Origin of the sequence: Arthrobacter sp. FB24, assembly GCF_000196235.1 — a bacterium.
In the GTDB taxonomy this organism is placed as follows: domain Bacteria; phylum Actinomycetota; class Actinomycetes; order Actinomycetales; family Micrococcaceae; genus Arthrobacter.
In genome coordinates, this window is sequence record NC_008541.1 from 4,470,543 (window position 1) to 4,526,609 (window position 56,067).

At 66.0% G+C, this 56,067-nt stretch carries 55 protein-coding genes (2 of these 55 running past the window's edge); 31 read left to right on the top strand and 24 right to left on the bottom strand.

The annotated features are described in order from the left end of the window. From ARTH_RS20075 to ARTH_RS20090, 4 genes are all read left to right on the top strand, one after another. Positions 1–742 carry the 3' portion of an MFS transporter gene (locus tag ARTH_RS20075; protein WP_011693779.1) on the top strand. 596 nt of this gene lie to the left of the window's left edge, so 742 of the gene's 1,338 nt are visible here — the last part of the coding sequence; its start codon lies beyond the left edge, outside the window; it ends in the stop codon at positions 740–742. A gap of 26 nt (positions 743–768) precedes the next feature. Beyond that, a complete protein-coding gene (locus ARTH_RS20080; protein WP_052309728.1) occupies positions 769–1,650 on the top strand; it encodes a transketolase in 882 nt (293 codons plus the stop codon). Beyond that, positions 1,647–2,669 carry a transketolase family protein gene (locus ARTH_RS20085; protein ID WP_011693781.1) on the top strand — a complete coding sequence of 341 codons (1,023 nt, stop codon included), beginning with the start codon at positions 1,647–1,649 and terminating at the stop codon, positions 2,667–2,669. The genes ARTH_RS20080 and ARTH_RS20085 overlap by 4 nt, the downstream gene beginning before the upstream one ends. A gap of 120 nt (positions 2,670–2,789) precedes the next feature. After that, complete coding sequence (locus tag ARTH_RS20090) at positions 2,790–3,449, top strand: GntR family transcriptional regulator (protein WP_011693782.1); 660 nt, start codon at positions 2,790–2,792, stop codon at positions 3,447–3,449. A 117-nt stretch (positions 3,450–3,566) separates the two neighbouring features. On the opposite strand, the gene ARTH_RS20095 is transcribed toward ARTH_RS20090, so the two are convergent. The 4 genes from ARTH_RS20095 to ARTH_RS20110 form a co-directional block, all read right to left on the bottom strand. Beyond that, positions 3,567–4,349 (bottom strand): SDR family NAD(P)-dependent oxidoreductase, encoded by a 783-nt coding sequence (locus ARTH_RS20095; protein WP_011693783.1) that lies wholly within the window; start codon positions 4,347–4,349, stop codon positions 3,567–3,569. A gap of 216 nt (positions 4,350–4,565) precedes the next feature. After that, the gene (locus tag ARTH_RS20100; protein ID WP_011693784.1) at positions 4,566–6,287 is read right to left on the bottom strand and encodes a DUF4389 domain-containing protein; all 1,722 of its coding nucleotides are present in this window, start codon (positions 6,285–6,287) and stop codon (positions 4,566–4,568) included. A 72-nt stretch (positions 6,288–6,359) separates the two neighbouring features. Then, positions 6,360–7,415, bottom strand: coding sequence for a zinc-dependent alcohol dehydrogenase family protein (locus tag ARTH_RS20105; RefSeq protein ID WP_011693785.1), 1,056 nt, complete (start codon positions 7,413–7,415; stop codon positions 6,360–6,362). Next, on the bottom strand, positions 7,412–7,813 hold the full coding sequence (locus tag ARTH_RS20110) for a hypothetical protein (protein WP_156810717.1): 402 nt from the start codon (positions 7,811–7,813) through the stop codon (positions 7,412–7,414). The genes ARTH_RS20105 and ARTH_RS20110 overlap by 4 nt, the downstream gene beginning before the upstream one ends. Positions 7,814–8,106: 293 nt before the next feature. Here ARTH_RS20110 and ARTH_RS20115 point away from each other — a divergent pair, with 293 nt between their 5' ends. After that, positions 8,107–8,727, top strand: coding sequence for an SRPBCC family protein (locus ARTH_RS20115; RefSeq protein WP_071067517.1), 621 nt, complete (start codon positions 8,107–8,109; stop codon positions 8,725–8,727). A 12-nt stretch (positions 8,728–8,739) separates the two neighbouring features. Then, a complete protein-coding gene (locus tag ARTH_RS20120) occupies positions 8,740–10,269 on the top strand; it encodes an amidohydrolase (RefSeq protein ID WP_011693788.1) in 1,530 nt (509 codons plus the stop codon). A gap of 99 nt (positions 10,270–10,368) precedes the next feature. Here ARTH_RS20120 and ARTH_RS20125 read toward each other — a convergent pair whose 3' ends face one another. Then, a complete protein-coding gene (locus tag ARTH_RS20125) occupies positions 10,369–10,875 on the bottom strand; it encodes a hypothetical protein (RefSeq protein ID WP_011693789.1) in 507 nt (168 codons plus the stop codon). Between the two features lie 159 nt (positions 10,876–11,034). On the opposite strand from ARTH_RS20125, the gene ARTH_RS20130 reads away from it, so the two are divergent. Both ARTH_RS20130 and ARTH_RS20135 read left to right on the top strand, forming a co-directional pair. Continuing rightward, positions 11,035–11,937 carry an SRPBCC family protein gene (locus ARTH_RS20130; RefSeq protein WP_011693790.1) on the top strand — a complete coding sequence of 301 codons (903 nt, stop codon included), beginning with the start codon at positions 11,035–11,037 and terminating at the stop codon, positions 11,935–11,937. A 113-nt stretch (positions 11,938–12,050) separates the two neighbouring features. Next, on the top strand, positions 12,051–13,424 hold the full coding sequence (locus ARTH_RS20135; protein WP_011693791.1) for an HNH endonuclease: 1,374 nt from the start codon (positions 12,051–12,053) through the stop codon (positions 13,422–13,424). Between the two features lie 36 nt (positions 13,425–13,460). On the opposite strand, the gene ARTH_RS20140 is transcribed toward ARTH_RS20135, so the two are convergent. Further along, positions 13,461–13,958, bottom strand: a complete 498-nt coding sequence (locus tag ARTH_RS20140; protein WP_043430136.1) for a hypothetical protein — start codon at positions 13,956–13,958, stop codon at positions 13,461–13,463. Between the two features lie 3 nt (positions 13,959–13,961). Beyond that, the gene (locus ARTH_RS20145; RefSeq protein WP_011693793.1) at positions 13,962–15,182 is read right to left on the bottom strand and encodes an exonuclease domain-containing protein; all 1,221 of its coding nucleotides are present in this window, start codon (positions 15,180–15,182) and stop codon (positions 13,962–13,964) included. A gap of 796 nt (positions 15,183–15,978) precedes the next feature. On the opposite strand from ARTH_RS20145, the gene ARTH_RS20155 reads away from it, so the two are divergent. After that, positions 15,979–16,596: a uracil-DNA glycosylase gene (locus ARTH_RS20155; protein WP_011693794.1), complete on the top strand. Its 618-nt coding sequence runs from the start codon at positions 15,979–15,981 to the stop codon at positions 16,594–16,596. 7 nt (positions 16,597–16,603) lie between these two features. On the opposite strand, the gene ARTH_RS20160 is transcribed toward ARTH_RS20155, so the two are convergent. Continuing rightward, on the bottom strand, positions 16,604–17,833 hold the full coding sequence (locus ARTH_RS20160) for a type II toxin-antitoxin system HipA family toxin (RefSeq protein ID WP_011693795.1): 1,230 nt from the start codon (positions 17,831–17,833) through the stop codon (positions 16,604–16,606). Next, entirely contained in the window at positions 17,830–18,126 is a 297-nt protein-coding gene (locus ARTH_RS23240) for a type II toxin-antitoxin system Y4mF family antitoxin (RefSeq protein WP_011693796.1), read from the bottom strand. Before ARTH_RS23240 ends, ARTH_RS20160 begins: the two co-directional genes overlap by 4 nt. A gap of 175 nt (positions 18,127–18,301) precedes the next feature. Here ARTH_RS23240 and ARTH_RS20170 point away from each other — a divergent pair, with 175 nt between their 5' ends. The 10 genes from ARTH_RS20170 (at position 18,302) to ARTH_RS20215 (ending at position 30,089) form a co-directional block, all read left to right on the top strand. Beyond that, on the top strand, positions 18,302–18,997 hold the full coding sequence (locus ARTH_RS20170; RefSeq protein ID WP_011693797.1) for a FadR/GntR family transcriptional regulator: 696 nt from the start codon (positions 18,302–18,304) through the stop codon (positions 18,995–18,997). Between the two features lie 43 nt (positions 18,998–19,040). Continuing rightward, the gene (locus tag ARTH_RS20175) at positions 19,041–20,084 is read left to right on the top strand and encodes an asparaginase (protein ID WP_011693798.1); all 1,044 of its coding nucleotides are present in this window, start codon (positions 19,041–19,043) and stop codon (positions 20,082–20,084) included. Positions 20,085–20,133: 49 nt separating this feature from the next. After that, entirely contained in the window at positions 20,134–21,549 is a 1,416-nt protein-coding gene (locus tag ARTH_RS20180; protein WP_011693799.1) for an aspartate ammonia-lyase, read from the top strand. Between the two features lie 31 nt (positions 21,550–21,580). Next, complete coding sequence (locus tag ARTH_RS20185) at positions 21,581–23,131, top strand: amino acid permease (RefSeq protein ID WP_011693800.1); 1,551 nt, start codon at positions 21,581–21,583, stop codon at positions 23,129–23,131. Between the two features lie 186 nt (positions 23,132–23,317). Continuing rightward, complete coding sequence (locus tag ARTH_RS20190) at positions 23,318–24,265, top strand: L-lactate dehydrogenase (RefSeq protein ID WP_011693801.1); 948 nt, start codon at positions 23,318–23,320, stop codon at positions 24,263–24,265. Positions 24,266–24,337: 72 nt separating this feature from the next. Then, on the top strand, positions 24,338–24,856 hold the full coding sequence (locus ARTH_RS23245; RefSeq protein WP_156810718.1) for a hypothetical protein: 519 nt from the start codon (positions 24,338–24,340) through the stop codon (positions 24,854–24,856). Positions 24,857–24,995: 139 nt separating this feature from the next. Continuing rightward, positions 24,996–25,619, top strand: a complete 624-nt coding sequence (locus ARTH_RS20200) for a DUF305 domain-containing protein (protein ID WP_011693803.1) — start codon at positions 24,996–24,998, stop codon at positions 25,617–25,619. 172 nt (positions 25,620–25,791) lie between these two features. Beyond that, the gene (locus ARTH_RS20205; RefSeq protein ID WP_043430140.1) at positions 25,792–27,108 is read left to right on the top strand and encodes an ATP-binding protein; all 1,317 of its coding nucleotides are present in this window, start codon (positions 25,792–25,794) and stop codon (positions 27,106–27,108) included. A 122-nt stretch (positions 27,109–27,230) separates the two neighbouring features. After that, entirely contained in the window at positions 27,231–28,496 is a 1,266-nt protein-coding gene (locus ARTH_RS20210; protein ID WP_011693805.1) for a low temperature requirement protein A, read from the top strand. Between the two features lie 81 nt (positions 28,497–28,577). Beyond that, positions 28,578–30,089, top strand: a complete 1,512-nt coding sequence (locus ARTH_RS20215) for a carboxylesterase/lipase family protein (protein WP_011693806.1) — start codon at positions 28,578–28,580, stop codon at positions 30,087–30,089. Here the strand turns inward: ARTH_RS20215 and ARTH_RS20220 are convergent. Both ARTH_RS20220 and gluQRS read right to left on the bottom strand, forming a co-directional pair. Continuing rightward, positions 30,086–30,691 (bottom strand): HD domain-containing protein, encoded by a 606-nt coding sequence (locus tag ARTH_RS20220; RefSeq protein ID WP_011693807.1) that lies wholly within the window; start codon positions 30,689–30,691, stop codon positions 30,086–30,088. The genes ARTH_RS20215 and ARTH_RS20220 overlap by 4 nt on opposite strands. Positions 30,692–30,700: 9 nt before the next feature. After that, on the bottom strand, positions 30,701–31,597 hold the full coding sequence (gene gluQRS / locus ARTH_RS20225; protein WP_011693808.1) for a tRNA glutamyl-Q(34) synthetase GluQRS: 897 nt from the start codon (positions 31,595–31,597) through the stop codon (positions 30,701–30,703). Between the two features lie 367 nt (positions 31,598–31,964). Here gluQRS and ARTH_RS20230 point away from each other — a divergent pair, with 367 nt between their 5' ends. The 3 genes from ARTH_RS20230 to ARTH_RS20240 all read left to right on the top strand — a co-directional run bounded on the left by ARTH_RS20230 (position 31,965) and on the right by ARTH_RS20240 (position 34,678). Beyond that, positions 31,965–32,432, top strand: coding sequence for an Lrp/AsnC family transcriptional regulator (locus ARTH_RS20230; RefSeq protein ID WP_043431192.1), 468 nt, complete (start codon positions 31,965–31,967; stop codon positions 32,430–32,432). Between the two features lie 84 nt (positions 32,433–32,516). Next, positions 32,517–34,013, top strand: a complete 1,497-nt coding sequence (locus ARTH_RS20235) for a WXG100 family type VII secretion target (protein ID WP_011693810.1) — start codon at positions 32,517–32,519, stop codon at positions 34,011–34,013. After that, complete coding sequence (locus ARTH_RS20240) at positions 34,010–34,678, top strand: hypothetical protein (RefSeq protein WP_011693811.1); 669 nt, start codon at positions 34,010–34,012, stop codon at positions 34,676–34,678. Before ARTH_RS20235 ends, ARTH_RS20240 begins: the two co-directional genes overlap by 4 nt. 37 nt (positions 34,679–34,715) lie before the next feature. Here ARTH_RS20240 and ARTH_RS20245 read toward each other — a convergent pair whose 3' ends face one another. Next, positions 34,716–35,171: an Lrp/AsnC family transcriptional regulator gene (locus ARTH_RS20245; protein ID WP_011693812.1), complete on the bottom strand. Its 456-nt coding sequence runs from the start codon at positions 35,169–35,171 to the stop codon at positions 34,716–34,718. Between the two features lie 104 nt (positions 35,172–35,275). Between ARTH_RS20245 and ARTH_RS20250 the strand changes: the two genes are divergently transcribed. Beyond that, on the top strand, positions 35,276–35,926 hold the full coding sequence (locus tag ARTH_RS20250) for a LysE family translocator (protein ID WP_011693813.1): 651 nt from the start codon (positions 35,276–35,278) through the stop codon (positions 35,924–35,926). A gap of 17 nt (positions 35,927–35,943) precedes the next feature. On the opposite strand, the gene ARTH_RS20255 is transcribed toward ARTH_RS20250, so the two are convergent. The 6 genes from ARTH_RS20255 to ARTH_RS20280 all read right to left on the bottom strand — a co-directional run bounded on the left by ARTH_RS20255 (position 35,944) and on the right by ARTH_RS20280 (position 41,569). Next, positions 35,944–36,303 carry a nuclear transport factor 2 family protein gene (locus ARTH_RS20255; RefSeq protein ID WP_011693814.1) on the bottom strand — a complete coding sequence of 120 codons (360 nt, stop codon included), beginning with the start codon at positions 36,301–36,303 and terminating at the stop codon, positions 35,944–35,946. A 73-nt stretch (positions 36,304–36,376) separates the two neighbouring features. Continuing rightward, on the bottom strand, positions 36,377–37,342 hold the full coding sequence (locus tag ARTH_RS20260) for a hypothetical protein (RefSeq protein ID WP_011693815.1): 966 nt from the start codon (positions 37,340–37,342) through the stop codon (positions 36,377–36,379). 41 nt (positions 37,343–37,383) lie between these two features. Further along, positions 37,384–37,884 carry a DUF456 domain-containing protein gene (locus tag ARTH_RS20265; RefSeq protein ID WP_011693816.1) on the bottom strand — a complete coding sequence of 167 codons (501 nt, stop codon included), beginning with the start codon at positions 37,882–37,884 and terminating at the stop codon, positions 37,384–37,386. Positions 37,885–38,009: 125 nt separating this feature from the next. Beyond that, positions 38,010–39,224 carry an NAD(P)-dependent malic enzyme gene (locus tag ARTH_RS20270; RefSeq protein ID WP_011693817.1) on the bottom strand — a complete coding sequence of 405 codons (1,215 nt, stop codon included), beginning with the start codon at positions 39,222–39,224 and terminating at the stop codon, positions 38,010–38,012. A gap of 304 nt (positions 39,225–39,528) precedes the next feature. Then, entirely contained in the window at positions 39,529–40,074 is a 546-nt protein-coding gene (locus ARTH_RS20275; RefSeq protein ID WP_232223561.1) for a TetR/AcrR family transcriptional regulator, read from the bottom strand. 178 nt (positions 40,075–40,252) lie between these two features. Continuing rightward, the gene (locus tag ARTH_RS20280) at positions 40,253–41,569 is read right to left on the bottom strand and encodes an MFS transporter (protein WP_011693819.1); all 1,317 of its coding nucleotides are present in this window, start codon (positions 41,567–41,569) and stop codon (positions 40,253–40,255) included. Positions 41,570–41,679: 110 nt separating this feature from the next. Here ARTH_RS20280 and rraA point away from each other — a divergent pair, with 110 nt between their 5' ends. The 3 genes from rraA to ARTH_RS20295 all read left to right on the top strand — a co-directional run bounded on the left by rraA (position 41,680) and on the right by ARTH_RS20295 (position 45,624). After that, complete coding sequence (gene rraA, locus ARTH_RS20285) at positions 41,680–42,210, top strand: ribonuclease E activity regulator RraA (RefSeq protein ID WP_011693820.1); 531 nt, start codon at positions 41,680–41,682, stop codon at positions 42,208–42,210. Between the two features lie 110 nt (positions 42,211–42,320). Continuing rightward, entirely contained in the window at positions 42,321–43,973 is a 1,653-nt protein-coding gene (locus tag ARTH_RS20290; protein WP_011693821.1) for an MDR family MFS transporter, read from the top strand. Between the two features lie 211 nt (positions 43,974–44,184). Further along, positions 44,185–45,624 (top strand): sugar porter family MFS transporter, encoded by a 1,440-nt coding sequence (locus ARTH_RS20295; protein WP_011693822.1) that lies wholly within the window; start codon positions 44,185–44,187, stop codon positions 45,622–45,624. A gap of 112 nt (positions 45,625–45,736) precedes the next feature. Here ARTH_RS20295 and ARTH_RS20300 read toward each other — a convergent pair whose 3' ends face one another. From ARTH_RS20300 to ARTH_RS20325, 6 genes are all read right to left on the bottom strand, one after another. Continuing rightward, a complete protein-coding gene (locus ARTH_RS20300) occupies positions 45,737–46,963 on the bottom strand; it encodes an MFS transporter (RefSeq protein ID WP_011693823.1) in 1,227 nt (408 codons plus the stop codon). A gap of 25 nt (positions 46,964–46,988) precedes the next feature. Further along, positions 46,989–47,438, bottom strand: coding sequence for a MarR family winged helix-turn-helix transcriptional regulator (locus tag ARTH_RS20305; protein WP_011693824.1), 450 nt, complete (start codon positions 47,436–47,438; stop codon positions 46,989–46,991). 107 nt (positions 47,439–47,545) lie between these two features. Further along, the gene (locus tag ARTH_RS20310) at positions 47,546–48,085 is read right to left on the bottom strand and encodes a GNAT family N-acetyltransferase (RefSeq protein WP_011693825.1); all 540 of its coding nucleotides are present in this window, start codon (positions 48,083–48,085) and stop codon (positions 47,546–47,548) included. 146 nt (positions 48,086–48,231) lie between these two features. After that, positions 48,232–49,386 carry a mannitol-1-phosphate 5-dehydrogenase gene (locus ARTH_RS20315; RefSeq protein ID WP_011693826.1) on the bottom strand — a complete coding sequence of 385 codons (1,155 nt, stop codon included), beginning with the start codon at positions 49,384–49,386 and terminating at the stop codon, positions 48,232–48,234. After that, entirely contained in the window at positions 49,386–51,359 is a 1,974-nt protein-coding gene (locus ARTH_RS20320) for a PTS mannitol transporter subunit IICBA (protein ID WP_011693827.1), read from the bottom strand. Before ARTH_RS20320 ends, ARTH_RS20315 begins: the two co-directional genes overlap by 1 nt. Positions 51,360–51,416: 57 nt before the next feature. Next, on the bottom strand, positions 51,417–52,145 hold the full coding sequence (locus tag ARTH_RS20325; protein ID WP_011693828.1) for a TetR/AcrR family transcriptional regulator: 729 nt from the start codon (positions 52,143–52,145) through the stop codon (positions 51,417–51,419). A gap of 161 nt (positions 52,146–52,306) precedes the next feature. Here ARTH_RS20325 and ptsP point away from each other — a divergent pair, with 161 nt between their 5' ends. From ptsP to ARTH_RS20350, 5 genes are all read left to right on the top strand, one after another. Next, the gene (gene ptsP, locus ARTH_RS20330; RefSeq protein ID WP_011693829.1) at positions 52,307–53,992 is read left to right on the top strand and encodes a phosphoenolpyruvate--protein phosphotransferase; all 1,686 of its coding nucleotides are present in this window, start codon (positions 52,307–52,309) and stop codon (positions 53,990–53,992) included. Positions 53,993–54,025: 33 nt separating this feature from the next. Beyond that, on the top strand, positions 54,026–54,304 hold the full coding sequence (locus ARTH_RS20335) for an HPr family phosphocarrier protein (protein ID WP_011693830.1): 279 nt from the start codon (positions 54,026–54,028) through the stop codon (positions 54,302–54,304). Positions 54,305–54,365: 61 nt separating this feature from the next. Next, entirely contained in the window at positions 54,366–54,764 is a 399-nt protein-coding gene (locus tag ARTH_RS20340) for a helix-turn-helix domain-containing protein (protein WP_011693831.1), read from the top strand. A 98-nt stretch (positions 54,765–54,862) separates the two neighbouring features. Continuing rightward, the gene (locus ARTH_RS20345; protein WP_011693832.1) at positions 54,863–55,093 is read left to right on the top strand and encodes a hypothetical protein; all 231 of its coding nucleotides are present in this window, start codon (positions 54,863–54,865) and stop codon (positions 55,091–55,093) included. 107 nt (positions 55,094–55,200) lie between these two features. Next, positions 55,201–56,067, top strand: the 5' portion of a protein-coding gene (locus tag ARTH_RS20350) for an FAD-binding protein (RefSeq protein WP_011693833.1). The gene runs 483 nt beyond the window's last position; only the first 867 of its 1,350 coding nucleotides appear in the window; its start codon is at positions 55,201–55,203; its stop codon lies beyond the right edge, outside the window.

A 56,067-nucleotide genomic window follows, 5' to 3' on the forward strand; every position in this document is an offset into this window, starting at 1 on the left:
CCTGCTCGTCGTCGTCGGCCTGATTATCCGCTCCAAGGTGCCGGAATCGCCGGTCTTCGACGAGGTCAAGGAGAGCGGTTCCATCGTCAAGTCGCCGATCCTCGAGGTCATCAAGACGGACTGGCGCAGCATCGTCCGGGGCATCGGCCTCCGCATTGCCGAGACCGCGGGCTACGCCGTATCGATCACCTACATGATTTCCTACCTGCACACCCAGCACCTGGCTGACAAGACCCAGACGCTCGTCGCCCTCTGCATCGCCTCCGCAATCGGCATATTTGCCACCATGGCCTGGGCAAGGCTCACCGACAGGATCGGGCGCCGGCCGCTTTACATCTGGTCCACAGCCTTCGCGCTCCTGTTCGGCATCCCCATGTTCCTGCTGGTCAACACCGGAATGTTCGTCTTCATCATCGCCACCATCGTCATCTCCTACGCTGTCTGCCAGAACTCCCTGGCCGGCGCCCAGGGCCCGTGGTTCCCCGAACTGTTCCAGGCGAAGACCCGCTCCTCCGGAGCCTCGCTGGCGTACCAGATCTCCGCCATGGTCTCCGGATTCACGCCCTTCATCACCACGCTCCTCTTCGTCAGCCTGGGCTGGATGGGCCCCGCCCTTCTCTTCAGCTTCTACGCAGCCATCGGGCTCTGGGCCGCCCTCGTCACCCGGGAAACCTGGGGCAAGCGCGAACGGCAGCTGGCAGATGAGGCCACCAAAAACACGCCGCAAAAAGTAAACGCCTGATGACCACCGCCACAGAAGAAGCTCACATGACTGCCACCCAGGAAACCACGGCTCCCGCGACCGAACGCGTCGCCGGCGTCAGCGCCGCCGCCTACCGCATCCGCCACCACGCCCTGAACATGGGTGAGGTGCAAGGCCAGGGCTACGTGGGCCAGGCGCTCGGCGCGGCGGACATGCTGGCCGCCGTCTACGCGGACCAGCTCCGCTTCCGGCCCGAGGATCCTGAATGGGAAGCGCGGGACCGCTTCCTGCTCTCCACCGGGCACTACGCGATCGGACACTACGCCGCACTGGCCGAGGCCGGCATCGTTCCGGTCGAAGAACTTGGGACGTACGGCTCGGACGATTCCCGGTTGCCGATGTCCGGGATGTCCACGTACACCCCCGGGATGGAGATCTCCGGCGGCTCCCTGGGCCACGGCCTCACCATCGCGGTGGGCATGGCACTCGGCCTCCGATACCAGGGCTCCGGGGCGAGGGTCTACAACTTCCTCTCCGACGGCGAACTGGACGAAGGCTCCACCTGGGAGGCCGCCATGGGCGCGCACCACCACCAGCTGGGCAACCTGACTGCGATGGTGGACATCAACGCGCTGCAGGCGGACGGAAAGACGGACACCGTGCTGCGCACCGAGCCCGTAACGGAGAAGTGGGAATCCTTCGGCTGGTACACCCAGCGGGTGGACGGGAACGACGTCGGCGCGCTGCTGGCGGCGTTCGACAACGCAGCCGCCCAGGCCGCCGCCGTCGGACGTCCTTCCGTGATCCTGTGCGACACGAAGGTGGGCCGCGGAGTGCCGCTGCTGGAAGAGCGCGAGAAGGCGCACTTTATGCGCATCGAGGAACACGAATGGCAGCAATGCCGCGAACAGCTGACCGCAGGATACGAAGGAAGGGCCGCACGATGAGCACCGCCACCGCTTCAACGGGCACCGCAGTAAAGGGCGCCGCCCCCAAGCTGAAGACCTCGGCCATGATCGCGTCCTTCGCTGATCCCGGCCAGAAAACGGCCTCCGCGCCGTTCGGACATGCACTCGTGAAGGCTGCCCAGGAGAACGACAAGATCGTGGGCCTCACCGCGGACCTGGGCAAATACACGGACATGCACATCTTCGCGCAGGCCTTCCCGGAACGGTTCTTCCAGATGGGCATGGCCGAGCAGCTGCTCTTCGGGGCGGCCGCGGGACTGGCCGAGACCGGGCTGGTGCCGTTCGCGTCCACCTACTCCGTCTTCGCCGCGCGGCGGGCCTACGATTTCCTCTGCCTCGACAGCGCCGAACCGAACCTCAACGTGAACATCGTGGGCGGCCTGCCGGGCCTGACCACCGGCTACGGCCCCAGCCACCAGGCCACCGAGGACATGGCGATCTTCCGCGGCATGCCCAACCTGACCATCGTGGACCCCTGCGACTCGATCGACATCGAACAGGCCGTCCCCCAGCTCGCGGCCAGCGAGGGGCCCACGTACCTGCGTCTGCTCCGCGGGAACGTGCCCACGGTCCTGGACGAATACGGCTACACCTTCGAGCTCGGCAAGGCGAAGGTCCTGCGCGGCGGGAACGACGTCGTCTTCATCTCCAGCGGACTCATGACCATGCGGGCGCTGCAGGCAGCCAAGGCGCTGGCCGAACACAACGTTGACGTCGCTGTCGTCCACACCCCCACCATCAAACCGTTCGACGCCGCGACGGTCCTGGCCGAGATCAATACCGACCGCCTCGCGGTGACGTTGGAAAACCACAGCGTGATCGGCGGCCTGTTCGAAACGGTTGCGTCCGCCGTCGTCACCGCGGGACTGGGCAAGCGGGTGGTGCCCGTGGCACTGCCGGACGAGTTCCTCGACGCCGGTGCGCTGCCCACGCTGCACGAGCGCTACGGCCTGTCCGTCCAGCGGATCGTGGCGAAGGTCCTGGCAGAACTGGGCTAGCCGGGAACGAGCGGCGGGAGCGCGGCCCCGGGACCACACGGGTCCGCGCTTCTGCCGTAACATCAAAAGTTAACGCACCGACTGTAAACAGTCGACCACTGACAGTGAGGAAGTGCCACAATGGCCGGAGTGACAGCACCCCTGCTGGGACTGCAGAAGAAGAGCCTCCGCGAGCAGGCCCTTTCCGCCTTGCGCACCGCCATCACCAGCGGAGAGCTGGAACCGGGCCGGCACCTGGTGGAAACTGAACTCTCGGACATGCTCCAGATCAGCCGGGGAACGCTTCGGGAGGCGTTGCGGCAGCTTGAGCAGGAAGGGCTTTTGTCGGCGGGCCCGCGGGGCCGCCTTTCCGTCCGGCACCTCGATGCCAAGGAAATCCGGGATATCTACTCCGTGCGTGCGGCGCTGGAATCCCTTGCCGCCCGGACCCTGTGTGAGCTGCCGGACCGCCAGCATGTGATCGGTTCGCTGCGCGCGGCGATCGGCGCCATGGATGCGGCGGCCAAGGGCAGCCTCGAAGACCGGATCGAATCAGACCTCGAATTCCACCGCACGTTGTGCCGCCTCACCGGTAACGAGACGCTGCTCCACTCCTGGGAATCGCTGGAGGGTTCCATCCGGATGTCCATCATGTTTGCCGGGCTGGAAAAGGGCGTCTCGAACATGAGCGTGGACCGCCACCACGACATCGTGGCCGCCATCGAAACCGGGGACGGCTCCCTGGCCCGCAAGACCATCCGCGAACACATGGACACCGCCGCGGACAACCTGGTGGCATAGAAGGTTCAGCTCCAGCCCCTCCGCCGGGCACATGACCGGGCATAAGAGGACGTGGCACGCCGAACACAAAGCCGGGCTGAGCAAGGGACAGCGCGCCGCTACGTCCTGCGCAACGGCTCAGTAGTCCACAATGGCGCCGCAGGAAATGTTCACTGTGGCGTCGGTGATGGCGCCGGCCCGGTCCGAGGCGATGAACACCGCCACGTTGCCCACGTCCTCCAGCGTTGCTGTCCGGTTCAGGTGCGCGCTCCTGGTGATTTCCTCAACAATCTCTTCGCGGCCCTCGGTCTGCCACGGAAGTGTTTCGACTATCCCGCCCGTCACGATCGTGACCACGCGGATGCCGCTCTTGCCCAGTTCCAGCGCCCACTGCCGGCGCTGCCCCTCCACGGCATCCAGCGCGATCTTGAACCCGCCCAGCCCGTGCAGGGTCTGCGGACCTGAGCCGCCGAACATCAGCACGACGCCGGAGCGCTGCCTGATCATGTGCCGCGCCGCGGCGCGGGTGGTGAGGAAGTGCGTCCGGGTAGCTGCGCTGACGGGCCGGCTGAAGTCGTCGGCGGAGATCTCCATCAGCGGCTGCTGGACGTCCCCGTAGGAGATCAGGTTGAAGGAGACGTCGATGCGCCCGGTCTTCTTTGCGGCCTGGTCCACGAAGGCATCCACCTGGTTTTCGTCGAGGGCATCGACGACGGCGGTATCCGCGCTGCCGCCCGCCTCTCGGATGTCCCGGGCTACTTTGAGGAGACGGGACTCCGTGCGTCCGGCCAGGAAGACTTCCGCACCTTCCGCCGCGAAGGCCCGGGCCACGGCGCCTCCGACGGGACCGCCGGCGCCGTACACCAAAGCGGTCCGGCCCTGCAGCAGGCCAGCCGGCCCGGTACCTTGTTCCAGCAGCATTGCGGGCCTCCTGCCCGGGAGTGGTCAGATCCTCCCACTATCTTCCTGTGGGCGGCGGGTGGCAAGGGTGCTGCCAGGGTGCTGCCTCCGTAGGCGCCTTGACCGGCTGGCTGCCCGGGGGCACATTAGGAGCCATGGTGCAGTCAGGAATCCCCATCCAGGACCCCGACGGGAACCTGGTGGTGGTGGCCACCGATTCCTGGGGTTGCCGTATTCCTAGGGTTGCCGCGGTTCTCCCGGGGGCTCCGTGCGCGGGCCAGCTGAGGGAGGCGCCTCCGCGGGCGCGGCCGGGGGCGCGGGAGGGCCCGGGGGCCGCACGGGCGGCGGGGCGGATTGCGAGGCGGGGACGGGCGGCGGCAGATAGCCTGTCGGCGGAGCGTCGGCAGGATCCGTCGGCCCCATGTCGAGACGGAAGGGCGGATACTCGTCCCGCATCAGCGCCACGTAGGCAATAACGCGGTGGGTCCAACGGTTCAGGCCGATCAGCAGGTCAAAAAGCCTTCGGCCGAAGCGCCCCGTAAACAGCAGGCTGAACCCGGCCACGATCACCAGAAGGCCGATCAGCGAGATCCCGCCGCCGCCTTGGTATCCCACCCAGGTTCCATCAACCCAGGTGCCGTCCACCCATCTGCCATCCACCCATGTACGCCGGTTGCCCCAGGTGCTTGCCGCGCCTGAGAAGGCGGCGACGATCAGGAGTTGGGGAAGGGCCAACAGCCACCACTTGACCAGCACCAGGCCGCGGGAGAGGTGCTCGGGGTACTCGACGTCAAAATCTGCCGGGTAGTCGGTCCGCGCCAGCGTGAAGGGCGGATAACGGTCCGTCCCGATCGCAGCGTAGGCGTAGAAAGCCACCCGCCAGTTCCACCGCAGGACGCCCACATTGAAGTTGAACAGCGAGCGCGGGTAGCGGCCGGTGAACAGGATGGCAAAGCCGGACACGATGGTGGTCACGAAGAAGGCGAACCACAGGAAGAACAGCACGATGTAGTGCGGAATGGCCAAGAACCACTTGATCAGCCACATGCCGCGGGAGAGCCCGGGGTCGAGGTAGCCATTCAGCCGCACGGGGTACCGGGAGGTGTCCGAGGGCTGCGGGTCCGTGGGCAGCGGCGTACGGCCGCCTCCGGGCGGTATCGCCGCTGCGGCCGTGGCGTAGGGGGCTGGGGCACCCGGGGTTGTGGCGTAGGGGGCATGGGAGTCCGGGCCTACTGGTACGGGACCGGGACCCGCGGGTGCGGCCGCCGGGTAATGCGGCGGCGGGCCGTGCTTGCCGAGCCCTGCGGCGCCGGCCACAATCAGCGGCACCCCCACCGCCAGCAGGGCGATGCCGCCGATCAGGAGCCCAATGAAGACCGGCCACAACAGATCGGACCGGACGCCCGCCTGCAGGTCCACGGAGACCGGAGCGGCGCCGTCGGCGTTCATGACAACCACTGCCCAGCGGCCGCTGCGCAGGTCCCACTCAATCTGCTGGGTTCCAGTTCCCTGGGAGGACGTGGACCAGAATGACTGGGCGCCCGGGGCAGCGGGTACGGCGTCTCCGGGGACCTCACGGTACTGGACGCGGAACGGGTAGGACTTCAACTCGGTGATTTCGGAGTGCCGGACGTTCTCCAGGTACCGGGCCACGTCCTCCTGGGGTCCGATGCCGATGAAGATCTGTTGGCCGGACGCGGACGTGCCGCGCAACAGCAATCGCCCTGCACTGTCCACGGGCAGGACATCCGGCAGTTCCTCGTCCACCAGGACGTTCAGGCCGGGCGAGGTGATGGCCCGAGTGGCCACGTCGTAGCGCTCTGTGGGTGTGGTCAAATATCCGTTGTCGCGCTGCTGGAAATTGACCCATCCGACGGCGCCGGCGGCTGTCAGCAGTCCAAGCCCCATCAGGGCCGCGAGGGTGCCGAGTACCAGCATGACTATCCGGCCTGGTTTCATGGCCAGTCCTTTCTTGCCTCTTGCTTGGCCCCCCGGAGTCTTATGCGCCCGCTCCTTGAGCGGGCGCCGATTTCACGCCGTGATCACGACTTTGAGTGCCTTGGTTTCGGCTGCGCGGGCGAAGGTGTCGTAGGCGTCCATGAACTGGTCGAACGTGAAATGGTGGGTGGCGAATTTCTCCGCGGGAACCTTCCTCTGCGCCACCAGCTTGAGGAGCATCGGCGTGGTGTTGGCGTTGACCAGGCCCATGCTGATGTTGATGTTCTGGATCCAGAGGTTCTCCACATGGAGTTCGACGGACTTTCCATGCACGCCGACGTTGGCCACGTTGCCGCCGGGGCGCACGATCTCCGTGCACATTCCGAAGGTCGCCGGGATGCCCACCGCTTCTATGGCCACATCCACGCCCTGTCCGTCCGTGAGCGCCAGCACCTGTTCCTTCCAGTCGGCGTCGCCGGAGAGCACGACGTCCGTGGCGCCGAATTCGCGGGACTTTTCAAGCCGGTTGGCGTCAAGGTCGATCGCGATGATGGTTGCCGCGCCGTACAGCCCGGCGGTGGCGATTGCTGCCAACCCGACCGGCCCCGCGCCTACAACCGCCACGGTGTCCCCCGGCTTGACCCGCCCGTACTGCACACCGATTTCAAAGCCGGTGGGCAGGATGTCGGAGAGCATCACGGCCTGGTCGTCGCTGACCCCTTCGGGGAGAAGGTGCAGCGAGTTCTGCGCGTATGGGACCCGCACGTATTCGGCCTGCGTACCGTCGATCAGGTGTCCGAAGACCCAGCCGATACCTGCTGCGCCTTCCTCGCCCATGCAGTGCGAATAAAGACCGGTCTTGCAGTTGGCGCAGTGGCCGCAGGACTTGATGCAGGAGATGATGACCCGGTCCCCTACTTTCAGGCTGGTGACCGAGGAGCCCACTTCGGTGATGGTTCCCACGCCCTCATGCCCCAGGATCCGGCCTTTCTGAACTGCGGGCACGTCCCCCTTGAGGATGTGCAGGTCCGTTCCACAGATGGTGGTGGTGTCCACCTTGACGATTACGTCGCTGGGGTTCTGGATGGCGGGATCCGGAACGTCGGTCCATGACTTTTCGCCGGGACCGCCGTAGACGAGCGCTTTCATGCGTACTCCTTGACTCTGTGGATAAAGCCGGGGTCCACGATCTTCACGTTGCATGCGACCACCGAACGGTCCACCCCGGATGCCAGCCGGGAGAGGCGGGCGCATTCGTGGAGTTGTTCAAGGACCGTGTCGGTGACCCGGGCGCGGGAGAGATCGATGGTGAGTTCTTTGCCGTGCAGCAGTGAAGTGGTGCGCCGCGCGACCACGTACAGGGCGCGAAGGTTGGCCCCCGTTACGACGCCACGGACTTCGATACTGGCAGCCTCCAGGTCCGCTTCGATGCGGACCACCACCTTGAGCCGGTGGTCAGAGTGCTCATAGTGCGTGGTGGATGGGGCTCCATGACGGGAGAGGACGGAGGGTCGAGTACCCAGGACAGTTCGGGCGTGTTGATTCATGAAGCCGGGTCTCCTGCTATGTCCGGGAGGCGCACTGCGCCAGCCCTTCCCCAATGTTGTAGCGAGACCTAGTGTTGATCGGCGAAGCATATCCCCTCCCCAAGGTGCGTGCGCGAGTAACGCAGGCGTGAGATGCCCCACATCAAGGATGGCGGCCCGGCGCAGCAACGGTAAGGGACGAAAGACCCCTATGCGGAGGCCTGCGTGGGCGAACCACGGCGCCCCCGGGGCTTATGGCCCGTGACAGGGGAATCGGCGGTCTGGAGAATTGCCCGATGACGAAGCCACGGACCATGAAACATTTTTCCAAGCCCGCAGTGTTCGCCTGGCTGGTGGCGTCCGCCTTCCTGTTCCGGCGCTTTCAGTTGCGCTGGGGCGCCACGGACGCCGAAGCCGACGACGGGCTGCCGGGCGACGATCTCCTGTCCACGGCGGATCTGCAGTCCACGCGGGCCATCACCATCGAAGCTCCGGCGAATGAAGTGTGGCCCTGGCTGGCGCAGATGGGGCAGGGACGCGGTGGACTCTACAGCTACGACTTCCTCGAAAACCTGGCCGGCCTGGACATCCACAGTGCCGACCGTATCCACCCGGAGTGGCAGGACATCAAGGCAGGCGACCGCTTCCACCTGGCCCCGGCTGCTTCCGCGGACCTGGAAGTCGCGTTAGTGGACCAGGGCAACGCGCTCGTACTGCGCGTTCCTCCCGGATCCCCGCCCGGGCCGTTCGACTTCACCTGGGCGTTTGTCCTGCAGCCGCAGCCCGCCGGAGCCACCCGCTTGGTGGTACGGGAACGGTACGCCTACCGGCAGTGGTGGGCCCGGTACCTGGTCGAGGTGGTGGAGGTTGCCAGTTTCGTCATGTCCCGGCGCATGCTCCACGGGATCAGGAGCCGCGCAGAGGGGAACTCTTAGTAGCCTGTCCGTATGCCTGAACCCGCTGCACCCGACCTCGTCCTTGCCTCCGTCCGGCAGCCCGGTGGGAAGGACTGCTTGGATATTCACATTGCCCGAGGGGTGGTCAGCCGGATAACGGCGGCGGATGAGCACCGGAGCGGTGCCCGCACGGTCGACTTAGGGGGCCGGTACGCCATCCCGGGCCTGTGGGATGAGCATGTGCACATGACCCAGTGGGCCATGGCCGCCAACCGCATCGACCTGTCGCACGCCGCGTCGGCGCGAGACGCCGTCGACGTCGTCCGGTCCCGTCTCGCAGACGGTCGCCTCAGCGTTGCGGTGCACGGCGAGAACGACGGCGGCAGCGACCCCACGCTGGTGGGCGTCGGCTTCCGCGACGCCCTCTGGGCGGACGTTCCCAGCCTGGCGATGCTCGACGCCGCGACGCAGGGCCGTCCCGCAGCGCTCATCAGCCATGACCTCCACTGTGTGTGGCTGAACAGCGCTGCCGCGAAACGCTACGGGGTGCACGTGGACGCCAGCGGCTTGCTAAGGGAGGAGCCGGCGTTTGCCCTGACCCGCGAGCTCGGCAGGCTGCCTGACGCAGTGGTGGACGCCTGGGTCGATGAGGCGGCGCGGAAGGCAGCCGCCCGCGGGGTGGTGGGGATCGTTGATTTCGAGATGACGTGGAACCGCGAGGTGTGGCTGCGGCGGGTCAGCGGCGGTTTCCGTTCGCTGCGGGTGGAAGCGGGCGTCTATCCGGAGCATCTGGACCGTGCGCGGCGCGAGGCAATGCGGACAGGGCAGGACATCCCCGGCGGGAACGGCCTGCTCCGGGTGGGGCCACTCAAGGTGCTGATCGACGGCTCCCTCAACACGCGCACCGCCTACTGCGTGGACCCTTATCCGCACGGCGGGCGGGGGCTGCTCACCGTCAGCGAACCGGAACTGCTGGCGCTGCTGGTCCGGGCGAGGGAAGCCGGTTTCGTTCCCGCAGTCCACGCGATCGGCGATGCCGCGAACCAGGTGGCGCTGGACGCCTTCGAGGCTGCCGGCATCCGGGGACGGATCGAACACGCCCAGTTCGTCCGGCAGGAGGATTTCGCCCGCTTTGGCCGACTGGGCCTGACGGCGAGCGTGCAGCCGGCGCATGCCCTCGACGACCGCGACGCAGCCGACGCCAACTGGGGTGACCGTACCGACCGGGCGTTCCCGCTGCGGTCCCTGCTGGCTGCCGGAGCCACCCTGGCGCTGGGTTCGGACGCTCCGGTGGCGCCCTTGGATCCGTGGACCGCGATGTCGGCCGCGACCACCCGGTCCGGCCCGGACGGACGCGGACCCTGGCACCCGGAACAGGCAATCACCCGCGAGGAAGCCCTGGCGGCGTCCGCCCGGGGAAGGCGCCGGATCCGTGCCGGCGATCCCGCGGACATCGCCGTGCTCAACGACGACCCGCTTGGCGTACCGCACGAGGTCTTCGCGTCGATGCCGGTGGCGGCGACGCTGGTTGCCGGCAGGTTCACGTACGACGGCGGCGGGACGGTTGCGTCAGAAGCCTGACCAGCGCGAACGGACAGTTAAGGCCCCAACCGCCGCCGCCCGCCGTCGTCGCACTCCAGCGGCGCCGACAGCAACTTACGGCGCGAACGCGGCTCATGGCTAACCCTTGACGCGGGACTGCACCAGGTTGGCATACGGCAGGCGGCCATAAACCTCGCGGAAGTCTGCGTGATACTTGGCCTCAGCCTCATTCAGCCCGCCGGCGGGAAGCTCCTTCCAGGCGATGAGCAGTGACTTGGCGTTTGCGAGCTGCCAGATGAGCCGCCCGTCCCAGTGCCCGGGAGGCTTACCGTTGCCAAAGTCCAGGAACTCCTGGATCTGCCGGCGCAGGCCGCGGTTGCCCTTGCTCCCCGGTCCGGCCTTTCCAACGTAGAGGACCTCCGCTCCGTCCACCCATTCGGCAGCCAGCTTGTCCGCCGGCAGCGAGGGGTCCTTTTTCTTGAAAACCCCGGCCGTGCTCCTGGCCAGGAATTGCACCTGGAATCCTTCAGGCTGGAGGACAGCGAAGATCCCGGGTGCCTGCGGGATCCGGTTGACCTCGACTTCAGCGAAGGTCCGGAAGCCGGCGAACCCGTCTTCCCGGAGTGCCCTCTTGGTGACCTGCATGATGGGGGTCCTTGGCTCGTGAACACGTGGAGTGGCGGCGGCCGCCAAAGAAACTCTAGCCGGATGGCGACATCAAAGTTATAGTAAGCATGCTGATTACTTGGCGAACCATCGTCATCGCCAGGCAACGTTCAACCCTTTCTAGTCAAAGGAGACACCATGAGCACGAAGGTCGAGAAACGCATTCTGGTCAACGTCCCGGCAAGCACTGCGTACAACCAGTGGACCCAGTTCGAGGAATTTCCGCACTTCATGGGTGGTGTGAAGAGCGTGACGCAGCTCAGCGACGACCGCCTTGAATGGGTGGCTGAAATCGCGGGCGTCCGCCGCAAGTGGGAGGCCAAGATCCTGGAGCAGGTCCCGGACCGCAAGGTGGCGTGGGCTGCCACGGAAGGCGCGACCAACGCGGGGACCGTGACCTTCGAAGACGTGGGCGGCGGCCAGACGTCGGTACAGCTGTCCCTCGAATACCAGCCGGAAGGCATCGTGGAGACCATCGGAGACAAACTCCATGTCGTCGACCGGCAGGTTGAGGGGGACCTGAAGAGGTTCAAGGACTTCATCGAGGACGAGGGCTATGCCAGCGGCGCCTGGCGCGGGACCGTCAACGAAGGCGCCTCCGCGGCGACTCCCGGAGTGGAGGCGGCAGCGGCGTCACGCGGCGATTCCGGCAAGGCCGGCATCTCCGGAAAGGTCGCGGCGGGTGTGGGGGTTGCCGCCGCAGCGGCAGCCGGCGTGGCCGCGAGCATGCGGGACAAGGACACGGAGCCCGCCAGCACCACGGTTCCCGTTTCGGGGACCCCGGTTTCAGCCGTTCCGGCGACCAACGCTTCCGGCTATGTGGAGCCCGCTGAAGCAGCCGGCACGGTATCCGGCTCCGGTTCCGCGTTGAGTGACGACCGGATCGCCAAGCCGTTCGACCAGACCAACGGCCTGGTCGATTTCGAAGGCGACTCGGATGAGACCGCCGACAGCGACACGAGGAGCGCTGCCGAGCGCAGGGACGAAGAAAACCGCGACGGCGGCCTTCCGCCTGCGGCAGGCAGCCTCGGCCAGCACTAGGACTGTCTCGCTGGGGGCGAGCACCAGGGGCGTCGCCTCCCGTCATGACACGGGAGGCGACGCCCCGTTCTTGTTCCCACTTAATTGTCGGTGGTCGCGGGGACACTTGATGTATGGACGGCAAGCAGGAGCCGGAAAGGGCTTCGGGAGCAGCGGACCCGGTGGCGATCACCGAGATGATCGCCTCCCTGACTGTCGCACGGCCTGTGGTGGACGGTGCGGGGATGATCGACCAGCTTCGTAAACTCGAGGAGCTAAAATCCGCCGCAGCCGCGCTGCAGGCCAGGGTCGCGGTTGCCTTTGACATATGCCAGCGCCGTGAACAGTCCGACGTCGGAGTTCCGGCGGATCAGCTTGGCACCGGCGTCGCTGCGCAGATCGCCCTCGCCCGGCGGGAATCGCCAGCCAGGGGCAGCCGGCTTCTGGGCTTGGCGAAGGCGCTCGTCACCGAGATGCCGCATACCCTCGCCGGGCTGGAGGCAGGCCGGCTCAACGAATGGCGCGCAACACTTCTGGTGCGTGAGACTGCCTGCCTGTCCGCGGCTGACCGCAGCGCCGTCGACGAGGAGTTGGCGTCCGACGTCGGGTCGTTCAATGGGGCGGGCGACCGAGCCGTCGTCGCAGCGGCGCGGTCAGCCGCCTATCGGCGTGATCCGAGGTCCGTTGCGGACCGCGCCAGCCACGCCGCCGCGGAGCGGCATGTCAGTCTTCGTCCCGCCCCGGACACCATGTGCTACGTGACTGCATTCCTCCCGGTGGCCGAGGGCGTGGCCGTCCACGCGGCCCTCACCAGGCATGCGGACACCCTGCGGTCCGACGGCGACCCGCGTTGCCGCGGCCAGCTCATGGCAGATGCGCTGGTTGAACGCGTGACGGGAACTGCGGGTGGAATCTGCGGGGTCGAAATCCAGCTCGTCATGACCGACCGCGCCCTGTTTCAGGGAGACAGTGAACCGGCCCGGCTTGCGGGTTACGGCATAGTCCCTGCGGCGTGGGGGCGGAAGATCGTTGCCCGGGACCAAGGCCAACCCATGAACGTCTGGCTCCGACGGCTGTACACCGCACCGGGCAGCGGTGATCTCGTGGCGATGGAGTCGAGAGCACGCCTTTTCCCGTCCGGGCTGCGCCGCTTCATCCAAGTCCGGGACCACACCTGCCGCACGCCATTTTGCGACGCTCCGATCAGGCATCTGGATCACATCCTGCCGTGGCACAGCGACGGAACCACCACTCAAGGCAACGGGGCAGGGCTCTGCGAAGCCTGCAACCACATCAAGGAGGCCCCCGGCTGGCGCTCCCGCCCCCTGCCGGGACCACGGCACACGTTCCAGCTGACAACGCCCGCCGGGCACGGCTACCAGTCCACGGCGCCGCCGCTGCCGGGGCATCCGCCTCCCGAAATAGCAGCCTCACGCCGCCGCCGTGAACTCCGGCACCAGGTCAAGGCGCTCAAGCGCGTCAGGTTAAGGGCTGCGGCTGCTGCGTGAGGGGGCGGTGAGTTACCCGGCTGAAACGCGCGTTAATCAGCGCGCATGAACGAGGTTGGCGAACGGAAGCCGGCCGTAGAGACTGCGGAATTTAGCATGGTAGCAGGCCTCCGTGGCGTCCACCTGTTCTGCGGGGACAAGCTTCCAAGCAATCACCAGGGATTGCGATTCCGCGAGCTGCCACAGAAGCCTGCCACCCCAGTGACCTACGGGCTTGCCACGCCCAAAGTCGGCGAACTCCTGTATCCGCTTCCGGAGCCCACGCTTGCCTGTGCTCCCCGCGCCGGCCTTGCCGATATAGAGGACGACTGCGCCGTCCACCCATTCAGTGGCAAGAGCATCCTCAAGAATGGATGGATTCTTTTGCTTGAACCAGCCGCCGACACTTTCCTCGAGAAACGTATGCCTGTGGCCTGGAGGCTTCAGTACCGCGTAGATGCCAGGCGCCCGGGGGATGTCGTCTACGTCGAGTTCCGCAAACGTCTTGAAGCCGGTGAAGCCGTCTGCCCTGAGGGCGTCCTCATCCACGCGTATCCCCTAACCGCGCAGCAAGGTAGTCAGATAGGGCTCGCCGACTACCGGTATGCCGTAGCTCCGCGCCTTCTTGGCTTTGCCTGACAAACTGTCGGGATCCGCCGCGACCAGCAGTCTCACCGCTTTCGTGATCGCCGGATGCGGGACAAACCCTGCCGCGCGGAGGTCCGCCTCAATGTCGTTTCGATCTCGCGACATCTCACCGGTGAGCACGATCTTGTCGCCGCCCCCGAGCACCAGCGACTGGACTGCCGCACCAGTTTCCTCATCCTGTCCCGCAACTGGAGCCACGAGCCCGCGTGTTATTGATTCTTGGCTGATGCCGAGCAGGTTCCCAACAACTCGGAGGTCAGCTTCCTCTTCAGTTGTAACCACACCGTCGTCCCAAGCTGCGGCGAGCATGGAAATCATGTACTTGATGTGAAGTTGTTCAGCTGTACTTCTGCTGATGTCCAGGGATTCGGCGAGGGCCACAAGGCCGTCAGCCTCGGATACTGAAATCTGTCGATCCATAAGGGCGCGGTCAAGCATTGCCAGATAGGCGTTGTGCTCATCCGGCCCTGCAACCTCAGGTAGCCGGTTCACCAGCCTCTCAAGGAAGTGAGTCTGCGGCTCACCCGCCGGGCGGCGAAGGGCAGGCTGACGGCGCTTCGGCTCCACGGCAGGCCACGAAGAAAAGTAGGCCCGGTCCAAAGCGCTGAACCACTCGGGGTTACCAGAATCCATGCGGAGATAGTTGCTCAGCACATGCGCGGCGGCCTCTGCATCGTCACCAGCGCTGTGGGCGTTCGCCAGGTTGAGCCCAAAGCTGTCGCAACAGTCCTTAAGCGAGCGCCCTGCTCCGGGCAGGTAGCGGCGTGCCAGTTTCATGGTGCACAAACAATCATGGACTTCGAACGGCAGCTCGAGGCCGGCGCGCCCTAGCTCGTGCGAGACGAATCGGTAGTCGAAATGAACGTTGTGCGCGACCAGCACGCGGCCTGCCAACAACTCCATGACGTCATGGGCAATGTCCCCGAAAACGGGAGCGTGCAGGATGTCGGCAGCCCGAATGCCATGGATGTGCTGCGGGCCTAAGTCGCGCTGGGGATTCACCAGCGTCTCCCAGCGGTTGCTGACGGTGCCATCTGGATCGACGTGCACGACGGCGATCTCGGCAATGCGGTGATTGCCAGGAAAGAGCCCGGTCGTCTCCACGTCGACGACTGCGAATCCTGCGTTCATCTGTTCCCTAGGTTTGTAAGTTCTATCGGCCGCTGTCAGTCCTTGTGGTCGGCCGCTGTCCGCCATCCCGTATTTCGAGGGCTCGGTGGAATCATCCTGTGGTCTGCGCCGCGCCTGAACCTGGTGCACCAAGCCCAGGACTGAGTGTTCGACGACGGTACTGAGCGCCGTCAACGTGCAGGACCTGTTCTCCGGCTCGCACAGTGTTCATTGGCACATTGTCACACAGTGCTAATCTCGCCTCACAGATCACAGATCGGTACGGAGAACGGTATGGCGGCAAGATGCTGGGCATTCGTTAGGAAGAATGCGAAGAGGCTGGGTGCGGTAGCAAGAAAGGCCTACTCGATGGCGTCAGACCCCGTCGTCCAAGCCAGGACGAAAAGGCTGGTCGAGGCATATCAAGCAGCAACAAATCCCGAGGCCAAGCAGGCCTACGGCCAGGCTGCCGGGTTAGATACGAAGGCGCGAAGGGAGTGAGTCGCGCATGCCGCCGCAATCCCAAAGACCGGCTTAAACAGCAAAGACCTGCAGGTACCTTCGCGATCTCGCTATGAGACGGCCCGGACATTCTCATGTCCCGAACGGCCCGCGTTATCTGAACGGTTACCTGCAGGCGCTTTAAGCGTACGCCCGCACGGTCCGGGAGGAAATAGGCCGGGAGCCTCTTGCTTTGAAGCCCGGATGCGTTGCCGCCTCTGCCGATTGCTGAAATCCGCAGAACATCAACCCCGGCCAAAAGCGTAGAGTGGAACCAGACGCCTGATTCTGGACGCCGTGTGCTGAGGGAGAAATCGTGACGATTGACTGGGACGAAAAAAAGGCCCTGCTGCAGGAACCGAACATCGCTGCTGTAACCCAGCTTTGCGACGAACTCATGGAAAAGAAGCCGGGCTCCATAGTCCCGTACATTGACCCCGTCCATGACGAGGACGAATGCAGGATCGTCAGTCTCCATGTCAGCCCCGGCAAAGGCACCGAATCGGGCTTCGTATCCCACTTCAATGACGATGAAGCGGCCCGGCGGGCCACGTCAATCTACGAAATCGTGGAACTCGACCCCCGCTACGTCATGCCGTGGAATGCCTACCCCTGGGTGCGGGACCCCGACCTCCCCTCCGCCCTCAACGTCCAGGAAAAGACGGACGGCCTGCGTCCTTTCCGCCAGTTCCTGAAGATCAACAGGCGCGTCTCGGCCATCATCGCCCACGGCACGGACGCCCAGACCTTCCTTACCCTCTTCGAGAAGACGTACCACCAGTCCCTGAAGAACTCCGGAATCAAGATCTATAAAGCCAGCGCCCTCGGCGGCCGGGCCTTCGCGGTTTCCGCGAACAAGCAGGAAGAACTGCTGAGCAAAAGCGTCGAGATCTACAGGGACGCAATGCAGCGCGCCGGGATCCAGCACCTCTAGTCGCTTCCTACGCTTCCAGCAGCCGGCGCCGGTGTTTGAGCTCCTTGAGCCATGACCTGGTGACCATCGACGAAAACGGTGAGGCGCCGTCGTCGTTCGCTCCGGCAAAAGCCGTACCCGCTTCAAGGTCGGCCACCAGCGGACCCGATGCCTTCAATCCCAGCTCCAGCACCTGCACGGCGGCGCGTTCCGTCAGCCCCAGGCCGGCGGCCCAGCCCAGGAAATGCTTCCGCGAGATCCCGGTCCGTTTGCCGTCCAGCGTGAGGGCGAGTGTTTTGTCCCCGTAGACCACTGTGGAGGGGATGTCGTAGACCGGCGCGATGGACCACTCCCCCGACGGCTGCTGCACCATCGACACATTCTTCGCATGGAGATCGCCGTTCCCGCTCAGCCAGGCGAACGCCGCCTGGATGGCAAGGTTCCGCAGCGCAGGCAGCGGCGCCGCGCAGTACTCCGCCAGGGCGCGGCACACCTGCCCGTACGCCACGTTGTACTTGTCCGCGGGGTACAGCCCCAGCACCTGCGCACCGTCCTCGACGGCGAGCCGCTGCACCGCTCCGTGCGCGCCGCCCGCCAGCGGGATCCGGTCGAACCGCTCCACCAGGAGCCCGGGCCGGCCTTCTACATCCCGTATCAGCCGCACTTTGCTCAGCGGAATCCGCAGCTTGGCGGCGTAGCGGAACATCACCAGCTCGTTCTCCACCACATGCGGGAACTCCGGGGCATTGAGCTTGAGGATGTAGCGCCGGCCGGCACTGGCCACGGGCATGGAGATCATCCCGGCGGACAGCTTGTCCTGCACGCCAGCGAGCGCCACGGGGTCGATCAGCCCGGAGTCGCCCAGCAGCGCGTCGAAGTCGACCGGGGCCTTCGGGTTGAGCTCGACGGCGTGTTCGTCCGGGTCCAGGGGCTCACCGTGGCCAACGATCTGCACATCGCCCACCGGGTTGGCCCCGGCGGCGATCAGGAGCGAGAGTTCGTCGTCAACGCTCGTCTTCACCGATCGTCGCAACGCGTTCAGCCGCCTGCCCTCCGGCAGGAGCCCGGTGAAGTACGGCGGCGCGGCCCCCGCCGCGGACAGCACCGGTTCAGCGCTTAGCGGCAGGGAACTGGCGACGGCGGGACCTCCCGCCGCGAGGTACGCCGGCAGGTAACTGAACCTGGTGCCGCCGTCGTGCCGCTCCAGCCGCGCGGCCAGCACCCCGGCCTTGTAGACATCGGCGACGCGGTGCCTCATTTCTGGTCCCCTCCCAGCGGTTTGCCGGGAGCGGGGCCGTCCGCGGGGGCGCGGATGCCCCCAATGGCGCGGGCCGCAGGGCGGGTCCGCGTGGTCAGCTGAAGCTCCAGGCCAAGGGTTTCGAGCAACGCCAGGAGCGAGTCCAGCTGCACACTGCGCTTCCCCTGCTCCACGAATCGGACGAAGCGCTCGGATACCCCTGCGAGGTGGGCAAGGTCGTGCTGGGTCAGTTGCAGGGCTGCACGCCTGGCCCTGACTTCGGCGGCAAGCATGTCAGCGAACGTATCGGCCATTCAGACTCCCCAGACAGGTACGAACGTACCGTTTCCCTTGGAATTCCAAGTCTAGGGACGGGGAGCGCCCTTGTACAGCAAAGAATCGGAATGAACGTACCGAATATCCAATGTCCGGTTCCGGGCGATCCGCTTCACAGTTGACACCCCGTGTGACCCGTGCCATATTTTAAGCGTGAACCTGTCAGACAGCCGGACAGCAGGACAGCCCCTCGCCCGCCTCAGCGCAGCCGAAGCCGTCTTCAACGTCCTCCGCGCCGAAATCGAGTCCGGCAAGCTCGAGATCGGCTCCAAACTGAGCTCCGAAGCCACGCTCTCCCAGCAGTACGGGGTGAGCCGTTCCGTGGTCCGTGAAGCGCTGCGCTCCTGCAACGCCCTCGGCCTCACCACCACCAAGACCGGCCGCGGCACCTTTGTGGTCGCCAACCGGGTGGCCAAGGACCTGGTCCTCGGCCAGTACTCGGCGCTGGACCTCACCGAGGCCCGCCCGCACATCGAAGTCCCGGCCGCCGGCCTGGCCGCCGAACGCCGGACGGCCGAAGAGCTGGAAGGCCTGCGGGATATCGTGGCCGCCATGGCCGCCGAGGACGACCCCGAATCCTGGGTTGCCCTCGACTCCAGCTTCCACGCAGCCATCGCCCGGGCCAGCCACAACAAGGTGTTTGAAAACGTGGTCTCCGACATCCGCGACGCCCTGGCGCACCAATCCGAGACCCTCAACATGGTGGCCGACCGCCAGCACGCCTCCGACCAGGAACACCAGCGGATCCTGGCCGCCATTGAATCCGGCAATGCCACCGAGGCCAGCGCCGCGATGCAGGAACACCTGCATGCCGTAGGCGCAGCCCTCGACTCCATCCTCAGCCAATAGCCGCGACGCCCAACCGACGCCCGTCACCGATCCCAAGGACTCCATGCTCTCCCCTGCCCTGCCCGTCCACGCCCAGGCTCCGGCCCCGGACTTAACAGCCTTGCCGCAGCACGTTCCGCTGGCCGTGCAGACCCGCGACGGGCTCGTGGAAAGCATCCACTACGGCTCGGTGATCGCCACCGCCCCGGACGAATCAGCCGACGGCGGCCTCCGCACGCTGTTCTCTGCGGGCGCCCCCCTGGCACCTTTCTACCCGCGCTCATCACTCAAGCCGCTGCAGGCCGTGGCGATGGTCCGTGCCGGCCTCGACCTTCCTGCCGACCTTCTGGCCCTCACCGCGGCCAGCCACTCCGGAGCAGCAGTGCACCGTGACGGCGCGCTCCGCATCCTCGAACTGCACGGGCTTACGGCCGACGCGCTGGAAAACAGCACCGACCTGCCGTACGGGCCGGACGAACGTAACGAATGGCTCCGCAACGGCGGCACCGCTACCCGGCTCACCCAGAACTGTTCCGGCAAACACGCCGCCATGGCCGCAACCTGCGTCATCAACGGCTGGCCGGTCCGCGGCTACCTGGATCCGGAACACCCCCTGCAGCAGCTCGTCGCCGCCACAGTCCGGGAACTCACCGGCGAAGAACCCGAGCGCACCAGCACCGACGGCTGCGGCACTCCGCTGTTCGCACTGACCCTCCGCGGCATGGCCCGCGCCTTCGGCCGCCTCGCCGCCGCAGTGGTGACAGATCCCGGAAGTCCGGAAGCCGCCGTCGGCCGGGCCATGATCCAGCACCCCGAAATGGTGGCCGGCGAAGGCCGCGATGTCACCGAACTGATGCGCCTGCTCCCCGGAGCGGTGGCCAAGGACGGTTTCGAAGGGGTCCAGCTCGTGGGCCTCCCGGACGGCCGCGCCGTGGCCGTGAAAATTTCCGACGGCGGGGACCGCGCCCGCATGCCGGCCACCGTCCGCGTACTGGAAGCGCTCGACGTCGACACCTCACCGCTCGCGGGCATCGCCACGGGAGCCGTCCTGGGCGGCGGCCACCCCGTCGGGCAGCTGACGGCCACCGACTTCATTCCGGCAACCTAGCGGCCCTGCCCCCAACTCTTCTCCCCAGCCACGCCTCCCGAGGATACCCATGACCGAAAACGCTTCCCCCGCCGCCTTCCGTTCCGAGCATGATCTGCTGGGTGACCGGGATGTTCCCGCTGCCGCGTACTGGGGTGTGCACACCCTCCGGGCCGTGGAGAACTTCCCCATCACCGGCCAGCCGCTCTCCACCAACATGCACCTGGTCCGCGGCCTCGCCGCCGTGAAACTCGCCGCCGCCCGCACCAACCACGAACTCGGCCTCCTCGACGCCGAACGCGCCAACGCCATCGCAGCGGCCTGCACCGACGTCCTCAACGGCAAACTCAACGACCAGTTCGTCGTGGACGTCATCCAGGGCGGCGCCGGAACCTCCTCGAACATGAACGCCAACGAGGTCATCGCCAACCGCGCCCTGGAAATCCTCGGACACCCCAAAGGCCACTACACCCGCCTGCACCCCAACGACCACGTCAACCTCTCCCAGTCCACCAACGACGTCTACCCCACCGCCGTGAAACTCGGCACCATTTTCGCCGCCCGCGAACTCCTGGACGCCCTCGCCGAACTCGAAGACGCCTGCGCCGCCAAAGCCCTCGAATTCCGCACCGTCGTCAAAATGGGCCGCACCCAGCTCCAGGACGCCGTCCCCATGACCCTCGGCCAGGAATTCGGCACCTACGCCGTCACCATCGGCGAAGACCGGCTCCGCCTGGCCGAAGCGGACCTGCTCATCCACGAAATCAACCTCGGCGCCACCGCCATCGGCACCGGCCTGAACGCCCCCGCCGGCTACGCCGCCACCGCCTGCCGCCACCTCGCCGAAATCACCGGCCTGCCCCTGGTCACCGCCCCGGACCTCATCGAAGCCACCCAGGACGTCGGCGCCTTCGTCCACCTCTCCGGCGTCCTCAAACGCGTCGCCGTGAAACTCTCCAAAATCTGCAACGACCTGCGCCTGCTCTCCTCCGGCCCCCGCGCCGGCTTCGGCGAAATCAACCTCCCCGCCGTGCAATCCGGATCCTCCATCATGCCCGGCAAAATCAACCCCGTGATCCCCGAAGTCGTCTCCCAGGTCGCCTACGAAGTCATCGGCAACGACGTCACCATCACCATGGCCGCCGAAGCCGGACAACTCCAGCTCAACGCCTTCGAACCCATCATCGTCCACAGCCTCCACAAGAGCATCTCCCACCTCGAAGCCGCCTGCCGCACCCTCACCGCACGCTGCATCCAGGGCATCACCGCCAACACCGACCACCTCCGCCGAACCGTCGAACAATCCATCGGCCTCGTCACCGCCCTCAACCCCCACCTCGGCTACACCACCGCAACCGCCATCGCCCAGGAAGCCCTCGCCACCGGCAAAGGCGTCGCCGAACTCGTCCTCGAACACAAGCTGCTCACCGCCGAGCAACTCGAAGACCTCCTCAGCCCCCAACGCCTGGCCAACCTAAGCAAGTAGTCCCCGACCTCATCTTGTAAGGACCCCCCCCATGACACAGCCCCAACAGGACACTGCCCAAAAGCAGGTCATCACCGACCACACCATCCCGGCGCACGCCCACGCCTCCGAAGCCTCCCTCCACCGCGAGGATGAGGGCTACCACAAGGGACTCAAGCCCCGGCAGGTCCAGATGATCGCCATCGGCGGCGCGATCGGCACCGGGCTCTTCATGGGTGCCGGCGGCCGGCTTGCCACTGCCGGGCCGGCCCTCATCATCAGCTACGCGGTGTGCGGCTTCTTCGCCTTCATGATCCTGCGCGCCCTCGGCGAGCTCGTGATGCACCGCCCCTCATCCGGATCGTTCGTCTCCTACGCCCGCGAGTTCTTCGGCGAGAAGGCTGCTTTCGTCACCGGCTGGCTGTACTGGCTGAACTGGGCGATGACGGCGATCGTGGACATCACCGCCGTCGCGCTTTACATGAACTTCTTCAAGAAGTACTGGGCACCCATCGCGGACGTTCCACAGTGGACCTGGGCGCTGACGGCCCTGATCCTGGTCCTCGGCCTGAACCTGATCTCAGTCAAGGTCTTCGGCGAGCTTGAGTTCTGGTTCGCGCTCATCAAGGTGGTTGCCCTGGTGACCTTCCTGGTGGTGGGTATCTACTTCGTCATCTTCGGCACGCCGGTGGAGGGCCAGCAGGTGGGCTTCAGCCTGATCGCGGACAACGGCGGATTGTTCCCCAACGGCCTGCTTCCGGCGATTGTTGTCATGCAGGGTGTGGTGTTCGCCTACGCTTCCATCGAGCTGATCGGCACCGCTGCCGGTGAAACCGAGAACCCGGAAAAGATCATGCCCCGGGCCATCAACACGGTCATCTTCCGTATCGCGGTGTTCTACGTCGGATCTTTGGTGCTGCTTTCCCTGCTCCTGCCGTACACCTCCTACAAAGCCGGGGAAAGCCCGTTTGTCACGTTCTTCGGCTCCATCGGGGTTGAGGGCGTGGACGCCATCATGAACCTGGTGGTCCTCACCGCGGCGCTGTCCTCGCTCAACGCCGGGCTGTACTCCACCGGCCGGATCATGCGCTCCATGTCCGTCGCCGGATCTGCGCCCAAGTTCGCGGCCCGCATGAACAAGGCCGGCGTCCCCTACGGCGGCATTGCCCTGACCGCAGCCGTGGCCGTCCTTGGTGTGGTGCTCAACGCCGTCGTGCCCGCCGAAGCCTTCGAAATCGTGCTGAATGTGGCGTCCCTGGGCATCATCAGCACCTGGGCCGTGATTGTGATGTGCCAGATGCAGCTGGCACGGCTCGCCAAGCGCGGCGAACTCCTCCGGCCGGCGTTCCGTATGCCCGGCGCCCCGGTGACCGGCTGGATCACCCTGGCCTTCCTGCTGGCAGTGCTTGTCCTCATGGCCTTCGACTCCCCCGTGGGAACCTGGACCATCGCTTCGCTGGTCATCGTCATCCCCGCGCTGATGCTGGGCTGGCGCCTCTGCCGGGAACGCGTCCTGGAGATCGCCGCGGTCCGCGACGGCTTCACCGGCCCGTACCCGCTCGTAGCCAACCGCCCGGGCCCGGGCGCGAAGAACAAGAGCTAACTCCAGCCAGGCGGTTCCTTTAGCGCGAACGGACACATGCGGCCCTGAAATCTCCGGATAGACGGGCCGCAAGTGTCCGTTCGCGCTGATGTGTGGCCGCTGCTAAATCGGTAGCATGAAGCCATTGCGGGCAGTCGCACCATCAGCGCGGGTCCTGGAGCTCCGGGGCCGGGGAAGAGGTAGCTCATGTCAGGATCCAAACTTGCCGTGGTGGGCGCCGGGAGCGTGGGCACCTCGCTGGCCTACGCCGCCCTGATCCGCGGTTCGGCAAGCAACATCGCCTTGTTCGACGTCAATGCCCTCAAAGCCGAAGCGGAAGTCCTGGACCTCGCCCACGGCACCCAGTTCGCCGCGGCGGCCGCCACCGTCACCGGCGGCGGCGATATCGCGGTGACGGAAGGCGCCGACGTCGTCGTGATCACGGCCGGTGCGAAGCAGGCTCCGGGCCAGACGCGCCTGGACCTGGCCGGGACGAACGTCGGCATCCTCGAACAGCTCATGCCGCAACTGCTTCAGCAAGCCCCGGACGCGGTCTATGTCCTGGTCACCAACCCCTGCGACGTGCTCACCGTGGCGGCGCAAAAGATCTCCGGCCTGCCCCCGGAGCGCGTTTTCTCCTCCGGCACCGTGCTGGACACGTCACGGCTGCGCTGGCTGCTGGCCCGCCGCGCCGGCGTCTCCGTGGCCAGCGTCCATGCCAGCATGGTGGGCGAGCACGGCGACACGGAGTTTCCGGTGTGGTCCGGCGCCACTATCGGGCCCGTCCCCATCCTCGACTGGGAAGCTGACGGCGAACGCATCTTCACCCCGGAATACCTTGCCGAAACGGCACAAGAGGTGACGCAGGCGGCCTACAAGGTCATCGCCGGCAAAGGTGCCACCAACTACGCCATCGGCCTCTCCGGTGCGCGGATCGTGGAAGCCCTGCTCCGTGACGAGAACGCCGTGCTGCCCGTGTCCACCGTGCTGGACGGCCCCTACGGAATCTCCGGCGTGGCGTTGTCCCTGCCCAGCGTCGTGGGGCGCGGCGGTGTGCACCGCATCCTTCACACGCCGATGGACGATGGAGAACTGGCCGCCCTGCAGCATTCGGCGGACACACTGCGGAACACGATGGGTACGCTGGGAATCTAAGAGCCGCACCTTTCGTTGAACGGTGCGGACTCTACAGCCACTGCGCACGGCAACAAGGGAAGGGAGAACGCTATGCCTCACATTGCCGGCTCCCTGCCTCTCCCTGTGACTCGCCGGTTTCGGACCGCCCTGTTCCTTGGCGTCCTCGCAATCCTCGCCGGATTAGTCGGCATGCACGTCTTGGCGTCCTCGCACACGCAGCACGGCCCCGGCGCCCTGGCGGCTGTTCCTGCCGGCGCCCACGCAACCCACGCCGCGGCGCCGAGTACAGCGGCCCGCACCGCGCCGAATGCCATGGCGGACGGCACGGTGCACGCCGCGACCTTGGATCCGGCGTCCGCCCGGCCAATGGGCAGCAGCGCACCGGAACCGCCGCCGTCGTGCGTCTCCACCGGCGCAACCGGTGAGATGTCTGCTCCGCACGCAAGCTGCATTCCCGCCCCGGCTACTGCGGGTCTCTTCGCGCCATCGCCCGGCACCACCTCTTTCGCCGGCCCGGAACCGGCCGCGGACACAGCCCGGGTGCTGTGTGCCGCCACGCACGTTCCTGGCAGTCCAACGCCCGGCGAACTCTCCATTAGCCGGACATAAAACCGGGAGCTGCACCGTGACGCTTCCGGTGCTTCCACCTGCCCCTGGATGCCGGTTCCCCGCGTTGAACCCCGCGCAGGAAGCCTGGCAGCCGCCCCTCCCGGCGCCCCGTGCCGGATTCCCCAAGGACACCATCCACATGAAGAAACCAATCACCCTTTCAGCCGCTGCCCTGGCAGCCGTCATCACGCTCGCCGGCTGCGGCTCGAACGCCACCCCCGGCTCCTCAACGATGCCCGCGGACCACGGGGCGATGAGCTCCAGCGCGCCGGCTGGCAGCCCTGGGGCCATGGGCCACAACTCCGCGGACACGCTGTTCACCCAGTCCATGATTCCGCACCACGCACAAGCCGTGGAAATGAGCGACATGATGCTCAGCAAGCAGGGCATCAACCCTGCCGTCACGGAACTGGCCACCAAAATAAAGGCCGCACAGGGCCCGGAGATCGAACAGATGAACGGCTGGCTCAAAGGCTGGAATGAACCCACGGCCATGGCCGGGCACGGCGAAGCAGGCCACAGCATGGCCGGCATGATGAGCGACGACGACCTCAAGGCGCTCGACGCCGCCCAGGGCAAGGAAGCTGCCAGGCTGTTCCTCACCCAGATGATTGCGCACCACGAGGGCGCCGTGCAGATGGCAAAGGCCGAAATAGCCGACGGGCAGAACAGCGGCGCCGTGAAGCTCGCCCAGGAAATCGTCACGGCCCAGGAGTCCGAAATCAAGGAAATGAAGGAGCTGCTGGCCACCGCGGCTCCGTAACGGCAAAGTCGTCCACGCGCCGCGAGGGTCCGTTCGCGCACAGGTAGCCGCGGCCCGGGGTTGCGCTGGCGTAATGCAACGCCGCCGCAACCCCGGCCGGGTGCAGGTTCGCATATGCTCAGCGGAGAAGTTCACGCTGGCTCAACGACGAACCACCACAGGAGAAACGCTCATGACCACCTGGCGGATCAGGGATTTCCATTCGGCCGACCTTGACGGCATCCTGCACCTCTGGGAATCGCTCAAGGCCACCAACGTGGAGCCCGTCTATGCGCTCTCCGAGGTCCTGGCATCCTGCGAAAAGGACCACGCCGTAGTGGCAGTGCAGGGCGATATGGTGGTGGGCGCCGCCGTCGGACGCGCCGCGCACGACCAGGGCTGGATCGTCTTCCTGGCCACGCTCCCCGAATACCGCGGCCGCGGGATCGGCACTTCGCTGCTGGCCGCCGTCGAGAACCGGATGGCACCGCACGGGCTGAACAAACTGTCCGCGCTGATGCCGGAGTCCGAAACCCGTGTGGAAGCCTTCCTCAGCCGCGGCTTCGTCCTCAAGAAGAACCTTCGCTACTTCGAACGCACCATCCCCGTGCAGCGCCAGGAGCTCGAGCCCCTGGGCCTGCTCGGCGGCCGCATCCTGGCCCGCGACCTCTGGGAAAACGTTGCCGGCATGCGCAACGAGAAAGAACTGCTGGAACGCCGGCTGGTGCTTCCCCTGGCCGAGGCGGACCTGGCGGACGAATTCGGCGTGGTGCCTCCGCGCGCCGTCGTCCTCTTTGGCCCTCCCGGAACCGGCAAGACAACGTTTGCGAAGGCGATCGCGTCGCGACTCGAATGGCCGTTCGTGGAAGTATTCCCCTCCCGGCTCGCGGCCGACCCGAAGGGCCTGGCCGGAGCCCTCCGGGAGACCTTCCTGGAAATCGCCGAGCTGGAACATGCCGTGGTGTTCATTGACGAGGTGGAGGAGATCGCATCCCAGCGGTCCGGCGAGCCGCCGTCCCCGCTGCAGGGCGTCACCAACGAGCTCCTGAAAATCATCCCGGCCTTCCGCGAACAGCCCGGCCGCCTGCTGGTGTGCGCCACCAACTTCATCCGCGCCCTGGACACAGCCTTCCTGCGCCACGGCCGGTTCGACTACGTGATCCCCATCGGACTGCCCGACCGCCAGGCCCGCGAGGCCATGTGGCAGCGCTTCATCCCGGCCACCGTGGTGGACGACGTGGACGTTGAGCTGCTGGTGGACCGCACCGAGGGATTCTCCCCCGCGGACATTGAGTATGCGGCCCGGAGCGCCTCCCAGCGTGCGCTGGAAAAGGCAGTGTACGACGACGGCGGGCTGGCTTCCGGGGGCGACGTCTCCGTCCGCGACGCGGTCCGGAAGGGTCCCGCCACGCAGGACTACCTCGACGCCATTGCAGACACGCGGACCACGGTGAGCAAGGAGGTCCACCAGGACTTCCTTGAGGACATCGACTCGCTGGGCCGGGTGTAGCAGGCCGGGGGTTTCTGTTCCTCGCTGTTGTCAGCGGCATCACCTGGACAGCGACGCCCTCTGCAGCGTCTTCGACCTCACGCATATCGGTCTGCTGTGGTCCCGGGGGTAATCTTTGACCCATGTCTTCCAACCCCCTCAGGCATGCCATGGCCCGCATGGGCGGCCGCGACCCGCATGAGCAGCATCGGGCAGCTACTCCGCTGGAGCTGTTTTTCGACCTGACCTTTGTGATCGCGTTCGGAGTGGCGGGAAGCCAGTTCGCCCACGAAATCGCCGAGGCCCACTTCGGTGCAGGGCTGCTCGGGTTCTCCTTCGCCATGTTTGCCGTGATCTGGGCATGGATCAACTTCACCTGGTTCGCCAGCGCGTACGACACGGACGACTGGGTCTTCCGGGTGGTCACTATGATCCAGATTCTTGGTGTGCTCATTCTGGCCATGGGGATCGAGCCGCTGTTCCGCTCACTGGTGGAGGGCGACCATGTGGACAACGCCGTCATTGTGGGCGGCTACGTAATTATGCGCCTGGCCTTGGTGTTCCAGTGGCTGCGTGCGGCGCGGCAGGACCCTGCCCGCCGCCAGACGTGCCTGCGCTATGCAACCTACCTCGGTGTGGTGCAGCTCGGCTGGATCGCAGTGCTGATCATTCAGGCGGACCTGCTGGCCACCATCCTGATGACCGTCCCCCTCTACGTGCTGGAAATGGCGACGCCGTACGTGGCGGAACGTTCGATGCGGACTCCGTGGCACGCGCACCACATTGCCGAACGCTACGGGCTCCTGGCCATCATTGCCCTCGGCGAATGCCTGATCGGTGCCATCGAAACCCTCCGCGCCATCGTGGCAAACCATGGCTGGAGCGTCGACGCCGCCCTGGTGGGTTTCGGCGGCACGGCGCTGGCCTTCGCCATGTGGTGGATCTACTTCATCCTGCCCGCCGGCCGTGCCCTCCACCTTCAGCGGCACCGCTCCTTCTTCTTCGGCTACGGGCACATCCCCATCTTTGCTGCCATCGCTGCAACCGGCGCCGGACTGCACGTGGCGGCCTACTACATCGACGATGAGGCCCATATAGGCGCCGCACTGGCCGTGGCCTGCATCGCGGCCCCCGTAGCGGTGTTCAAACTCTCCCTGACGTGGCTTTACAGCGTGATGATCTGCGTGGACCGCACCGTCATTGCCGTCGCGGCGGGCGTCCTCGCGGCGCTGGCGGGCAGCGTTGGGCTCGCCGCTGCCGGGGTCTCCGTGCCCGTCTGCTTGCTGGTGATCGTGCTGGCGCTGGGCGTTTCGATTGTCATTGACGAGAAGCGCGGCACCGGCAAAATGAGCGCAGCACTGGAGCGGTTGGAGCGGGAGGTCTCGACGGGCCCGACCACCAAGGGGTGACCTTCGGCCCTTCAACAACATCGCCGCGGGCTGCCAAGGTGTCCCCAGGGCCAGAAACCCCCGACCCGTGAGGTGGTAGCCATGGACACTGTCGTTAAGACCACGCACGGCCAGCTGCGTGGCAGCCTTGCCGACGGCGTGCACTGTTTCCTGGGCATTCCGTTCGCGGCGTCGACGGCGGGCGTGAACCGGCTTCGGCCGCCGCAGCCGGTCCAGCCCTGGAGCGGCGTGCGGGACGCCATGAAGTACGGCGACTCCCCTTTCCAGCTTGCTCCTCCGGAAAGTGCGGGTACGGAGTGGGACACAGCCCTGGCCGGCGAGGACTGCCTGAACCTCAACGTCTGGACACCGGACCCCGGCAACGGCGGCCTGCCGGTTATGGTCTGGATCCAGGGCGGCGCGTTCGAAATCGGCTCGACGGCGTCGTACAACGGCAGGACCTTCGCCAGGGATGGCGTCATTTGTGTGGTGATCAACTGGCGCGTCGGCGCCGACGGGTTCCTGGACCTTGGTGACGGTCAGGCCAACATCGGCCTCCTCGACCAGGTGGCGGCCCTGGAGTGGGTCCGTGGCAACATTGCAGCCTTCGGCGAAGATCCCGCCAACGTCACCGTGTTCGGCCAGTCGGCAGGTGCCATGAGCATCGGAGTTCTCCTCTCGATGCCCCGCGCCGAGGGGCTGTTCCGTCGGGCCATCCTTCAGAGCGGCGCCGCCCATCATGTCCTCCCCACCGAGACCGCCCAAAGGATCGGCGGATTCCTTTCCGAGAAACTCGGGGTTTCGCCGACCCGGGAGGCAATGGCAGCGGTCCCCGTTCAGCGATTCCTCGCGGCGCAGACGGAGCTGAAGGCGGACCTGGCGGCCCGCCCGGACCCGGCGCGCTGGGGACCCGAGGTGGTGGCCAGCTCGATGCTCTGGCAACCGTCAGTCGACGGCGACGTCATTCCCCGCCGCCCCATCGAACGGATCGCTGCCGGCGCCGGCTCCACAGTGGACGTCATGATCGGCAGCAATGCCGAGGACTGGAAGCTGTTCCTTGCCATTACCGGGGTAATCGCCAAGGTCACGGAGCGCGACCTGGCGGAGTCCAGGAGTGTGGACGGCTTCCCGCCAATCGGCGTGTACGGGCTCCCCGCCGAGACCGCATTGCGCGAGTACCGGTCCCACTATCCGGCCAGTTCTCCCGGCGAGCTGCTTGCCGCTGTGGAAACCGACTGGTGGGTGCGGATTCCGGCGCTACGCCTGGCGGATGCCCATGCGAAAGCATTGTCTACGGCGTCGGCGCGTACGTACATGTACGAATTTGCCTGGCCTGCCCCGGGCCTTGGCGCAGTCCACGCCATGGAGGTGCCGTTCGTTTTCGACACCCTGGACACGAGCTCCAGGCTCTTCGGACCGCTGCTTGGAACAGACCCGCCGCAGGAACTGGCTGATGCCATGCACGCCGCGTGGATTTCCTTCGCCTCTACAGGCGATCCGGGCTGGCCCGGCTACGATCTCGAGCGCCGCGCCACCATGCTGTTCAATACCGGCGCCGGAGTCGTCTACGACCCCCGGTCATGGGAACGGGACCTCTGGGAGGGCGTCCGCTAGGACTCGTAGGAGAGGTTCTCGTAGTCGGTGTCGTCCGCCTCGTCCAAGCGGTCGTCCAGTTCTTCGAGCAACCAGGGGTTCACGCGGGCCAGGATCAACCGGATTTCTTCAACGGGCACCGCGTCATAGAGCACCGGCCGGGCATCGTCATAGCGGGTGACGGGCGGCTTGTCCGGCCACTTTTCCGCCAGCGCCTTGACCCGTTCGGGCAGTGAGTTGTGGGCGTTGTCGGCGATTTTGACCAGGGTGGCGTCATGGTCCTCGGCGATGAAACGGATGCCGGCCTGGTAGTCGTCCGGGTTGTCGTGCAACCGCTTGGTGACACGCTCAATGATGCCCACGGCGCGTTCGGAAACGCCCATGTCCAGCAGAGCCTGCCGGGTGATGGGGGTGTCCTCCGCGATGTCGTGCAGGTAGCCGGCAATCCGGATGTCGTCGTCGAAGTCCGCCAGCGCATCGCCGACGGCGAGAACATGTTCGCGGTACGGCCGCTTCAGCTTGTCCTTCTGGCGGTTATGGGCAACTTCGGCGAGGACCTTGGCCGTCTCAACAGTGAATCGTGGCTGGGGGACGTTTGAGTCCGTGGTTCCTGTTTCTGGCATGGTTCCAGCCTACGCGCCTGCGTCCGGTACACCGGGCCACACCCACGGCTCCAGCGGCAGCGCCGAGGGATCAAAGTGCGTGAGGGCCCGCGGCAGAGGTCCGGGCGGGAGCCCAAGCGACTCCAGGATGATGTCCCGGACCCGCAAGGCATCCAGCCCGGCGGCGGCAAGGTCGGCCAGTGTCACGGCGCCGTCGCGCTTGGCCAGCCGGGCGCCGTCGGCATTCACCACCAGCGGCACGTGAGCATATTCCGGAACGGGAATATTCAAGAGGGAAGCCAAGTAGGCCTGGCGGGGCGTGGAGGGCAGCAGGTCGTCCCCGCGCACCACCTGGTCTATACCCTGCGCCGCGTCATCCACCACCACTGCCAGGTTGTAGGCAGTCACCCCGTCATTCCGTCGTAGTACGAAGTCGTCCACCACGCCGGTGTATGTGCCGTGCAGCCGGTCTTGCACCGTCCAGTCGGTCACGGTCGAGCGAAGCCGGATGGCAGCGGGCCGAATCGACTTCTTGAAGTCACGCTCCGCCGGATCGAGGTTCCGGCATGTTCCGGGGTAGGCACCCTGCGGGGCGTGCGGCGCGGACGGCGCCTCCTGGATTTCGCGCCGGGTACAGAAGCATTCGTACGTCAGGCCGGCGGCGGCCAGGCTGTTGATCGCTTCCGCATACAGCGGCTCGCGTTCTGTTTGGCGCACGACGCCTTCGTCCCAGGTCACGCCGATCGCCGCCAGATCGCGGAGCTGCTCCGCCTCAGCGCCCGCACGGGCCCGGTCCAGGTCTTCCACGCGCAGCAGGAACCGCCGGCCGGTGGAGCGGGCGAAGAGCCAGGCCAGGATCGCCGTCCTGAGATTCCCCACATGGAGTTCGCCGGAAGGGCTGGGGGCGAAACGGCCGGCTGATGTCATGGCACCAGCCTAATCGGGACAACACAAGAGCCCCTCAGCTACCGAACACTCCGGGTGATCCGGCGTCGGTGGCTCAGGGGCTCTTGCCGTGCCGGGCCCGGGAGCGTGGCTCCGGACCCGTTGCACTGCTAGCGGAATAACGATTGCGAATGACGATGCGTGAACAAGTGCCAATCAGCGGCGGCCGCCTTGCGGGAAACCTTGTCCAGGGACCGGGTGGTGTGCCGGGGCTCCTGTAGCCTGCGGGATCCGGCGGTAGCCTGCGTCCCTTGTTGCCATCATTTCAACAGAAGCCCTACAGTAGGCGCAACGAGCTGGTGCTTCTTTGGTCAATTTGATCAATCACCGGGCGGATGACAGGCAGGAAGTGGTCAGATTGCAGGAACTCGATCCAACGGACCGGCGGATCCTGGCCGCACTGGACGACGACCCACGCGTGCCCATCATGGTGCTGGCACAGAAGCTGGGCCTGGCGCGAGGAACTGTGCAGTCGCGCTTGGAGCGGATGACGGCGTCGGGCGCCCTCCGCCCCAACAGCAGCCGCGTGCTGCCTTCGGCGCTGGGCCGCGGCGTGGCAGCAGCGGTGAGCGCCGAACTGGACCAGAGCCACTTGAACGAAGCCATCGCCGCGCTGCGCAAGATCCCCGAAGTATTGGAATGCCACGCGCCGGCCGGCGACACCGACCTCCTCATCCGCGTGGTGGCCAAAAGCCCGGACGACCTCTACCGGGTGTCCGAGGAAATCCGCCTCTGCCCCGGGATCGTCCGCACGTCCACCAGCATGTTCCTGCGCGAGGTCATTCCCTACCGGACCACCGGGCTGCTGGGTGCCTGAAGCCGGGGGCACCGGGGAGTCCTCCCCATCGCCGCGTCCCGCCTGAGCCGTTAGGCTTGCCGTGGACTTCAACCAGGGGGAAAAGTGGCGGGAAACTTCTACGGTGCGGACGTCGCACAGCTACGCCAGCTCGCGAAGGATCTGGCGAAAGGCGCAAGCCGGCTGGAGCAGCTGGGGCAACAGTTGGGCGGCTCCATCGCCTCCAGCCCCTGGAAAGGCAACGACGGCGAGCGTTTCCGCAGTGACTGGAACGGCTCCCACGCGAAGACGCTCAGGGCTGCGGCTGCGGGCATCCACAGCGCATCCAAAGCCCTCCTGCAGAACGCGGAGCAGCAGGACCGGGCCAGCACCGGATCAGCAGGCGGCGGCGCGGGCGGCCCCGGCACCGGCACCGGTGGCAGTTCTCCCACGGACGGCGCCGCCCAAGAACTGACGGACCGGCTCAACGGCATGACGCCTGAGGAACGCGATGCGTACCTGAACAGTGACGAGTTTAGGAACTGGGCGCTTGCCAACCCCGACGCGGCAAAGGCCGCCCTCGACGCTGCTGCCGACTCCGGGCTGATTAACAAGAATTCGCCGGAGTATTCGGCCTTCCTCACTGGCTACTGGAACCGGCAGGCCATGCGGGACATGGGGATCGACCCCGCCGAGTGGGATACTTCCAAAGGCACCGAGTACAACTGGGAGACCATCAAGAAGGTCTACGATTTCTACGGCCAGGCCTACCTGTCCAACCCGGACCTGCAGTGGGCGGGCATGGCCAACATGATCGGTCCCTCATTTGCCGGCGGATTCAAGGACATGGCCATGATGCGGGACCTCGCCCAGCAGATCGCGGACAACCCGGCGTCGGACATTCCGCTTCCCATGCTGGATCAGATCGAGCAGCTTGCGGGCATGACTGATCAGGAGATCAAATTCTACGAAACCAGCATGCTGGACATGAACAAGGAGATCTTCCTTGACCAGGCCCGGCAGCACCAGGCTTATATGACTGGCGGACTGGACGAAATCAACCGGCTCCGGGACTCCGGGGTGATCGATCACCCGACAGCACGCGCCTGGTCACAGATCGACTCCGGCGACCCGGCCCAGATTCAGGAAGGCAACACTGCCCTCCTCTACCGGGAGCAAAACGAAATCATCGCCGACGACTACGACACCATGCGCAGCCATCCCGGCGGCGAAGCCGTGACCTACATGGTGACGTTGGCTGGCGAACCGTCCATCCCCGGCGCCAGGAGCTACCCCGAGGTGTTCCCCTACAAGTTCAGTGTGGAAAGTCCGGGCCCGGAAAACGTGCCCTTCACCAACTGGGACAATCCCGCCCAGTTCCGCACGGACTTCACCACCGGCTTCCCGGACGGCAACATCGCCAACGCCGACCAGCGCTGGGCCCTCATCCAGCAGGACACCCTGCCGGCCTACCAGAACCTCCTGGCCACCGACCCCGCGGGAGCCCGGCAAATCATCGGCTCCGACTTCAACGACCGCGTGGACCAATACCGCCCCACCAATAACATTCCGGGAATCATGGACCGCTTCGTCTCCGGCTTCGACGCAGAGGTGCACCAGTGACGCCCGCGCAGCCGACGTTAAAGCAGCCGACGTTAACGAGTCGCCTTGGCCGGCAGGCCGCCGCTCTTGTTGCCCTTGCCTGCTGCCTCGCCCTTACCGGCTGCAAGATCAGCAGCCCCAACGCCACCGAACCGACGTCCCAAGGGAGCACCGTGAGTACCTCCGAATTTTCCACCCTCGACGCCGCCGGCGTGGAGCAGATACGCGCCACCAAGACCGCGCGGCTGGACATGAGTTCGGGCTCCCTGAAGAAGGCGGACGTCCGGGTTGCCGAGGAGAGCTACGGCCCGGAGATCAACACCCGCGACTCGGGAAAGATCGCGCTGACGATCGCCGCACCCAGCGGCGAGATCACCGGCGAAACGGACCGGATCCGTTTCAACACCACGGACAAGCGCCCCGACTTCAGTGAAGTCACCTATTTCCTCACGGCCGATTCAGTGGACCAGTACGTCAGTCTGATCCGCGACGGCGTCCAGCGCTATGGAATCGACGGCGTCTCCGCCGAACGGTGGATTGCCTCCGCGGAAGCGGACCCTGCGAAGAAAAGCGACTTCTCCATCACCCCGGGGACGTCCACCGGGCTGGAGGTCAACTACGACCTCCGGTACGACGGCGCCAAGGACACCCAGGTGATCATCGTCCACGTCAGCCCGGCAGCCTGACTGGCAGGCCCCGGCCCTCGCGAGGGAATCCGGACCCCTAAACCGGCGGGCCGGCGTTCGACTTCAGGTTCTTCATCACCAGCGTTGAAGTCAGCCGCTCCACCCCGGGCAGCGAGGTGAGCTCGGCGTCGTAGAAGCGCTGGTAGGCGGGCAGATCCTCCGCGATCACCTTCAGGAGGTAGTCCGGCGAGCCGAACAGCCGCTGCGCCTCCACGATGTTGGGATTGTCCGCCACCCGGTTCTCGAAGATCTCCATGGTGGGCCGGTCCACCTGCCGCAGCGTCACGAAAACGATCGCCTCAAACCCGAGCCCGACGGCGGCGGGGTCGATGTCCGCGCGGTAGCCCCGGATCACCCCCGACGACTCCAGGTCGCGCAGCCGCCGGTGGCACGGCGCCACCGTGAGTCCCACCTTTGCGGCCAGCGCAGTGGCAGTCATCCGGCCGTCTTCTTGGAGGTGGCGCAAGATATTTCTGTCAATATGGTCAATCACGCAATTATCTTACCGAGTCGCTGCAATTCCGGAGTAAATCAGGGAACACTTGTGGCGGCATTTTCCCTAGAGTTTCTCCTATCAGCACATCGTAGGAGGCCGCATTGAATCCCCAGTTATTCCTCGCATTCCTGGTGGTTGCCGGCGTCCTTGCCTGCACCCCGGGCGTGGACTGGGCCTACTCCATCGCGGCGGGCCTGAAACAGCGCAGCTTCGTCCCCGCGGTGGCCGGCCTGTGCGGCGGCTATGTCCTGCACACAGTGCTGATGGTGGCGGGACTGGCCGCCTTGCTCGCTGGCCTTCCGGGCGTCCTCGGGTGGCTGACCGTGGCCGGCTCCGCTTACCTGCTGTGGCTGGGCTTCGGCACCATCCGCTCATGGCGCGGCGCCACTTTCAGCACGAGCGAGGCTCCCCAGGCAGAGTCCAACCAGTTCCGTACCTTCCTCCAGGGCGTGGGCACGAGCGGGATCAATCCCAAGGGGCTGCTGTTCTTCGTGGCGCTGGTTCCCCAGTTCGTCAGCCCGGAGGCGTCCCTGCCCGTTCCGGTGCAGTCCGCGCTGCTGGGCCTGACATTCGTCCTGCTGGTGGCTGTCGTGTACACCTGCGTGGCCCTGCTGTCCCGGAAGCTGCTGCACTCGCGGCCCGGGGCCGCCCGGCGGGTAACCCTTGCCAGCGGGATCATCATGGTGGCGCTGGGGTCCGTGCTGCTGTCGGAGCAGCTGATTCCCCTGGCGGCCGGGATCACCTGGCAGTAGCACCCTCCAGTGCCAGGCTAGGCCTTGCGCTCCATGAACCATTCGGTGAAGGCCGTGGCGCGCCCGGCCGGTCCAAGCCGGACTACCCAGAGGTTCTCGTAGCTGGGGCGGTCCCCCAGATACGTGGTGCGTCCCTGGACGAAATGCAGGTCACCGTCCGAGCCGAGCGGCGACCACTCAAAGGTCCATTCGTCTGGCTCGTCTGCCGCCGTCAGCCAGCGTTCCACGATCTGTTCGTGCCCGCGCCACGCATCCGGGTCGTAGGGCCGGGTGGCGTACACTGCGTCCTCCGTGAAGAGTGCCCGGATGTCCTCGGGCTTATTGGTGGTCCACGCCGTAATGTACTTTTCCATCCACTGCCTGATTGCATCGCTCATTGGTCCGTTGTACCCCGACCCGGCACCGCCTACAAGGGTCCCGCTGCCCGGGGGGGCAGTACCGGCCCGCGGATCATTCCCGGTCCAGCTGTTTCCATTCCTGTTCCCAGAGCCTGCGCTCTTCAACGTCCTTGCGGATGACTTCAAAGGTTTCCAGTTCGGCGGGCTTCCCCCGCAGCCAGTCCCGGGGATTGAGTGATTTCCGCCCGTTGTCCAACAGCAGCAGGGCGCGGTCCGTCAGGGCATCGTTGCGTAACGCAAGATGCGTCTTGCGGCGCCGTAGAACCTCCTTCAGCGCGGACTGGGCTGAAGTGTGGGCCCCGAGCCGCCGCAACGAACGGGCGCGAAGCAGCAGCAGCGCAGCTGCGAGGTCATCGGAATTAAGCAGCCCTTCAGTCCAGACCACCACCTCCTTGTCCCGCCCCAGGGAGTGCGCCAGCGAACAGCGGGCCAGGGCGGCAGGCAGCGACGGCGGCAGCGAGGACACGGTTTGCAGCGCCGCCTCAAGGTGGCCCGTTTCCCGCAGCGAGTGCGAAAGTGCCAGGAACACGGCTTCCTCACTGAACAGCACCGGAACGTCAATGCGTTCGGCAACTTCAACCCGGGTGACCACGCGCGTCAGGTAGCCGGACGCGAACTGGTTGGCGTCGTCGTCGTTCCTGGTGGTGAGGCCCCGCTGCAGCAGCTCCGAGGCGCGCAGGTATCCGCCTTGCTTGTAGGCGAGGAGCCCGGCCATGACGTAGCACAGCCCGGCCCACCCCGGGTAGGCGCGGCCGGCGGCGATCAGCCGGTTGGGGTCGGTGTTGTGGAAGACCGCGTCGTACACCGTCTTGGCAGCCTTCCCCGGGAGCCGCTTGAGCCTGGGGACGGGGCCGTCCACGCTAAGGAGAGCACCGTTCCGGCCGCCCAGGGCGGTGTGCAGGATCCCGCCGACACCGTCGGCGAGGTCACGCACCGGCGTGCGGACCTGCGCGTCGCCGAACGGGGTGAGGTCTCGGCTGTCGCGGTAAATCGGTCCTGAGGTCTGTCCGGCGCTCATGCTTCCATGCTAGTGGTGCACGCTTGGCAGCCGCTGGGAGCCTAACTGACGGCGGCCACCCAGACACCGATAATCCAGGTGCTCGCGGCGAGGCAGGCCAGGCCAAACTCCACGAGCATGCCCACGCCGGTGGCTTTCAGGGCTGCCCAGCTAGTGGTCATGGCGGTCCGGAAGTCACGCGTGCGGTGTGATTCGCTGAGCAGCAGGCCGGCAGCGAACCCCACAAAGAGCCCCACCACCGGGATGAGGAACATGCCCACCACTCCAAAGACAAGCCCGGTCACCACGCTGCGGCTGGGGATGCGATGCTCCCTGAGTTTCCGTCCCGTGAGCACGGCACTGGCAGCCATTCCCGCCAGCACGAAGGCCAGGCCCACCCCGAACACCACCCACCCGGCTGTTCCGGCGCCACCCCAGATGGCCCAGGCCAGCAGGCTGAGTCCAATGAGGATGCTGCCCGGCAGCACGGGGATAACGGTGCCGGCCACGCCCACAACGATGGCAAGGCCGCAGAGGACGGTCACGAGGATCTCGGGGTTCATGCCCCCAGTCTAGGGTTGCCTGCGGCGGGCAGCGCCCGGCGGCTGCTTTCGAAAACGACGACGGCGGCGCCTCCCCAGCACGGGAGGCACCGCCGTCGAACTTCATGGCGGAGGATGCTCCGCTGTTACTCCGCCTCGACCGCTGCGGCCACGGCGGCGGAAACGGCCGGTGCGACTCGCGGATCCAGCGGGCTGGGCACGATGTAGTCGGCGGACAGCTCTGCTTCGGCCAGTTCAGCGATGGCGCGGGCGGCGGCAAGCTTCATGGCGGGCGTGATCCGGCGGGCGCCGGCGTCCAGCGCTCCGCGGAAGATTCCAGGGAAGGCCAGCACGTTGTTGATCTGGTTGGGGAAGTCGCTGCGTCCCGTGGCCACAACGGCGGCGTAGCGTGAGGCGACCTCCGGCAGGACTTCGGGATCCGGGTTGGAAAGGGCGAACACGATGGAGCTGTGGTTCATGAGCTTCAGGTGCTCCTCGTCCAGCTTCGAGGAAGAGACGCCGATGAACACATCGGCTCCGAGCAGCGCCTCGCCGGGGCCGCCGGTGATTCCGCGCGGGTTGCTGCGCTGCGCCATCTGGCCCTTCTTGCTGGCGGGGTCGGCTGCGATGTCCGCGCGGTCCTTGTTGATGACGCCGCGTGAATCGAGCAGGACGACGTCCTGGATGCCGGCGGTGAGCAGGATTTCCGCGACAGCGATGCCCGCGGCACCTGCACCGGAAACCACAACGCGGAGTCCTTCGAGTTCGCGGCCGGTCACCTTCGCTGCGCCGGTCAGCGCGGCGAGGGCCACGACGGCGGTGCCGTGCTGGTCATCGTGCATAACGGGGCAGTCCAGGGCTTCGATGAGCTTTTCCTCAAGCTCGAAGCAGCGCGGAGCGGAGATGTCCTCAAGGTTCACGGCGCCAAAGCTGGGGCGCAGGCGTACCAGGGTCTCAACGATCTCGTCCACGTCGGTGGTGTTCAGTACCAGCGGTATGGAGTCCAGGTCACCGAAGGCCTTGAAGAGCGCGGACTTGCCTTCCATGACGGGAAGCGACGCGCTGGGGCCGATGTTGCCGAGGCCCAGCACGGCGGTGCCGTCGCTGACCACAACCACCAGACGCTGGGCCCAGGTAAGGGTCTTGGCGAGCTCGGGTTCGCCGTGGATGGCGCGGCTGACCTGGGCGACACCCGGAGTGTAGGCAATGGAAAGATCGCGCTTGCTGGACAGCGGAACCGTGCTGGAGATGGACAGCTTGCCGCCCTGGTGGGCTTCGAAGATCTCCTGGTCGGTCAGCACGGTTGCCTCCTCGGAGGAACTGGCGGAGCTGTCAGCGGGAGTGATTGTTTCAGTGGACACGTCGTTGTCTCCTGGGGCTAGCCGTGGGCACACGGCACATGAAGGCTCAAGCACATAGGAGGCTCAAGGTGGGCTGGCTGGAAATTCTGCGGCCCAAGGGATGGTGGGGCCGCGGTGAAGCTCCTGCAAGGTACGGGCTGCTAGCCGCTCCGGTTCTGCAATGGTAAACAGACGCGCGGCGGCGGAATGGACACTGGGCCGACCACCCGGCATGATAAAACGTTTATTCATACTTCCAGGTGAGCTACGTCACTTAAATTTGCCGTCATGAATGCCTTGGTGGTCTAGACCGGTTACGCCTGCGCTAGCAGCGGGCGAGGAGCGAACACGCTTTTTTCAGGTCCTCTTCGGCCCCGAACAGTGACAGCCTGCGGCAGCGGACTGCCTGCACCAGGCCGGAGACGGTCAGCAGCAGAACGCGGGATTTGGCGGCGTCACCGGTTGCCGCCGTGACGGCCTGCTCTGCGATCACGTCGATCTCGCGCAGGAGAACCGTAGTGTCCTTGTCCTTTGCGTAGACGCACTGGCTCAGGCATTGCTCCACGGCTGGCTGCATCAGCCGCATGTGGAAGATTTCCATCATCACGCCCGCAACGGAATGGACACGGCCTCCGCCGGATTCCGGCCAACTTCCCACCTGCAGCTCTCCCAGCTGCTTCCGGTAGAGGCCCAGCATCAGGTGGGTGGGGGAAGGAAAGTACCGGTACAGGGTTCCCAGCGGAACATTGGCTTTCGCGGACACCTCGGACAGGCTCACGGAGTCCAGCCCTTTCCGCGCGAATCCTGCGGCGGCATCCAGGATCCGGGCGTAGCGGATCTGTTGTCTGGGCAGGGTCGGCGGCGACGCCATGGGGGGAAGATCTGGATTGAGTTCAAGCATCAGCAGCGTTCCGGGAGTGGGTTTCGTATAGCGGTCAGGCGATCCCCATCACAGCACTGCCGCAGCAATTCGAGTCCACTATACGGCACCGGTCATGGCGCCGATTAGTCAAAACGGTGGGCTCCGGCGCCGCCGCGGTGCGCCGTTTTCAGTCCACGCCTTTGATCTTCACCACGAACACAGCGCCCAGCAATCCGATCACTGCGGCGGCGACGTACAGCGAAACGTAGCCGCCCCACAGCGTGACGAACGGGAATGCAATGAGGGGTGCCAGGACCTGCGGCAGCGAATTGGCAATGTTAATGACGCCGAGGTCCTTGCCGCGGTCCAGGGCGCTGGGCAGAACCTGGGTGATGAGGGCGAAGTCCACTGCCAGGTAGGCGCCGAAGCCGATTCCCAGGACCGTAGCGCCCGCTATGGCGCCCGCCCAGTTGGGAGCAAATGCGAGGATCAGCGACGCGACGGCGATGATCACAGACGAGGCGATAACCAGCGGCTTCCGTTTGCCCATGCGGTCGCTGAGCGGACCGCCGATCACGCTGGTGACGATCACCATCACCGCGTACAGGCCGGTAAGGATCAGCACGCCGAAGGCGGGCTCGATCCCTTGCGTCTCCTTCAGGTGCACTGCATCCGTCAGGAAGAACAGCAGGTACAGGGTGACCATGTGGTTGCCGATGTTCACCAGCAGTCGGGTCAACCAGGCCCAGGCGAAGTCCGGATAGAGGAGGGGCGAGATCCAGAAACCCCTGGCAAAACCGGCCAGGCTGAATGGCGGGCGTGCCTCCGCGGGCAGCGGCACGTCGTCGCTCTTGAAGAAATACAGTGCCACGCCGGCAATCAGCGCTCCCGCGCACACCAGGTACCCCACCCCGAAGTTCCCGCTGACGACGGCGGCGATCACCGCGCCGATCAGGATTCCCACCGTCTGCCCCATCGCGGCGAGCCCGCCCACGGCACCTCGCTGAGGCACCGGCACACGGTCCGGGATCGCGGCGGTAATGGCGGCGTAGGCGCCATTACAGCCTGCCTGGACCAGGCACCAGAGGATGGTCATGACAGCCACGTTCGGAGCGCCGGCCAGGGCAATGAGTGCGGCTGCGCCAAGAACAGCCCCGAACACAACCCACGGCACCCGGCGGCCCAGCCGTGATGTGGTGCGGTCACTGAAGGCGCCGAAGAGCGGGTTGGCCACCAGGGAGACAGCGGCTCCGGCGCCGGTGACGAGCGCCAGAATGGCTTCCTTGTCACCTTCGCTGAAGTGCGCGGCCTGCTGTCCGAGCAGAACCTGGATGGGGCCGAAGAAAGCCGCGTTGATTCCCACATTCACCAGCACCACGCCGGTGGTCCAGAGCGGACGGACGCGCCGCTCCGGTTCGGCGAGCGCCGCCGTCGGGCTTCCCGCTTGCGGCGAGGCCACAGCGGAGGGGTCCGGGACGTGCCCCGGCAGATCTGACAGGCTCATGGCGGCTCCCCCGGGAACTGATGATTGGTGTCCGATCAGACTATCGTGAGCATCACGGCCCGCATGCGGGTTGTGATGCCCCCCCGATAAGCCGATTCCAAGGAGGACCAATGACCGCTTCCGCAGCCACCCCGGAAACCCCCGACAACGAAGGCATCCCCGAGAGCCGCAGAATCAACACTGCCGACCTTTACGACGAACGGGGCGAGGAACTCGATTCCATCGCGCTGCAGTTCCAGTCGCTGGGCGGCCTCTCGCACTTCAGCGGGCCGGTCCGCACCATCCGGTGCCTGGAGGACAACGCCCTGGTTAAGTCCACGCTCGGAACCCCGGGCGACGGCGCCGTGCTGGTGGTGGACGGTGCCGGTTCCCTGCGGACGGCGCTCATGGGGGACATGATCGCCGCGAGCGCCGTCGCAAACGGCTGGGCCGGCGTCGTCATCAACGGCGCCATCCGGGACCGCGAGGTCCTGGCCGACCTGCCGCTCGGCGTCAAGGCGCTCGGCAGCAATCCGCGCAAGAGCGCCAAAACCGGCGCAGGCCAAACGGAAGTGGATCTGGAGATCGACGGAGTCACGGTGCGCCCGGGCGCCATGATCTGGTGTGATCCGGACGGCATCCTGGTGGAACGCCAAGGTTAATTCTTCATTTCGCAGCGGCTTCGCAGGATAAAGGGAACAAATCGCAAAGTAAGATAGTTACTGAAAGCAACTATCAAGCTTGATCCCCTTTTCTTTGTAATGGAGCAGTCATGTCCAAAACCGCCGCCGGGCCCGTAGCCGGGGACGTCCTGACGAAGCGTCAGACCATCACAGTGATGGTGGGTCTCATGCTCGGCATGTTCCTGTCCTCGCTGGACCAGACCATCGTGTCCACGTCGATCTACACCATCGCCAACGACCTCGACGGGCTCTCCCTGCAGGCCTGGGCCACCACCGCGTACCTCATCACCTCCACGGTGAGCACACCGCTGTACGGCAAGCTCAGCGACATCTTCGGACGCCGGCCGCTCTACCTGACCGCCATCGTAATTTTCCTGGCGGGTTCGCTGTATGCCGGTTCGGTGCACTCCATGACCGAACTGGCCATCGCACGCGGCATCCAGGGCATGGGCGCCGGCGGCCTGCTGGCCCTCGCGCTGACCATCATCGGCGACATTGTGGCCCTCAAGGACCGGGCCAAGTTCCAGGGCTACTTCATGTCCGTCTTCGGCATCTCCTCGGTCCTCGGCCCCGTGGTGGGCGGCGCCTTCGCCGGGTCCGCGAACATCCTGGGCTTTGACGGCTGGCGCTGGGTGTTCTTCATCAACCTGCCCATCGGGCTGGCCGCACTGGCCGTCGTCTTCCTCTACCTGCACCTGCCCGCCAAACACGTCAAGCAGAAGATCGACTACTGGGGCGCCGCGGCCATCACGCTGGCCATCGTTCCGCTGCTCCTCGTAGCCGAACAGGGCCGCAGCTGGGGCTGGACCTCGGCGGCGTCCCTCCTGTGCATCGGACTGGGCATGGTGGGCATCATCGCGTTCCTGCTGGCCGAGAAACGCGCCGGCGATTACGCCCTGATTCCGCTCCGGCTCTTCCGGAACCTCACGTTCGGCCTGTCCTCATTGCTGAACTTCATCATCGGCATCGGCATGTTCGGCGCCATCGCGATGCTCCCGATGTACCTCCAGCTGGTCAAGGGCCTCACCCCCACCGAGGCCGGCCTGATGATGATCACCTTCACCGTGGGCATCCTCACCGGTTCCATCACCGCCGGACGGACCATCTCGGCGTCAGGCACCTACCGGATCTTCCCCATCATGGGCACTGCCGTTCTCACCGCGGCCGCCACCGTGATGGGCTTCTCGCTGGGCGTCGACACCGCGCTCTGGGTGCCGGGCCTCATCGCGGTGTTCTTCGGCCTGGGCCTGGGCTTCTGCATGCAGCCCCTCACGCTGGCCATGCAGGTGTCCGTTCCTCCGAAGGACATGGGCGTGGGCACCTCCTCCGCGGCGTTCTTCCGGTCCATGGGCGGCGCCGTGGGCACCGCGGTCTTCATTTCCATGCTGTTCAGCCTGGCCGCGGACCGCATCGCCACCGGCATGAAGGATGCCATGCAGAACGCCGACTACCTGAAGGTCCTGAAGGACCCCGCCGTGGCCGCCGACCCTGCCAACGCCAAGCTGTACGAGTTCTTCAAGAACGGCGCCACCAACGACTCCCTCAACGACACCAGCTGGCTGCACACGGCCAACCCCGTGCTCACCCGCCCCATCACCGAGGGCTTCGCACAGTCGATCGACGCCGTGATGCTCACTGCAGCCGTGCTGACCGGGGTTGCCTTCCTGATCAGTTTCGCGCTGCCGAAGAAGAAGCTGACGGACCCGAAGACGGCTTCAAAGGAGGCGGTGGCGGCCCACTAAGCCCGTCCACCGTTCCTGCGCATGCCACGGGAGGCGGCCTTCTAGGCTGCCTCCCGTGTTGTTTCCTTCGTCCACCCGCCCTAAGTGGAACCTCACAGCGTGAAGTGGCACACTGTTTAGCGCGTGTGCGCCGGCCAACAGGGCCGGTTCCGTGGTCAACGATGTCCGCACAGCTAAAAACCCAACGCATCAAAAAGCCCAAGGGAGATCCATGTCCACATCCAGCACCGAAGGCCGCCCTGGCGTTCCCCGCAAGGTGATCGGCCTCGCAATCGCGGGAGCGGTGGGCGGGTTCCTCTTCGGCTTTGATTCCTCCGTAGTCAACGGCGCGGTGGACGCCATCAAGGACGAATTTGCCTTGAGCGAGGCCGTCACCGGCTTCGCCGTGGCCGTGGCCCTCGTGGGCTGCGCTGCCGGCGCCTTCCTCGCGGGCAAGGTGGCCGACAAGTACGGCCGCATCCCCGCCATGAAGCTCGGCGCCATCCTGTTCCTGGTGAGCGCCGCCGGCACCGGCTTCGCGTTCGGCGTCTGGGACCTGATCTTCTGGCGCCTGGTGGGCGGGCTCGGCATCGGCCTGGCCTCCGTCATTGCCCCTGCGTACATCTCGGAGATCTCGCCGCGGCATGTGCGCGGCCGGCTTGCGTCGCTGCAGCAGTTGGCCATCACCACCGGTATTTTCGCCGCCCTCCTCTCAGACGCGCTGTTCGCCAACTCGGCAGGCGGCGCGGACCAGCCGCTCTGGCTCGGACTCGAGGCCTGGCGGTGGATGTTCCTCGCCGGTGCCGTCCCCGCCGTCGTGTACGGCTGGATCGCCTACACCCTGCCCGAATCCCCGCGCTTCCTGGTCTTCAAGGGCAAGGAGGACGAGGCACGCAAGGTGTTCCAAACCATCGCCCCGGCAGAGGACACCGACCGCCATATCCGCGAAATCCAGTCCGCCATCGAGGAAGACAAACTCGCAGGCCAGAAGGGCTCACTCCGCGGGAAGGTCTTCGGCCTCCAGGCCGTGGTGTGGATCGGCATCACGCTCTCCGTGCTGCAGCAGTTCGTGGGCATCAACGTGATCTTCTACTACTCCACCACCCTGTGGAAGGCCGTGGGCTTCCAGGAGAAGGACTCGCTCACGATTTCGGTGGCCACGTCCGTCACCAACATCCTGGTCACCCTCGTAGCCATCGCACTGGTGGACCGCATCGGACGGCGCCCCATCCTGCTGGCAGGCTCCGTGGGCATGGCCGTTTCGCTGGGGGCCATGGCCCTGGCCTTCGCCTCGGCAACCGGGTCCGGTGAGCAGATTTCACTGCCCGGCGCCTGGGGTCCGGTTGCCCTCGTGGCCGCCAACGTCTTCGTGGTCAGCTTCGGCGCCTCGTGGGGCCCGCTGGTATGGGTGCTCCTCGGCGAAATCTTCCCGTCCCGGATCCGCGCCCGCGCACTGGGCCTCGCCGCGGCTGCCCAGTGGATCGCCAACTTCGCCATCACCCTGAGCTTCCCCGTGATGGCGGCAGCTTCACTGCCCCTGACGTACGCCATGTACGCGCTGTTCGCGGCGGCGTCGTTCTTCTTCGTGATGTTCAAGGTTCCGGAGACCAACGGGATGTCCCTGGAACAGGCGGAGACGCTGTTCGTGCCGAAGGGCACCGTCAAGGTCTAGCCGACGCTCTCTCACTTTTGGACCGAAAAGCACAAACGCTCTCTCACCCCGGCACGGCAGGTGAGAGAGCGTTTGTGGCAAACCGGCAGGAAGTGAGAGAGGGTCGTTCGGACTAGACCACGTGGGGTTCGTGGGCCGCCAGGAAGCGGCGTCCGCCAAAGGCAATCGCGATGGCAACCACCATGGCCAGGGCGCCGGCGAAGAACGGAACCTGCGGGCCGAAGTGCTCCCCCAGCTGGGCGGCAGCGAAGGGTGCCAGTGCGCCTCCCATCCAGCGCACGAAGTTGTAGCCGGCGGACGCCACTGGACGCGGGGAGTCGGAAACGCCCATGGCCAGTTCCGTGTACACCGTGTTGTTGATGCCCAGCAGCGCACCTGAAACCACCACCAGCACGACGACGGCGGGAACCGAGTGCCCGGCGGCCAGCCCCAGCCCTGCCAGGTCCAGCATCAGGACGGCCAGCGTGCCGGTGAGCACTTTGGTGGCGCCGAACCGGTTCTGCAGCACAGGCGCCACAAAGACCGAGAAGACCGCGACGGCCACGCCCCAGCCGAAAAACACCCCGCCGATGCCGTAAGCGTCCATGCCGAGGATGAACGGCGTGAAAGCCAGGATGGTGAAGAAGCCGTAGTTGTAGAACAGGCCGCTGGCCGCCGTCGTGCGCAGTCCCTTGTGGCCCAGGGCGAGCAGGGGGTCGCGGAGCCTGACCTTCCGCTCCGGCAGCGGGGTTGTGGGGAGCAGCCCGATGAGGGCAATAAAGGCCGCTGCCATGAGCACGGCGGTGCCGAAGAACGGTGCCCGCCACTGCCAGCCGCCCAGCAGGGCACCCAGGAGCGGGCCGAGGGAAATGCCCAGGCCCAGGGCCGCCTCATAGAGGATGATCGCCGTGCCGGCGCCCCCGCTGGCCACTCCCACAATGACGGCGAGGGCGGTGGCCACGAAGAGCGCGTTGCCCAGGCCCCACCCGGCACGGAAGCCGATCAGTTCACCGACGCTGCCTGACATTCCGGACAGCGAAGCGAAGACCACGATCACCGACAGGCCGATCAGCAGGGTCTTCTTGCCGCCGATCCGGGAAGATACAAAACCGGTGATCAGCATGGCCACCGCAGTGACCAGGAAATAGCTCGTGAACAGCAGGGACACCTGGCTTGGGGTGGCGTCCAGGTTCTTGGCGATCGCCGGGAGGATCGGATCCACCAGCCCGATCCCCATGAATGCGAATACCGCAGCGAGGGCCGTGGCCCATACCGCCTTGGGCTGCTTGAGCAAGGAGGCCTTCTCGGCTTCCAGGGTTTCTTCTACTGCTGGCCGCGTGGCGGCGAGCTGGCCTTCCATGAAGGGCACTCCTAGGTTGTGGGTATTAGTTGTGAAGGGTTCCGTTAATCTTTTCGATCACCGGGAGCGCGGCGGCGAGGGCCTGCCGGTCATCATCGGTGAGGGTTTCGAGGATTCCGGCCATGACGGCGTTGCGCCGCTCATTGGCGGAGTCGACGGCGGCGCGGCCTTCTGCGGTCAGCACCACCCGCACAGCGCGCGAATCGTCCGGATCGGGGTCGCGGCGCACGAGGCCGGCCTTCTCGAGCTTGATGATCTGCTCGGTGGCGCTGGGCACCCGGACGCCCAGGTTCCTGGCTATTTCGCCGACCCGGACGCCGTCGCCAAGCAGCATCCTGAGCGTGCTGAGCTGCGCGGCGCTGAGCTCGCCCTCCGCGTCGAGGCGGCGGACCAGGTAGACGCTGTGGCGGAGCGCTTCCCGGAAATCCTGGGCGAGGGTCTGCAGCGCGACGGGCGCGGACTGAACGTTGTTCATAGTTAGGTAGCCTAACAGTTAGGGTACCTAAAAATCAACCAAACGCTCTCTTACTTTTCGCACGAAAAGGCCAAACGCTCTCTCCCTTCGGGCCGCCTCACGGGGCGTCAAAGCGTGAGCTTCATGCCTTCATGGCTGGCTGCGAAGCCGAGACGTTCGTAGAAGCGGTGGGCATCTCTGCGGGACTTATGGGTGGTCAGCTGCATCAACGAGCACCCCCGACGGCGGGACTCGTCGGCTGCCCACGTAACCATGGCAGCTCCGATCCCAAGGCCACGCAACTGCGCAGACACCCTCACGGCTTCGATTTGGCTGCGCCAGGACCCCCGCCGGGAGAGGCCCGGAATGAAGCTCAGCTGGAACGTGGCCACAACCGGGCCGGCCGGCTTCCCCTGCCCAAGGAGCTCGCCGACGACCAGAAGGTGGCAAGGATCGGCGTCGATCGCTTCGAAGGCACGCTGATACGGTGCCATGTCCGAGGTGTCCTCGCGGCTCGCACCCAACCGGTCGTCAGCCAGCAGCTCCAGGATCAGGGGGAGGTCAGCCCGCGTCGCGCGGCGGAGGCGGAGAATGCCGCCGTCGACGTCGAGGGTCAGCAGGGCGGGCTGGTCCGGGAGGGCGGGCTGGTTGAATCGCTCGGAGGTCACGCGACCAGCCTGCCACAGACGCCCTCTCACTTCCGACGCAAAAAACACAGACGCCCTCTCACCCGGCCAGGCGGTGGACCAGTTCAGGGTGAGAGAGCGTCTGTGAAAAAGCGGGAGGAAGTGAGAGAGCGTCGGCAGGGGAGGCCTTAGGCCTTGACCTCCGCCTTGACCTCTTCCACCAGCGCCTCGACGGCGGCAAAGAGCGGATGCCCGGGCGTCAGGCCGGTCACCTTCTCCGTGGCCTCGGCGGCCGTGGACGACGCCACGATCTGCGCCAGCTCGGCGGCCTCGGCGTCGGCGGGATCATTGAATCTCAGGGCAGCGGCAATGGCTCCCAGAAGCGCCTCCGGCACGATTCCGCGTTCGGCCAGCTCCGCTGCCGGGCCGATGAACCGCTCGTGCCGGCTGAGCTTGCGGAGCGGTGCCCTGCCCACCCGGTTGACGGTGTCCGGGAGGTGCGGGTTGGTGAAGCGGCCCAGGATCTTCTCCACGTAGGCTTCCTGCTCCTCGCGGTTGAAGCCGTGCTTGTGGATCAGCAGCTCCTTGGTCTCGTCCAGGACAGCGCGCACATCCGCAGCCACATCCTGGTCCGCCATGGCCTCGGAGATCTTGCTTAGCCCCGCCTCGAACCCGAAGTACGCAGCGGCGGCGTGCCCGGTGTTCACGGTGAACAGCTTCCGTTCGATGTACGGCTCCAGGTTGTCCACAAACGTGGCGCCCGGGATGACCGGCACATTGTCCCCGAAGGGCGTCCGGTCGATGACCCACTCGTAGAACGTCTCCACCGTGACATCCAGGCCCTTGCCCGGCTCCTGGTTGGGGACGATCCGGTCCACGGCCGTGTTGGCGAACACGGCCACGGCCTCGAGCGGTCCCGCAGCGGGGTCCCACTGCGCTGCCACTTCATCCCGCAGGATGTCCGTGGCGTTGATGGCGTTCTCACACGCCATCACCTGCAGCGGGGCCAGCCCGGCGGCCCTCGCGGCGATGCCCTTGGCAATCACGGGGGCCACGAACTTGAGGATGTGCGGCCCCACCGCCGTGGTGACGACGTCCGCCGTCGCGATTTCCGCCACCACGTCCGCTTCCTGGGTCGCGGAGTTGAGCGCCCGGAAGTTATCCACGGTCCGGACCGTGGGGTTGTCCCCCACCTCGTGGACGTCGTAGCTGTCCGCGGCGGCGAGCTGAGAGATCAGCTCCTCCGCGACGTCGGCAAACACGAGCTCGTAGCCTGCCTGGTGCAGCAGCAGTCCCACAAAGCCGCGGCCGATGTTCCCGGCTCCAAAATGGACAGCCTTCACTATGCGTTGACCTTTCCGAACAGTTCCAGCACTTCGTCAACCGTGGTGGCCGCCTCGAGCTGTGCCACCTGGGCCTTGTTGGTGAACACCTTCGCGATGGAGGACAGGATCTGCAGGTGCTCGTTGTTGATGCCGGCCACGCCCACCACAAACTTGACCTCCTTGCCGTTCCAGTCGATGCCGTTCGGGTAACGGATCACGGACACGGCGGACTTCATGATGTGGTCCTTGGCGGCGTTGGTGCCGTGCGGAATGGCCAGGAAGCTCCCCATGTACGTGGACACGGATTCCTCGCGTTCGTGCATGGCATCGATGTAGCCACTGTCCACGGCGCCGCGGTCCAGCAGCAGCCGGCCCGCTTCGTCGATTGCGGCGTCGCGGGTGGTGGCCGTGCCATTGAGCACAACGCTGTCAGCCACCAGGATGTCCGACGGCGTTGCGGCTTCGGCAGCTGACGGGGCTGCAGTCGCCACTGGCGCCGCAGCGGCAGCGGGAGCAGCGGCGCCAGCCGTTCCTTCGGTGTTGCTGCTCTTGACCAGCTCCACGATCTCGTCATAGCGCGGGCTGTTCATGAAGTTGTCCACGGATACGTGCACGGCGCTGCCCGTGGCGGGTTTGGCCCGCTCGGTCAGGTCCTGGTGGGTGATGACCACATCGTAGGTGTCGCTCAGGTTCGCAATGGCGGAGTTGGTGACCTTGACGTCGGGGAAGCCGGCCGCCTTGATCTTGTTCCGCAGAACCGAAGCGCCCATGGCGCTTGAGCCCATGCCGGCGTCGCAGGCAAACACGATGTTCTTGATGGGGCCAGCCATAACGGCCGTCGTTGCTCCCGCACCGGTCAGGGTGGAGGAGATGGAGCTCTTTTTGCCCTTCATGGACTCCATCCGGGAGGTGGCGGCGCTCAGGCTGTCCTCCTCGGTTTCGCCCACGGGGGTCTTGCTGGACTTCAGGATCACCGAAGCGATCAGGAAGGACACCGTGGCGGCGAGCAGCACGGACAGCGCCACTCCGAAGTAGCTGTCGCTGGCGGTCGCGGCGAAGACGGCGATGATGCTGCCCGGGGCGGCCGGGGAGCGCAGGCCTGCGCCGGTGAGCACCAGGGTGAAGATGCCCGTCATCCCGCCTCCGATTGCGGCCAGGATGATGATGGGCTTCATCAGTACGAACGGGAAGTAGATTTCGTGGATACCGCCAACAAACTGGATCAGGGCGGCGCCGGGGGCTGACGCCTTGGCCAGGCCCTTGCCGAAGATCATGTACGCAAGCAGGATGCCCACGCCGGGACCCGGGTTGGCTTCGAGCAGGAACAGGATGGATTTTCCGTTTTGCAGTGCCTGTTCCGTACCCAGCGGCGTCAGGATGCCATGGTTCACGGCGTTGTTCAGGAACAGTACCTTGGCCGGCTCGATGAAGATGCTGGTGAACGGCAGCAAGCCGTTGTTGACCAGGAATTCGACGACGGAACTGGCGCCGTTGCTGAAGGCCTTCACCACCGGGCCGATCACCAGCATGCCCACGATGGCCATGGCTGCTGCCACGATGCCTGCGGTGAAGTTGTCGATCAGCATCTCGAAGCCCGGCTTGACCCGGCCTTCCCAGATCTTGTCCAGCTTCTTCATGATCCATGCGGTCAGCGGGCCCATGATCATGGCGCCGATGAACATGGGGATGTCCGTACCGACGATCACGCCCATAGTTGCGGCCGCGCCGACAACGCCGCCACGGACGCCGTGGACCATGCGACCGCCGGTGTAGCCGATCAGGAGCGGAAGCAGGAAGGTGATCATCGGGCCAACGAGCTTGGCCAGTTCCTCATTGGGAGTAAAGCCCGCCGGAATGAAGAAGGCCGTGATGATGCCCCAGGCGATGAAAGCGCCGATGTTGGGCATGATCATTCCGGACAGGAACGTCCCGAATTTCTGGACGCCAACCCGCAGGCTGGTGCGGGGTTTTGCAACTGTCTCTGTTGCCATGTGATTTCCTAACCGTGATTCCTGCTGCACCGCAGGATGGTCCGATATTTTCGACGACTAGCTGGTGGAACTTGTGGAGATCCGGTGGAGCCATTCGAGAAAGAGCTTGAGTTCCGAGCTGGAGAGCTGATCCGAGTGCGATGCCTGGAGCGCGGCGTTCAAGGCGATTGCTGCGACCACAACCGACGATTTACCGGACGTGTCGGGACCGGCGCCGTTGGCCTGCTCCGCGGACACCGCGAAAATCATGGCGTCACGGGTCATGGTGGATAGTTCAAGGTTGCGTTCCGCGGCAGGTTCCGCAATCAGCATCAGCGTCACGCCCACGTTCGCCGCCAGTATGCTTCTGGCCGCCTCACGCGGCTGCACGTTCAGCTGCCCTGCCACTGCCGCTTTGTTCAGCATTTCCTCCATGAGCGCCTCGGCATCGGCGACGATGGCCGGACGGCTCTCAGGACGAATGTTGCCAAACATGACCAGGTACAGTTCCGGCTGGTTCAGCCCGAACTGCACATGGTTGTCCCACATCCGCCTGATGTCTTCCAGCGGATGTCCGGACGGCGCGAAGTCGCGTTCGCCGGCCACGTACTCTTCGAAACCCGCCGCGACGACGGCGTCAAACAGCCCTTCCTTGTCACCGAAGTGGTGGTAGAGGGTGGGAGCGGAGACCCCTGCCAGCTGGGTGATCTGGCGGGTGGAAACTGCCGCGCCCCCGGAGTTGGCCAGCAGTTCGGCGGCTGCACGCAGCAACCGAACTTTGGGCGGAAGCTGGCCATCGAAACTCATAACCGCTACCCTAGCACCTATAGCAACGCTATATGAAGTGCATCACATACAATTTTTTCAGGCACCGCAAAAGCCGTCGGACGTAGCCGTCGCGACGGTCCGGGCAATCGCCCGGGCAACGAATGGCGGGGCCTGCTTACGGCAGAGAACGAGGACCTTCAGTGCAGAACTTCCAAGGAGTAGGCGTCAGCCCCGGCCGGATCATCGGCACCATCCGCCAAATGCCCAAGCCCATCAGTGAGCCGCCGGCAGGCGAACAGCTGCCCGCCGGCGTCACGGCCGAGGACGCGACAGCCGCCCTCAAGTCGGCGTCCCAGGCTGTGCACGACGAACTGAAGGCCCGTGCCGCCCACGCGACGGGCGACGGCAAGGCTGTCCTGGAAGCCACGGCACTGATGGCCAAGGACACCATGCTGATCAAGGGCGCGGCCAAGCTCGTTGCCCGAGGCGTCTCGGGTGAGCGCGCCATCTGGGAGTCCGGCTCCTCCGTCTCGGAAATGCTTCACAACCTGGGCGGCTACATGGCCGAGCGCGCCACGGACGTCCTGGACGTGCGCGCACGGATCGTCGCCGAGCTGCGGGGCGTGCCCGCCCCCGGCATCCCCGCCTCCAACACGCCGTTCGTCCTGGTGGCCGAGGACCTGGCCCCCGCCGACACCGCCACCCTGGACCCGAACAAGGTCCTGGCGCTCGTCACGGCAGGCGGCGGCCCCCAGTCCCACACTGCCATCATCGCCCGCTCCCTCGGCCTTCCTGCCGTCGTCGCCGCAGTAGGCGTGGACGAGCTCCCGGACGGCATGGAGGTCTATGTGGACGGCGCCGCCGGCACCGTCACGTCCGAGCCCGACCAATCCTTGCGTGCCGCAGCGGACGCATGGGCGGCCACAGCTTCCCTGCTGGCCGAGTTCAGCGGCACGGGCGCGACGGCGGACGGCCACCTGGTGCCTCTCCTCGCCAACGTAGGCGGCGGCAAGGATGCCGAGGCGGCCGCGAAGCTCGGCGCCCAGGGGGTGGGACTGTTCCGTACCGAATTCTGCTTCCTGGAACGGGACACCGAGCCCACCGTGGAGGAACAGGCAGCAGCCTACAAGAGCGTCTTTGATGCCTTCCCGGGCAAGAAGGTGGTGCTGCGGACGCTCGATGCCGGCGCCGACAAGCCGCTCCCCTTCCTGACTGACTCCACCGAGCCCAACCCCGCACTGGGCGTCCGCGGCTACCGCACGGACTTCACCACGCCGGGCGTGCTGGACCGCCAGCTGGAAGCAATCGCCCTGGCCGAGAAGCAGTCCGAAGCGGACGTGTGGGTCATGGCCCCGATGATCTCCACGGCGGAAGAGGCCGCCCGCTTCGCCTCCATGTGCGCCGATGCCGGGATCAAAACCCCGGGCGTGATGGTGGAGGTCCCCTCTGCCGCGCTGACGGCCGAGGCCATCCTTCGGGAAGTGGAATTCGCCAGCCTGGGAACCAACGACCTCACGCAGTACGCCATGGCCGCCGACCGCCAACTCGGCCCCTTGGCCGCGCTGAACACGCCCTGGCAGCCCGCCGTGCTGCGCCTCGTCGGCCTCACCGTTGAGGGCTCGCGCGCAGAAGGTCACAACAAACCCGTGGGCGTCTGCGGCGAGGCTGCCGCGGATCCGGCCCTCGCCGTCGTGCTGACCGGGCTGGGCGTCACCACACTGTCCATGACCGCACGCTCCCTTGCGGCCGTGGCCGCCGTGCTCAAGACCGTCACGCTGGCCGAAGCGCAGGACCTGGCCAAATTGGCGCTGTCCGCACCGAGTGCCACTGAAGCCCGGGCCTGGGTGCGCGAGAAGCTGCCCGTGCTCGCCGAACTCGGCCTCTAAAAGCCGCCCACCGACAATCCATCAGGAGAAGCAATGCCCGAACGTACCGCAACCATCGCCAGCCGCTCAGGCCTCCACGCCCGCCCTGCCGCGCTGTTCGCCGAAGCGGCCGGCAATGCCGGCGTTGACGTCACCATTTCCATGCAGGGCGAGCCTGCGGAGGAAGCACTCGATGCCGCCAGCATCCTTTCGCTGATGACGCTGGGGGCCGCCAAGGGAGACGTCGTGGTGCTGCGGGCCGACGGCGACGGCGCCGACCAGGCACTGGATGCTCTGGTCACCCTCCTGGAGACGGACCTCGACGCCGAATAGCGGCGTCGGTACCGGATCATCGATACCGGCCGGGTCACGCCGGGGGCGCTAGGATTTCCGCATGGCACTGATTGCTCCACGCGTGACGGCCGGGCTTCCCGGCGATGAAGCCCTGAATCTGAAGCGTGCCCTCGACGGCAGCCATGACATCACCGTGTTTGTGGACGGCACGGTCCACCGGTTGCCGCCGCAGGCGCGCGACGCCGTCGTGGATCTCCTGAGCCGTTTCAGCCGTGGCGAAGCGGTGACGGTCAGCAGCGTTGAGGAAATGCTGACCACCTCCCAGGCCGCGGACCTCGCCGGGATCTCGCACACGTACCTTCGCAATATGACGGACCGCGGCGAAATTCCGGTGGAGTACCGCGGCACGCACCGTCGGATCCGGCTGGCGGCCATCATGGAGTGGCTGGAGACGCAGAAGAAGACCAAGGCGGCCGGCAGCAGCGACGAGCCGCTTTGATGTAGCGCCGGATGCGATTTGTGAAGCAGTGATAAGGATCAAGCAACGATCCCCGCTTACCGCCGAAACGCCGCAAAGGCCGGGGTTACCCTTTATTTGTGGGTAAGTTCAGAGGGTGGCACATTGTGGCGGGATTCGCCGCCATGCTGCTGACTGCCGCCCTCGGAACGGCCATGGGCCTGAACAACACCGCCGCTTTTATGGCTAGCTGCGTGGCGTTTGTTGCCGTCTCCAAGGGCCTGGAAAGCCACCTCGCCCGCCGCCGGCGCGAAGCTGCCGTCCGCCTCCTCGAGCAAAGCCAGTCCCGGACGTCGGTCGAGGACCGCTGACGCATCTGGCCATGGATGGCCATTGACATGAGGCGGCACCGCTCCCCAGACTTGTTAGCGATAACACTTTGCCGATGGCCCCCTTGGTCCGGCGCGAAAGGGATGCAATGCGCACTGTCAGCGAACTGCCCGGGCTAAGCGGCAGCACCGGAGCCGGAAGCTCCGCTCCGGAATTGAACTGGGCCGGAAACTACCGCTACACGGCCGCTTCGATCCACCGTCCCCGCACCCTCGAGGAAGTCCAGGAGGTGGTGGCCGGCGCCTCGAAAATCCGCGCCCTGGGCTCCCGGCACTCGTTCAATGCCATCGCCGACTCCCCCGGATCGCTGGTCTCGCTTGAAGACCTGGACCCCGGCATCCGCATCGATGCCGCCACTCGTACCGTCACTGTCTCCGGCGGCACCCGCTACGGTACCCTGGCGGAGCAGCTGGAATCTGCCGGCTTCGCATTGTCCAACCTTGCTTCCCTCCCGCATATCTCCGTGGCCGGAGCCATCGCAACCGCGACCCACGGGTCCGGCGATGCCAACGGCAACCTGGCAACGTCGGTTGCCGCACTGGAACTCGTAGCAGCGGACGGAACCGTCCACCGCCTCAACCGCGGCAGCTCGCCCGGCTTTGACGGCGCCGTCGTCGGGCTTGGCGCCCTGGGCGTCGTCACCAAGGTGACGCTGGACATCGAGCCCACCTTCACGGTGCGGCAGGACGTCTTCGAAGCCCTTCCGTGGGACACGGTTCTGGGAAATTTCGACGCCGTCACCTCCAGCGCTTACAGCGTCAGCCTGTTTACGGACTGGAGCGGGGACGACGTGGCGCAGGCCTGGCTCAAGAGCCGCCTATCCGGCTCGGCCGCCAGTTCCGATGCCGGTTCGACCCTGGCTGGCGAGGCCTTCGCCGCCGGCACGTTCTTCGGCGGGACGCGGGCGGGGGTCGCCCGGCACCCCCTGCCCGGAGTCTCGGCCGAAAACTGCACC

What these genes read in the sequence shown, in the direction of transcription:
- ARTH_RS20080 (WP_052309728.1), top strand. Translation starts at nt 769, where the DNA reads ATGACTGCCACCCAGGAAACCACGGCTCCCGCGACCGAACGCGTCGCC.
- ARTH_RS20085 (WP_011693781.1), top strand. Translation starts at nt 1,647, where the DNA reads ATGAGCACCGCCACCGCTTCAACGGGCACCGCAGTAAAGGGCGCCGCC.
- ARTH_RS20090 (WP_011693782.1), top strand. Translation starts at nt 2,790, where the DNA reads ATGGCCGGAGTGACAGCACCCCTGCTGGGACTGCAGAAGAAGAGCCTC.
- ARTH_RS20095 (WP_011693783.1), bottom strand. Translation starts at nt 4,349, where the DNA reads ATGCTGCTGGAACAAGGTACCGGGCCGGCTGGCCTGCTGCAGGGCCGG.
- ARTH_RS20100 (WP_011693784.1), bottom strand. Translation starts at nt 6,287, where the DNA reads ATGAAACCAGGCCGGATAGTCATGCTGGTACTCGGCACCCTCGCGGCC.
- ARTH_RS20105 (WP_011693785.1), bottom strand. Translation starts at nt 7,415, where the DNA reads ATGAAAGCGCTCGTCTACGGCGGTCCCGGCGAAAAGTCATGGACCGAC.
- ARTH_RS20110 (WP_156810717.1), bottom strand. Translation starts at nt 7,813, where the DNA reads ATGAATCAACACGCCCGAACTGTCCTGGGTACTCGACCCTCCGTCCTC.
- ARTH_RS20115 (WP_071067517.1), top strand. Translation starts at nt 8,107, where the DNA reads ATGAAACATTTTTCCAAGCCCGCAGTGTTCGCCTGGCTGGTGGCGTCC.
- ARTH_RS20120 (WP_011693788.1), top strand. Translation starts at nt 8,740, where the DNA reads ATGCCTGAACCCGCTGCACCCGACCTCGTCCTTGCCTCCGTCCGGCAG.
- ARTH_RS20125 (WP_011693789.1), bottom strand. Translation starts at nt 10,875, where the DNA reads ATGCAGGTCACCAAGAGGGCACTCCGGGAAGACGGGTTCGCCGGCTTC.
- ARTH_RS20130 (WP_011693790.1), top strand. Translation starts at nt 11,035, where the DNA reads ATGAGCACGAAGGTCGAGAAACGCATTCTGGTCAACGTCCCGGCAAGC.
- ARTH_RS20135 (WP_011693791.1), top strand. Translation starts at nt 12,051, where the DNA reads ATGGACGGCAAGCAGGAGCCGGAAAGGGCTTCGGGAGCAGCGGACCCG.
- ARTH_RS20145 (WP_011693793.1), bottom strand. Translation starts at nt 15,182, where the DNA reads ATGAACGCAGGATTCGCAGTCGTCGACGTGGAGACGACCGGGCTCTTT.
- ARTH_RS20160 (WP_011693795.1), bottom strand. Translation starts at nt 17,833, where the DNA reads ATGAGGCACCGCGTCGCCGATGTCTACAAGGCCGGGGTGCTGGCCGCG.
- ARTH_RS23240 (WP_011693796.1), bottom strand. Translation starts at nt 18,126, where the DNA reads ATGGCCGATACGTTCGCTGACATGCTTGCCGCCGAAGTCAGGGCCAGG.
- ARTH_RS20175 (WP_011693798.1), top strand. Translation starts at nt 19,041, where the DNA reads ATGCTCTCCCCTGCCCTGCCCGTCCACGCCCAGGCTCCGGCCCCGGAC.
- ARTH_RS20180 (WP_011693799.1), top strand. Translation starts at nt 20,134, where the DNA reads ATGACCGAAAACGCTTCCCCCGCCGCCTTCCGTTCCGAGCATGATCTG.
- ARTH_RS20185 (WP_011693800.1), top strand. Translation starts at nt 21,581, where the DNA reads ATGACACAGCCCCAACAGGACACTGCCCAAAAGCAGGTCATCACCGAC.
- ARTH_RS20190 (WP_011693801.1), top strand. Translation starts at nt 23,318, where the DNA reads ATGTCAGGATCCAAACTTGCCGTGGTGGGCGCCGGGAGCGTGGGCACC.
- ARTH_RS23245 (WP_156810718.1), top strand. Translation starts at nt 24,338, where the DNA reads ATGCCTCACATTGCCGGCTCCCTGCCTCTCCCTGTGACTCGCCGGTTT.
- ARTH_RS20200 (WP_011693803.1), top strand. Translation starts at nt 24,996, where the DNA reads ATGAAGAAACCAATCACCCTTTCAGCCGCTGCCCTGGCAGCCGTCATC.
- ARTH_RS20205 (WP_043430140.1), top strand. Translation starts at nt 25,792, where the DNA reads ATGACCACCTGGCGGATCAGGGATTTCCATTCGGCCGACCTTGACGGC.
- ARTH_RS20210 (WP_011693805.1), top strand. Translation starts at nt 27,231, where the DNA reads ATGTCTTCCAACCCCCTCAGGCATGCCATGGCCCGCATGGGCGGCCGC.
- ARTH_RS20215 (WP_011693806.1), top strand. Translation starts at nt 28,578, where the DNA reads ATGGACACTGTCGTTAAGACCACGCACGGCCAGCTGCGTGGCAGCCTT.
- ARTH_RS20220 (WP_011693807.1), bottom strand. Translation starts at nt 30,691, where the DNA reads ATGCCAGAAACAGGAACCACGGACTCAAACGTCCCCCAGCCACGATTC.
- gluQRS (WP_011693808.1), bottom strand. Translation starts at nt 31,597, where the DNA reads ATGACATCAGCCGGCCGTTTCGCCCCCAGCCCTTCCGGCGAACTCCAT.
- ARTH_RS20255 (WP_011693814.1), bottom strand. Translation starts at nt 36,303, where the DNA reads ATGAGCGATGCAATCAGGCAGTGGATGGAAAAGTACATTACGGCGTGG.
- ARTH_RS20260 (WP_011693815.1), bottom strand. Translation starts at nt 37,342, where the DNA reads ATGAGCGCCGGACAGACCTCAGGACCGATTTACCGCGACAGCCGAGAC.
- ARTH_RS20265 (WP_011693816.1), bottom strand. Translation starts at nt 37,884, where the DNA reads ATGAACCCCGAGATCCTCGTGACCGTCCTCTGCGGCCTTGCCATCGTT.
- ARTH_RS20275 (WP_232223561.1), bottom strand. Translation starts at nt 40,074, where the DNA reads ATGGCGTCGCCGCCGACCCTGCCCAGACAACAGATCCGCTACGCCCGG.
- ARTH_RS20280 (WP_011693819.1), bottom strand. Translation starts at nt 41,569, where the DNA reads ATGAGCCTGTCAGATCTGCCGGGGCACGTCCCGGACCCCTCCGCTGTG.
- rraA (WP_011693820.1), top strand. Translation starts at nt 41,680, where the DNA reads ATGACCGCTTCCGCAGCCACCCCGGAAACCCCCGACAACGAAGGCATC.
- ARTH_RS20290 (WP_011693821.1), top strand. Translation starts at nt 42,321, where the DNA reads ATGTCCAAAACCGCCGCCGGGCCCGTAGCCGGGGACGTCCTGACGAAG.
- ARTH_RS20295 (WP_011693822.1), top strand. Translation starts at nt 44,185, where the DNA reads ATGTCCACATCCAGCACCGAAGGCCGCCCTGGCGTTCCCCGCAAGGTG.
- ARTH_RS20300 (WP_011693823.1), bottom strand. Translation starts at nt 46,963, where the DNA reads ATGGAAGGCCAGCTCGCCGCCACGCGGCCAGCAGTAGAAGAAACCCTG.
- ARTH_RS20305 (WP_011693824.1), bottom strand. Translation starts at nt 47,438, where the DNA reads ATGAACAACGTTCAGTCCGCGCCCGTCGCGCTGCAGACCCTCGCCCAG.
- ARTH_RS20320 (WP_011693827.1), bottom strand. Translation starts at nt 51,359, where the DNA reads ATGGCAACAGAGACAGTTGCAAAACCCCGCACCAGCCTGCGGGTTGGC.
- ARTH_RS20325 (WP_011693828.1), bottom strand. Translation starts at nt 52,145, where the DNA reads ATGAGTTTCGATGGCCAGCTTCCGCCCAAAGTTCGGTTGCTGCGTGCA.
- ARTH_RS20335 (WP_011693830.1), top strand. Translation starts at nt 54,026, where the DNA reads ATGCCCGAACGTACCGCAACCATCGCCAGCCGCTCAGGCCTCCACGCC.
- ARTH_RS20340 (WP_011693831.1), top strand. Translation starts at nt 54,366, where the DNA reads ATGGCACTGATTGCTCCACGCGTGACGGCCGGGCTTCCCGGCGATGAA.